Source organism: Pseudomonas sp. 21 (assembly GCF_000955805.1).
Classification (GTDB): domain Bacteria; phylum Pseudomonadota; class Gammaproteobacteria; order Pseudomonadales; family Pseudomonadaceae; genus Pseudomonas.
In genome coordinates this window covers 422827-476808 of record NZ_JYOA01000004.1, presented here as the reverse complement: position 1 = coordinate 476808, position 53982 = coordinate 422827, and the positions used below count along the sequence as shown (strand labels likewise).

Here is a 53982-nt window from a genome sequence, read left to right as displayed (position 1 = left end):
GCGAGGATCTCGATGCGGTCGGACAGCTCGCTCACCGTCTCGTTGTCCGGCGCGGAGACGAGGATCACCTCGGCATCCACGCTGCGCGCCAGGTGCGCGTTGATGCGCGCGGCGTAGCTGGCGTGCTTGGTCGGGACCATGCCCTCGACGATCATCACGTCCTTGTCCACGGCGGCGTTGTTGTACATGCCGACGATGTCCTCGAGCAGTTCGTCGAGCAGGCCGTCCCCCAGCATGCGCTCGACCTTGGACAGCGACAGCGGGGTGGGCGCGTTGAGGCCGTGGGTGCGCGCAACCAGTTCGCTGGAGCGCTCCGGGCCGTCGTCCCCGGCGTGGGGCTGGGCGATGGGTTTGAAGAAGCCGACTTTCAGGCCGGCGCGTTGCAGGGCGCGGATCAGGCCCAGGCTGGTAGACGTCAGGCCGACACCGAAACCGGTCGGCGCGAGGAAGAAGGTGTGCATCCGGGCTCCTTAAGCCGTGCGGGAGTGGTCTGTGCCCTTGTGGGGCGCAACCGATGAATCTTCAGTCGAGGACAGCCAGGGTGTCGAGTGCGATCTGCTTCTCCTCGTTGGTCGGGATCACCAGCACGCGCGGGTGCCCGGCGAGGTGGATCGGCCCGCCGACGCCCCGTGTGCAGCGGGCGTTGGCCTCGCCGTCAAGTTCGAGGTTGAGCACGTGCAGGTGCTTGACCGTGAGGTTGCGCACCAGCGCGGAGTTCTCGCCGATGCCGCCCGTGAAGATGATGCCGTCCAGCCGCGGCAGCGCACAGGTCAGCGAGGCCAGGGACTTGGCCAATCGGTAACAGAATACTTCGATGGCCAGCGCCGCATTGGCGTGGCCCTGCTCGCGGGCGTGCTCCAGGGTGCGCATGTCGTTGGACAGCCCCGACAGGCCGAGCAGGCCGCTGTCGTGGTTGAGCATGTGGTCGATCTTTTCCAGGCTCCAGCCCAGGGTGCGCGCCAGGTGGCTGTGCAGGTTCGGGTCGACGTCCCCGGAACGGGTGCCCATCATCAGGCCTTCCAGCGGAGTCAGGCCCATGCTGGTGTCGCGGCTCTGGCCATTGGCGATGGCGCAGGTGGAGCTGCCGTTGCCCAGGTGCGCGGACAGCCAGTAGCTGTCGCCCACCGCCAGGCCGCTCATTTCCGCCGCCTTGTGGCTGACGTAGCGGTGGCTGGTGCCGTGGAAACCGTAGCGGCGCACATGCTGCTCGCGGTACAGCGGCTCGGGGATGGCGTAGCGGTAGGCGCGCTCGGGCAGGCTCTGGTGGAACGCGGTGTCGAACACGGCAATGTGCGGCAGGTCCGGGTAGAGCGCCATGGCGGCGTCGATGCCGACCAGGTTCGCCGGGTTGTGCAGCGGCGCCAGCGGCGAGGTCTCGCGGATGGCGCTGAGCACTTCGTCGGTCAGCCGCGAGGCCTGGGTGAAACGCTCGCCGCCGTGCACCACGCGGTGGCCGATGGCGTGCAACTCGCCCTGCGCAGCCTGGGCCACCAGCGGCAACAGGCGGGCGAGGGCGGCCTTGTGATCGCCCCCGGGTAGCTCCAGGGTCTGCGGTTGCTCGTCGGTCTCGCCCTGCCAGCGCAGGCTGGCGCCGTTGGAGCCGAGGCGCTCGGCCAGGCCATGGAGGATGAACTCTTCGCGCCCTTCTCGAACCAGGGCGAACTTGATCGAAGAACTGCCGCAGTTGATCACCAGGATATTGCGAGCCGGCATGCCTACTCCTTGTTGCTGTCGATGTCCTTGGCGCACCAGCCGCAGGGGAACAACCGGCCGATCTGCGCCATGCGCTGCTGCGGGTCCAGCACCCAGGGCCGCGACTGCCAGGGCGGCTGGTGGCGCAGATGCTGGGTGTGGCCGCAGGACAAGACTGCCACCCAGTGGCCGTCTTCGTCCTGATGAAAGTCAAGCAGGCGCGGCGGGGCCGCGTTGTCCCGTCCGTCCGTCTTCGGGTCGCATTCGGGGGCGTCGCCGCGTAAACTTACGCGCTCAACTTCTATATCAGATAGGTTTCGAACCATGCAGATCGCGGCCAACAAGGCGGTTTCCATCGACTATACCCTGACCAACGACGCGGGTGAGGTCATCGACAGCTCCGCCGGCGGCGCTCCGCTGGTCTACCTGCACGGTGCCCACAACATCATCGGCGGCCTGGAAAAGGCCCTGGAAGGCAAGCAGGTCGGTGACGAGCTGGACGTGACCGTCGAGCCGGCCGAAGCCTACGGCGAATACAGCGCCGAGCTGGTCGCCACCCTGACCCGTGAAATGTTCGAAGGCGTGGACGAGCTGGAAGTCGGCATGCAGTTCCATGCCTCCGCTCCGGACGGCGGCATGCAGATCGTCACCATCCGCGACATCGAAGGCGATGACGTGATCGTCGACGGCAACCACCCGCTGGCCGGCCAGCGCCTGAACTTCAAGGTGAAAGTGGTCGACATCCGCGACGCTTCCGCCGAAGAAGTCGCCCATGGCCACGTCCATGGCGAAGGTGGTCACCACCACTGATTGCTGTCATCCGGTCGGTCATCGACCGGGTGAAGCCATCATTGAGCTGCTACGCTCAATCGTGAAAGGCGCCTTCGGGCGCCTTTCTCATGCAACCTGATCTACTGCAACAAGGCCAGGGCATTTTTCCCGCATCGACTGGGATTGCGCAGCACGACGGACAGATTGTCCGCTCCCTGCGCGGGCACTTCGTGCCTACTTCTTCAAGGAGCAAGCAATGAGCGCTTTTCACGATCTGACGCTGCACGGTCTGGACGGCCAGGATCTGCCGCTGGCGCCGCTCAAGGGCAAGGTCGTGCTGGTGGTCAACGTCGCCTCGAAATGCGGCCTGACCCCGCAGTACGCCGCTCTGGAAAATATCTACCAGCAATACAAGGACCAAGGGTTCGTGGTACTGGGCCTGCCGTGCAACCAGTTCGCCGGGCAGGAGCCGGGCAGCGAATCCGAGATCCAGTCGTTCTGCTCGCTGAACTACGGGGTGAGCTTCCCCATGTCGGGCAAGCTCGAGGTCAACGGCTCCGAGCGCCACCCGCTGTACCGCCTGCTGGCGGGCGAGGGCGCCGAGTTCCCCGGCGACATCACCTGGAACTTCGAGAAATTCCTCCTCGGCCCGGATGGCCGCGTGCTGGCCCGTTTCAGCCCGCGCACCACACCGGATGATCCGGCGCTGATCCAGGCCATCGAGAAGGCGCTGGGCGCCTGATCTTCCCCGGCGGGAGAGGGCGCATGCGCCAATCCCGCCGGCATTTCTTCCCTTCGTCTTGTTCCGCGTGGTGCGCGGTGCGCTTAATCGGGCGACCTGCTTCCGGAGCCCGCCATGAGCCGTTTCGCCGCCGAGTCCGCCTGCCTGCCCGCCACCCCCGATGCCTTGCGCGCGTTGATCGAGCAACGCCGTGCGGTGCGCCGTTTTCTTGATGAACCGGTGCCGGACGCGGTGCTGCGCGACTGCCTGGAGCAGGCGGTGCTGGCGCCCAACGCGTGCAATTTGCAGCCCTGGAGCTTCCAGGTGATTCGTGACGCCCAGCTGCGGCGCCAACTGGTGCCGGTATGCCTGGGGCAGAATGCGGCGCGCACCGCGCCGGTGCTGATCGCCGTGCTGGCGCGGCCGGATACCTGGCGCGAGTCCTGTGCGGCCGTCCTCGAGCAGTGGCCCGAGCCGCAAGTGCCGGATAAGGTCCGGCAGTTCTATGAGCACACCGCGCCGTTCCAGTACAACCAGGGAACCTTTGGCCTGCGCGGCCTGTTCAAGCGCGCCCTCTACGGCGTGGTCGGTCTGCGCCGCGCGTTGATGCGCCAGCCCAACAGCCACGCCGAGATGCGCCTGTGGGCAGTGAAGTCGACCGCGTTGGCGGCGCAGAACCTGATGCTCGCCCTGCAGAGCCACGGCTACGCCACCTGCCCGCTGGAGGGCTTCGACGAGGTGCGGCTGCGCAAGGTGCTGCTGATTCCCCGGCACGCGGTACCGATCATGCTGCTGGCCGCTGGGCGGGCGGCCGACAACGGCGTCTACAACCCGCGCCTGCGCTTCCCGCTGGAACAGCGCGTCAGCTGGCACTGACCGCGTCGGGCCGTGTCAGCACGCCCATGCGCCCGCCGCCGAAGGACCAGTCGTCCGCGTCGCTGTGGGTGATCTGCACCATCACGTCTTCGCTGGCCATTCCCAGCCGCTCGCCCAGCAGCGCGTTCAGCCGGCGGTAGAACGCCTGCTTGGTCTGCGAGTCGCGTGGGCGGCCGATGGTGATGGCGATCAGCACGAAGTCGTCGCTGCGCGGCCCGCCGAGGTAGTGGCGGTTGAAGACGAACTCTTCGGCCTCGTGCTGGTGGATCATCACGAACTGGTCGCCTTCCGGCACGTTGAAGGCCTCGTGCATGGCGTCGTACACGGTGTCGGCGAGTTCGCGCAGGTACTCGGGTTGCTGGCCCTTGCGCAGGGAGATGCGGACGGTAGGCATGGCGCCGTTCCTCGATGAGTGATTGACGAGTCCAGGCTAGCGCGGCAAGTTTATTCGGAAAATCGGGAAATATTTGATCGATAGTTCGATTAATCAGGATAGTTGCCATGGCCCGCATCAACTTCGACCTGGACGTGCTGCGCACCTTCGTCACCGGCATCGAACTGGGCAGCTTCGCCCGCGCCGCGGATCGCCTGGGGCGTTCCACCTCCGCCGTCAGCGCGCAGTTGAAGAAGCTCGAAGAACAGGCCGGCACACCGGTATTGCGCCGTGAGGGGCGTGGCATGGTGCCGACCGAGGCGGGCGAGACGCTGCTGGCCTACGCCCGCCGCCTGCTGGAATTGAACGACGAAGCCGCCGGCGCCTTGCGTGGTGGTTCGCTGGAAGGCCGGGTGCGTCTCGGCCTGCAGGAAGACTTCGGCGAAACCCTGCTGCCCGCCGTGCTGGCGCGCTTTGCCCGCGCCCATCCCAGGGTGCGCATCGAAGTTCGCACGGCGCGCAACCAGCAGCTCATCGAAGGCGTGCGCAGCGGCGAACTGGACCTGGCGCTGGCCTGGGAAACCGGCGAACGCACGCCGCACATGGAGCGCATCGGTGCAGTGGCGCAATGCTGGATCGGCGCGCCGGACGCGCTCCCGTCGTCCGGCGCGGAGCCCTTGCCACTGGTGATGCTGGAGGCGCCGTGCCTGCTGCGCAGCGCGGCTACGGCAGCGCTGGACCGGGCCGGCATCGCCTGGCGCGTGGCCTTCACCAGCGCCGGGTTGTCCGGCATCTGGGCGGCGGTCGGCGCAGGGCTGGGCGTCGGCCTGCGCACGCCGATCGGCCTGCCGGCCAAGGTTGAACGGTTGGACGCCAAGCGCGCCGGGCTGCCGGAGATGGTGCCGCTGGGGTTGTGCCTGCACCGTAGCGAAGCTGAGCCGGAAGCGGTGGTGGAGCGCCTGCGTGAACTGTTGCAGGAGGGCGTCGCGGAACTGCTGGAAAGCCCGACGATTCGCTGATCCGCTTCTGAGGGAAAATCACTGCGATCAATGGTGCTGGAAAAAGCGAGACGACCGGTCATATTCTTGCGTCCATGAACAGCATCCGACTCGACAAGCGCGACCTGATCCTCGCCAAGGGCTCCCTGGCGATGACCCGCAGCGGTTACCACGGCACCGGCGTGCAGGACATCGTCCAGGCCGCCGGCATCCCCAAGGGTTCCTTCTATCACTACTTCGAGAGCAAGGAAGACTTCGCCCTGCAGGCCCTGGAGCACCTGTACGCGCCGCGCCTGGCCCGCTACGCCGAGGCGCTGGGCAACCCGGCACTGGGCCCGCGTGCACGTATCCTCACCTATTACCGCGAACTGCTGGCGCACTTCGCCCGCCAGGAGAAGCTCGAGTACCACTGCTTCATCGGCAGCCTGAGCTTCGAGATGGCCGAGCTGTCGCCGGCCATCGCCGAACGGGTCGACGGTATCCTCCAGCAGTCCATCGATACCCTGCGCGACTGCCTGGCCGACGCCCAGCGCGCTGGTGAACTGCCGGCAGCGGAGGACGCCGAGTCCCTCGCCGAGTTCATCGGCAACGCCTGGCAGGGCGTGCTGGCGCGAATGAAAGTCAGCGCCTCGCTCAAACCCGTGGAACGCTTTATCGAACGCCTGGAGCACCTGCTTCAGGCCTGATCTGCCTGAGTCATCATTTCCCTTCTTAAAAAACGAGACGACCGGTCGCCTGGTCGTCATGGAGACCTCAATGACCGCATCCGTAGACACCCTGTTCTCGCCCTTCCGCCTGGGCGGCCTGGAACTGCCCACGCGCATCGTGATGGCGCCGATGACCCGCAACTTCACCCCGGGCGGCGTACCCCACGCCCAGGTCGTCGAGTACTACCGTCGCCGCGCCGCCGCCGGCGTCGGCCTGATCGTCACCGAAGGCACCACGGTCAACCACAAGGCCGCCAACGGTTACCCGAACGTTCCGCGCTTCCATGGTGAAGACGCCCTGGCCGGCTGGAAGCAGGTGGTCGACGCCGTGCACGCCGAAGGCGGCAAGATCGTCCCGCAGCTGTGGCACGTCGGCGCCGTGCGCCGCCTGGGCACCGAGCCGGACGCCAGCGTTCCGGGCTATGGCCCCAGCGGCAAGGAAAAGGACGGCACTGTGCTGGTCCATGAGATGACCAGGGAAGACATCCAGGAAGTCATCGCCGCCTTCGCCCAGGCCGCCGTCGACGCCAAGTCCATCGGCATGGACGGCGTGGAAATCCACGGCGCCCACGGCTACCTGATCGACCAGTTCTTCTGGGACGGCAGCAACAAGCGCACCGACGAGTACGGCGGCAGCCTGGCCAACCGTTCGCGCTTCGCCATCGAGCTGATCCAGGCCGTGCGCGCGGCCGTCGGCCCGGACTACCCGATCATTTTCCGCTTCTCCCAGTGGAAGCAGCAGGACTACAGCGCCCGCCTGGTGCAGACCGCCGAAGAGCTGGAGGCCTTCCTCAAGCCGCTGTCGGATGCCGGCGTGGACATCTTCCACTGCTCCACCCGCCGCTTCTGGATTCCGGAATTCGACGGCTCCGACCTCAACCTGGCCGGCTGGACCCGCCAGCTCACCGGCAAGCCGACCATCACCGTCGGTAACGTCGGCCTGGATGGCAGCGAGTTCCTGGCCTTCTTCGGCAACACCGAGGAAGTCGCCCAGCCGTCGGGTATCGACGGGCTGCTGGAGCGCCTGAACAAGGAAGAGTTCGACCTGGTTGCCGTCGGCCGCGCCCTGCTGGTCGACCCGGACTGGGCGGTGAAAGTGCGTGACGGTCGCCTGGAGGACATCAAGCCCTTCAGCCGTGATGCGCTGATGTCGCTGGCCTGATTCGCCCGCGGCTGATCCCCAAAAGCCCCTGGCACCCACGGTGCCAGGGGCTTTCGCATTTCTGTAGGAGCGAGCTTGCTCGCGAACTGGCTCTGCTGTGGACTCGGTTCGCGAGCAAGCTCGCTCCTACAAGTGGTGCCCTTCTTATGATCGGTTATTGATTGCCTGAATGGTCTGAAAGCACTGTCCTAGGCGTTTACAAATCTTTTCCGAGACCCACCTTTCCGCATGCTGACTTCCCAGTCCGAAACGGGCAGAGTATGAACGCGTTCACACAACAATAGGCCGGGAGACGGCCATAGGAGTAAGTCATGCGGATCGGCTTGGTAGTCGATGCAACCTGCGACCTTCCCCCCGAATTCCTTGCTGCCCACAACATTCGCGTCCTCCCCATCGGTATCCGTGTGGGCGAGCGTCGCATCGTCGATGATCGCGATCCCGACACCACCCTGAAGTTCTATTCCCAGGACCTGCCCAAGGTTGGCCCCGAGGACGGCAGCGAACCGCTGACGCCGGCGCAGACCCACGACTGGTTCCTGGAAAAGCTGGTCACCGATTTCGACTACGTGATCTGCCTGACTGTCAGCAGCCAGCGCAGCCCGATCTTCGACAATGCCACCCAGGCCTCCTTCAGCCTCCTGCAGAGCTACAAGGAACGCCGCGCCGCCGCCGGCATCGCCGGGCCCTTCGCGTTGCGGGTGATCGACAGCCAGACCGTGTTCGCCGGCCTGGCCGTGCTGGCCGCCGAAGGCGTGCGCCTGCTCGGCGAAGACCAGCATCCCAACGCCGTGCGCACCCGCCTGGAACAGCTCAGCCAGCAGATGAACACCTTCCTGGTCGCCAGCGACCTGGGGCACATCCGCCGCCGTGGATTCCAGAAGGGCGACCGCAGCAGCATCGGCGACCGCCTGCGTGGCGCCTTCCTCGGCCTGGGTTCGATGCTCGACATGAAGCCGGTGCTGAGCCTGGTGCAGGGCGAGGACAAGCCCGTCTCGGTTTCGCCCAACTACGAGAAATCCGCCGAGCGCTTGCTCAACTTCGCCCGCGCGCGGGTCGAGGCGGGCGAGTTGCTGGCGCCGCAGATGAGCCTGAGCTATGCCGGCGATCCTTCCGCGCTGCGTGACCTGCCGGGCTTTGCCGCGCTGGAAGCGGCCTGCCAGGCCAAGGGCGTGCAGGTGCACCTGGCGATGCTCAGCCCCACCGGCGGCATCAACCTCGGCGCGGGCGCCATGAGCCTGTCCTTTGCCGCCGAGCCCAAGCCTTTCGCCTGACGGCTATTTGTGCGTCTCAGGGTGGCCCAGGCCGCCGGGGTTCTTCCCCGGCAGGCCCGCTCGGCAGGCTTCCTGCAGATAGCCCTCGAAACGCTCGACCACCGTGTCCCACGCCTGATGGATGGCGTGGTGGCGAGCGTTGAGGCGCACCCGGCGCAGCCGCTCCGGGTCGCCCAGCAGCCAGCTCGCCGCTTCGAAAAAGCTCTGGTCTTCCCCCGGCACGCCGAGCACGCCGTTGTGCCCGTGGCGAATGTGCTGGCCGGCGGCTGCCTGGTCGAAAGCCACCACCCCCAGTCCTGAAGCCAAGGCCTCCAGGACCACGTTGCCGAAGGTCTCCGACAGGCTGGGGAAGAGGAACAGGTCGCCGCTGGCGTAGTGTCGGGCCAGTTCCTCGCCACGCTGCAGGCCACAGAACACCGCTTCGGGCAGTTCCTTCTGCAAATGCGCGCGTTGCGGGCCGTCGCCGACTATCACCAGCCGGAGCTTGAGTTGCGGGTGGGCCGCGCACAGCGCGCGGAAGCTGCTGCCCAGCAGCGACAGATTTTTCTCCGCCGCCAGCCGGCCGACGTGCAGCACGGCGATGTCGCGCTCGCCCAGACCCCACTCGCGGCGCAGCGCTTCGTCGCGTCGGGTGGGGTTGAACAGTTTGCTGTCGACGCCGCGCGAGAGCTGCGCCAGGCGCTCGAAGCCGCGCCGTTGCAACTCCACGGACTGGCTGGCGCTGGGCACCAGGGTCTGCTGGGTGCGGTTGTGGAACCAGCGCAGGTACAGCGTCACCAGGCGCATCAGCGGGCCGAAGCCATAGTGCGTGCTGTACTGCTGGAAATTGGTGTGGAAGCCGCTGATCACCGGAATCCGCAGGCGCCGTGCGGCACGAAGGGCGGCGAGGCCGAGCGGACCTTCGGTGGCGATGTAGAGCACATCCGGGCGGGTGCTGTTCCAGTGGCGCAGCAACTTGTGCAGGCACGACTGGCCCCATTGCAGGCCAGGGTAGCCCGGCAGCGGCCAGCCACGGGTGAGCACGAGTTCGCCGTCGCTGTGACGGCCTTCGTCGCCCTGCTGGCGCGGCCGCACGACCTGGATCTGGTGTCCGAGGCGCAACAGCCCCGAGGCCAGCCGGCCAAGGGTGTTGGCCACGCCGTTGATTTCCGGCGGAAAGGTTTCGCTGATCAGCGCGATGCGCAGGGGAGTCGTGGTCATGCTCGCAGTGTCCCGGCGCGCGGTGGCGCGCCGATGACAAAGCGATGATCGATAGGTGACAGCCGCTCAGGTGTGGCGGCGGGTTACTTCACCAGCGCCTTTTCACCACCCTCGCGCACCCAGAACAGCACGGCGCCGGCCACGGCGGCAGGCATGGCGACCAGGTTGACCACCGGGATCAGCAGCGCCAGGTAGGTGATGCCACCGAAGCCCATGCAGGCCCAGCGCTTGCTGCGCAGCCAGGCAAGCATCTCGTTCCAGCCCAGCTTGTGGTTGTCCGCCGGATAGTCGATGTACTGCACGGCCATCATCCACACGCCGAAAATCAGCCACAGCGGTGCGGCGATCAGGTTCAGGCCGGGGATCAGGCTGAGGATGAACAGGGCGATGGCGCGCGGCAGGAAGTAGCCGAGCTTGCGCAGCTCGCGGCCGATGGTGCGCGGCACCATGGCCATCAGCTCGGCCCAGCTGAATTCGGGGAAGTCGTCGGTGCCACGGACCACCACCTCGACCTTTTCCGCGAGGAAGCCGTTGAAGGGCGCGGCGATGATGTTGGCGATCATGGTGAAGGTGAAGAACACGATCAGCAGCACCAGCGCCACGAACAGCGGCCAGAGGATGAACTGCAGGAAGCTCAGCCAGTCCGGCAGGCTGGGCATCAGCCAATCGACCCAGTGGCTGAACTGGTTGATGGCGAAGCCGATCAGGCCGACGAACAGCAGGATGTTGATGCTCAGGGGCAGCAGGACGAACAGCCGCAGGCCGGGGCGCATCATCAGTTTCAGGCCTTCGCTGAGGTATTGCGGGCCGCTCAGGGTGGACATCGGACTCTCCAGGGTTGAACCGTAGGCGACCTTAGCAGACCCGGCGAACGGCCGGCGAGCCGTCTGTTTTGCCGGGTATGTGTTCGCAGGCCGTCGCTCAGGCGGCGGTGTAGCGATAGCAGCGGTTGCGTTCCTGCTTGGCCTGGTACATGGCGATGTCGGCGGCGCGGGTGAGGGCGTCGGCCTCGGCGGCGTCCTGCGGGTAGAAGGCGATGCCGATGCTGGGGGTGACGAAGTCGATGACCTGGCCGCCCAGGCGGTATTCGGCGCCGAGTACGCCCAGCAGGCGCATCCCCAGGGCTTCGGCCTGATCCGGCTGGGCATTTTCCAGCAGTACGGCGAATTCGTCGCCGCCCAGGCGGAAGGCCTGGTCCGGCTGGCGCAGGCTGCCGCGCATGCGCTCGCCGACCGTGCTGAGCAGCGCATCGCCGATGGCGTGGCCGAAGCGGTCATTGACCTGCTTGAAGCGGTCCAGGTCGATGTACAGCAGGGCCACCCGATTGCTGTGCACGATGGCGCGCTGCAACTGCTCGTTGAAGGCCTTGCGGTTGCCCAGTGCGGTCAGCGTGTCTCGATACGCGAGGTCGATCAGTTGTTTCTGGTAGGCCACCTGGTCGCTGATGTCGCGCAGGATGCCGCGGAAGCCCTGGAATTCACCCTGGCCGTCGCGGATCGCCGAGAGCCGCGTTTCGCAGCTCACCAGCCGCCCGTCGCGGCGCTTGAAGGGGGCGGAGAAGGTGGTTTCCTGCTCGTCGTCGCGGACCTTGTCGTACAGGCTCTGGGCGCGGTGATAGTCATCCTCCTGCAGGAGGATGCCGAAGTGCTGGCCGCTGAGCTGGTCGGCGGCATAGTCGAGCATCCGGCACAGTGCTGGGTTGACGGTGCGGATGATGCCCCGGGTGTCCATCTCGAAGTAGCCGTCGCGGATGGCATCGAGGATCGCCCGGTCGCGCGCCTCGCTCTGCTCCAGACGGTCGAGCGTACGGTTCATCTCGCTGGCCAGTTGGCCCAGTTCGTCCTTCCCCTGCGGGCTCAGGCGCGAGGGTGTGTCGTCCTGGCCGATGGCCGCGACCTCGCGGTTCATGCTGGTGACGCGGCGGATGATGCGGAATTCCAGAGCCACGTAGGCCAGCAGGGTGGCGCCGCCGAGCAGCGCCAGCGTCAGGTAGAGGAACAGGCGCACGGACTGTTGGCCCTGCTGGTAAAGCGGCCGCGGACTGGTGAGCTCCAGGCGCAGTTGCGGGTGACCGCGGGAGTCGAGATAGAGCAGCGACATCTGCTGGCTGTTCTCGTCCAGCAGGTGCCGCGGGCTGAGCAGGGTGGCGCCGCGCCCGGTGGGGATGTTCAGCGTGCGCCAGTCGTTGCCTTTCACCTCGTCCTGCACCAGGCGCAGACTCGCGCCCATCTGGGTCTGCAGGTTGTACATGCGGGCACTGTCGAGCAGCACGCCGGCGATGACCACACCGGCCGGCTCGGCGGTTCCGGCGGTGTTGCTGATGGGGTAGCTGAGGAGCAGCTGGGGTATGCCTTCGATCTGCAGCAACTGGTCGAGGCTGTGGCGCGGATTGCCGTCGATCTGCAGGGCCCCCAGGTCCAGCGCGGTACGCAGGATGCCGTCGCGCAGCCGGGCGGTGTCGGGCACTTTCTGGCCGGGGAAGCGCTCGGACAGTTCGTCGAGCTTCCATTGCTGGGCGAGGATATGTCCGTCACGGTCGACGAAAAGCACGTAGTCGAAGCCGAGGATGCCCAGCAGGTCCTGGTCGAGGTTGTCCTCGACGAAGCGCGCTTGCGGCACGCGCATGAACTGGTAGCTGGCGTCCCACCAGGCGTAGCTGTGGACGATGTCGAGGTTGCGCTGCTTCTCGTAGGCGATGCGGTTGTGGACGATGCGCACCTCGTCGGCCAGGCGCTGGCGGTCCCCGCGGTCGAAGCGGTCGAGCAGGATCATGTCCGACAGCAGCCAGACCCCTGCGAGGCTCGCGATGAACAGGGGCAGGCACAGCCATAGCAGGCGGGCGCGAAGGTTCATGGTGATACGGGTGACCTTTGGTTTCTTGAGTCTAGCCATCCAGGCAATGGGTGCCCGCTGCATAGGGTCAGCCTATGGAGGGCATTGAGATTGGGCATTTCAGCAGGACGCGGCGGCGGCGGTAAGCTGCGCGCCATCTGCTATCGAACGAGTTCGAGGGTCGATCCGCAGCTCCCTGACTTATCTCAAGGGGCGAAGGACGACTGCGGAAATCCCTGACTTATCTCAAGGGATTACCGGCGTTCTGCAGGACAATGCGAATTGTGACTTGGGTCACACCGCATTGCCCACGGTCTCCGGGCCATGCGGATCGCGCAAGAAACTTTTACGTGGAGCTGCCGCCCTCCCAACCTTCCCCCTGGTGCTTTGGCAGCTCCCTTTTCTTTGCCCGACTCACTTCACTGAGCACTGGAGGCTGTCATGTCCGATCGTCACGCGCGGGTCATCATTCTGGGTTCCGGCCCTGCCGGCTACAGCGCCGCGGTCTATGCCGCCCGCGCCAACCTCAAGCCGCTGCTGATCACCGGCATGCAGGCCGGCGGCCAGCTGACCACCACTACCGAGGTCGACAACTGGCCGGGCGACCCCCATGGCCTGACCGGCCCGGCGTTGATGCAGCGCATGCAGGAACACGCCGAGCGCTTCGAGACCGAGATCGTTTTCGACCATATCCACGGCGTGGACCTGGCTGGCAAGCCGTTCGTACTCAAGGGCGACAGCGGCACCTACACCGCCGATGCGCTGATCATCGCCACCGGCGCCAGCGCGCGTTACCTGGGCCTGCCCTCGGAAGAGAGCTTCATGGGCAAGGGTGTATCCGCCTGCGCCACCTGCGACGGTTTCTTCTACCGCAACCGCGAAGTGGCGGTGGTCGGTGGCGGCAACACCGCCGTGGAAGAGGCCCTGTACCTGGCCAATATCGCCAGCAAGGTCACCCTGGTGCACCGCCGCGAAAGCTTCCGTGCCGAGAAGATCCTGCAGGACAAGCTGCGTGCGCGAGTCGCCGAAGGCAAGATCGAACTGCGCCTGAATGCCCAGGTGGAGGAAGTGCTGGGCGACGACATGGGGGTCACCGGTGTGCGCCTGCGCCACAACGATGGCGAGGCTTCCGAACTGAAGGTGGATGGCCTGTTCGTCGCCATCGGCCACACGCCGAACACCTCGTTGTTCGAAGGTCAGCTTGAGCTGAAGGACGGCTATCTGGTGGTCAACGGCAGCCGCGACGGCAACGCCACCGCGACCAATATCCCTGGTGTCTTCGCCGCCGGCGACGTGGCCGACCACGTCTACCGCCAGGCGATCACCTCCGCCGGCGCCGGCTGCATGGCCGCACTGGATGTGGAGCGTTATCTGGATTCCCTGTAACGGCCCGAAGAGCCGGCGTGCAGGAAGGGGCCCCGCTTGGCGGGGCCTTTTTCTGTGCGGTGCTTTTCGTAGGAGCGAGCTTGCTCGCGAACCTGCAAGGCAGGGTGCCAAGCGGTTCGCGAGCANGCTCGCTCCTACAGGTCGGCATCACACAGCCGAGTGATGCGAGCGCCCAAGAAAAAGCCCCGCCGAAGCGGGGCTTTTTCATCGAGCCGGGTGGCTTCAGCCGCGGCGCGACAGCGGCTGGCGCTCGAAGTTGACGCCGGCCAGGCCGGTGGTCTGCAACGCACGGATGTTGGCGTGGTCAGTGCCTTCGGGGTGCTCGCGCACGGCGCGGTAGTGCTCGCCGAACGCCAGCAGCGACTCTTCCTGGCTCAGACCTTCGAGAATCGCGAAACCCAGTGTCTTGCAGGAGCCTTCGTTCTGCCCGGCGGGGTTTTCCACACTGCCGTTGGTGAAGGCGCTGGGGGTGTAGCTGTAGTGCTCGGCGATGTACGCCAGGGTGTCGGTGAACAGGTGCTGCTCGCTGCGCAGGCGCACGCGAAAATCGGTGAGGGTCATCAAGGCAAACTCTTAGTGTTTCTTCGCGTTATCGAAGGCCGTCTGCTGGGCAGGGGTCGCTTCCGTCTGGTACTTGGCCTTCCATTCGGCGTAAGGCATGCCGTAGATCTCTTCGCGGGCCTGGTCCGGGCTGACTTCCAGGCCCATGTCGTCGGCCGCTGCCTTGTACCACTTGGACAGGCAGTTGCGGCAGAACCCGGCAAGATTCATCAGATCGATGTTCTGCACGTCCTTGCGGGTACGCAGGTGCTGCACCAGGGTGCGGAACGCGGCGGCTTCAAGTTCCGTGCGCTGCTCGTCGGTCAGGTTCATCGGCTCGGTCATGGCAGGTCTCTCAACAAGGGCGCATCGGAGGCGCATGGCGGGGCTGGCGAGATTCTAAGAGGCGGGCGATCTGCCAGCAACGCCCATTGGCCGACTGGCACGGCCGTGCAGGGTGGCGGCAGGGCGATTTCGCGGCTCAGCGCTGGGCCGCCAGGGCGATCGATACCGACTCGGCGAAGCGCAGCGCGTGGGGCTTGTCCACCTCCACCTCGGCGTAGTGCACGGCCGGGTTGGCCATGACCAGGTCGAGCAGCTCCTGGGTCAGGCGTTCGAGGAGGGCGAAGCGGTTTTCCTCGACGTGGGCGATGATCGCCTTGGTGATGGTGCGGTAGTTCAGCGCATGCTCGATGTCGTTGACCTGCACCGCATCGCCGGCGGGGTAGAGGATGGTGAGGTTGATCAGCACATCCTGCTTGTTGAGGATCTCCTCCTCCTTGATGCCGATGTAGGTGCGCACGCGCAGATCCTTGACCCGGATTCGCGCCATGCCCGGCTCCAGTTGCGTCATTTCACTTGCTCCGTCCGATCAGTTGCAGGAATTCCTGGCGGGTATTGGTGGAGGCGCGGAAGGCGCCGAGCATCACCGAGGTGTTCATCACCGAGTTCTGCTTCTCCACTCCGCGCATCATCATGCACATGTGCTGCGCCTCGATCACCACCGCCACACCGGCGGCGTTGGTGACCTGCTGGACTGCCTCGGCGATCTGCCGGGTCAGGCTTTCCTGGATCTGCAGGCGGCGCGCGAACATGTCGACGATGCGCGCGACCTTCGACAGGCCCAGCACCTTGCCGGTGGGAATGTACGCCACATGGGCCTTGCCGATGAAGGGCAGCAGGTGATGTTCGCACAGCGAGTAGAGCTCGATGTCCTTGACGATGACCATTTCGTCATTGTCCGAGGCGAACAGCGCGCCGTTGACGATTTCGTCCAGCGTCTGCCCATAGCCGTGGCAGAGGTACTGCATGGCCTTGGCCGCGCGCTTGGGAGTGTCCAGCAGGCCTTCGCGGGTCGGGTCTTCGCCGAGCCCCTTGAGAATCTCACGGTAGTGGTGAGACATGTCTTCGATCATGGTGGGAGTTCCTCGCGTCCGCGCCGGGCGGGTCATTTGAGGTGCCGGCCGCCGTTGACGGTGAGGGTAGTGCCGGTCACATAAGGGCTGTCGAGCAGGTAGCGCACGCTCTGGTAGATCACGTCCGGGCCGGGCTCGATGCCCATGGCGGATTTGGCCAGGGTGCGGGCGCGGTAGGCGTCGTCGTCGCCTTCGTTGAACAGGATCAGTGCCGGCGCGATGCCGTTGACCTTGATGCGCGGCGCAAGGCTCGCGGCGAAGGACAGGGTGAGGTTGTCCAGGCCGGCCTTGCTGGCGCAATAGGCGATGCGGTTGGCGCTGCCCTTGCGGGCGACGTCGTCGGAGAGGTGGATGATGTCCGCCGGGGCGCCGCGCTCGGCGGCGTCACGTTCGAGCAGTGCTTCGCAGCGCAGGTTGATCAGGTAGGGCGCGAGCATGTGCACGCGGAACAGCGTTTCGAAGGCCTGGGCGTCGCCGCCAGGTGTTTCGGCGATCCACGCCGAGGCGTTGTGGATGATCGCGCGCAGCCGGTCGGTGCGGGATTTCAGCTCGTCGATGAAGGCGAGGATGCCGGCTTCGTCGCCCAGTTCGGCGTGCAGGCAGGTGGCGCCCAGCTCCCGCAGTTCGGCGATGCCGGGCTTTTCCTGGCGATAGGTCGCGATGACCGGCTGGCCGTCCTGCAGCAGGCGCTTGGCGCAGTGCAGGCCGATGCGCTGGCTGGCGCCGGTGATCAGGATGGGGGCTGGGGTCTGGCCCATGCGCGCCTCGCGAAAATCCACTTCAGGGAGCGCCGCGGCGGACAATGTCCGAGCGGCCGGGTAGGGCAAAACTATACCAGCCCCGGCGAGGTGCGGCACGGATGGGGCATAATGGGCGGCCTTGTCTTGCCTTGTGGGAGTGAACATGAAAGTCGCCATCGTGTCCGGTTCGGTCTACGGCACCGCCGAAGAAGTCGCGCGCCATGCCAAGCGTCTGCTCGAAGCTGCCGGCTTCGAGGCCTGGTACGACCCGCGTGCCACCCTGGACGCCATGCTCGAGTTCGCCCCGGAAGCCTTCCTGGTGGTGACCGCCACCACCGGCATGGGTGACCTGCCCGACAGCTTCCAGCCGCTGTTCCACGCCATCCGCGACCGCCTGCCCGCTGACTGGCGTGGCCGCCCGGGCGCCGTGCTGGCGCTGGGCGATTCCAGCTACGGCGATACCTACTGTGGTGGCGGTGAGCAGGTGCGCGAACTGTACGCCGAACTGGGCGTGCAGGAAGTGGTGCCGATGCTGCGCCTGGACGGTAGCGAGACGGTGGACCAGGAGACCGACTCCGAGCCGTGGCTGGCCGAATTCATCGCCGCGCTGAAGGCCTGATGCATCCGCGCGCCCGCTTCCTGATCGATACTTTGCAGCTCGCCCCGCACCCCGAGGGCGGCTTCTACCGGCGGGTGTTCGAATCGAGCCGGGTGGGTGCCGATGGTCGGCCGCAATCGTCGGCCATCCTCTTCCTCCTGCCTGCCGGCACCGTCAGCCGCTGGCACCGCGTGGACGCCGACGAGCTCTGGCATTTTCACGAAGGCAGCGCGTTGGAGTTGCTGATTGCCGAGCGGCCGGAGGCAGAAGTGCGCAGGGAGATGCTCGGCCCGGTGGGCGAGGGCTGTCTGCCGCAACGTGCCGTGCCTGCCCACGCCTGGCAGGCGGCGCGTTGCCGGGGGGATTACGTGCTGGTGGGCTGCACGGTTTCGCCGGCCTTCGAGTTCGCCGGTTTCCAGTTGCTGGCCGACGATATCCAGGCGCAGCAGGAGTGGCCGCGCCTCATGGAAGGGTTCACTGATCTGATCTGAGGGGACAAGGATGATCCCGGTACCGCTGTTTTCCACGACCTTGCTGGTCGTTCTCGGGGTTTCCTCGCTCGCGGTGCTGGCACTGCTGATCGGGTTGCTGGTGCTGGCGCTGTTCCGCTCCGCGCGGCAGTGGTGGGGGCGGCATCGTGTCCTCTCCTGGAGCCTGCTGGTGGTGTTGCTGATACTGTGTTTTCCACAGGCCTACATGGCTTACGTCTGGCATGTGGTTGGCGAGGAAATGCAGCAGGAAGCAGCAGTCCGTCACCCGACGCTCACCGAGCCTGCGCACATCCGTGGCCTCGAGGTGCCGGCCGGCACGCGCTTGTCGTTGCCCGGCTCCCACGACTGGCAGGCGGCCGAAGAGGTGGAGTTCCCGTCGCCGACGCTGATTCACGGGGTTCCCGCGCTTGCCGTGCGCTTCAGCTCCACCTGGGACGAGCAGGCGCCTGCCGGTAGCTCGGTGGAGTTGCCGGTCCACGAGTTGCGCATAGCCGCGCCGGCCACGGTCGATGGTTGGCACTGTAGCCCGCAGGCACCTCTGCGCCTGGCGGTGAGGGCGGAGTCGGAAGTCCTGCTGATGGGCTGCCAGGTCGCGGCGGGCAATCGCGTTGCCGACCTGGATATTCCGCCGGGTAGCGAACTGCTGCGTTACACCACGACTTACGGCGATGGTCTGCGTGACCCGAACGTCTGGCGCATCGACGTCCACGCGCCGCTGCAACTGGCGCAGCTACCGCTGTCGGGCGTCACGCTGCTGCTGGACCGCGAGCGCAAGCTGTTCGGCTTCGAGAGCGCCAACCTGGCGCGGGATTTCACCCTCGGCGAGATCAGCTATCCCGCCGGGACGCAGCTGCAGTCGGTCAACCGCACCCTGCGCGACCGCGCTCCGGGCGCCTGGCTGTTCACGCCCGTGGACGGCAAGGCGGCACTGCATGCGGACGGCAGGACGATTCCCGAAGGCATGACGGTCGTCCAGCAGCCTGACGGCCGCGTCGAAGGCGAGTTGCCCAACGAGCGGGCTGGTGTATTCGTCTTTGACACCTTCGATTTTTCGCCGGACGACTCGGGTTCGTAAGCCAGCCTACTCCTCGTTCGCGGGATGCAGCGGCATCTCGACCATCAGGGTCAGCCAGGCCTTCGCCGCATTCGACAGGTAGGCGTCGCGCCGCCAGATGAAGCTGATGTCCCAGCGCAGGTCCGGCTGGCTCAACAGCACGCGGACCAGGCCCGGTCGCTCCAGGTCCTTCGCCACTACGCGCGGCAGCAGCACCGCGCCCTGGCCGGCAGCGACCAGCGCGCCGAGGAAGTCCGCCTGGCCGCTGCGGCCGCCTTCCTTCGGCTCGAAGCCGGCTTCGCGGCAGGCGCGCAGCAGGCGGTCGTTGAGGGTGAAGCTCTGTTGGTAGAGCAGGAAGGGCGTGTCGGAAAGCTCTGCCAGCTCCAGGCTTTCGCGCCCGGCCAGCGGGTGCCCGGCGGGCAGCAGCACGTCCAGGGGCTCGTTGCAGAACGGTTGCCAGTCGAAGCCGGGCTCGTCCGGCGTGAGGCCGCCGCCCAATTCCAGTTCGCCGCTGCGGACCATTTCCTCCATGGTCTTGCTGCCGCCCTCGATCAGGTGCACGTCGATGTTCGGGTAGCGCCGCCGGTACTCGGCGAAGCGCCCGGCGAACAGAGCGTCGGCCCCCAGCAGCGGTAAGCCAAGGCGCAGCTCGCCGCGGTGCAGGTGCGTGAGGTCGTCCAGCTCGGTATGCAGTTCGCGGCGCAGGCGCAGCATGTCCTCGGCGCGGCGCAGCACCACTTCGCCGGCGGCGGTCAGGCGGATGTGCGGGCCGCTGCGTTCCAGCAGTTGTACGCGCAGGCTCTGCTCCAGCTGCGCGACCTGCTTGCTCACCGCGGATTGGCTGGCGTTCAGATACACCGCCGCCTGGGTGAAACTACCGTGGCGCACGACTTCGGCGAAGGTGCGCAGCTGCTTGAATTCCATTATGGAATGGCTCCGATTCGATCTATTCGCTTTGGGGATGATAGGCGTGGGCGTAGGCTTTGCGCCATTCCCAACCGCTTTCTTCACCCGCTCAACGCATCGAGATCGCCGCCATGTTCCGCCGCGCCGCCCGCCTCATTTTCGAACTCGCCGTCCTCGCTGCCTTCTGGTGGGTGGGCGGCTGGATCGCCACGCTCAGCGGCCTGCCGCTGCCAGGCGGGGTGATCGGTCTGGCGCTGCTGCTGGCGCTGTTCGCCTGCGGGATCATCCGCCCGACCCTGCTGCAGGGCGGCGCCGGCCTGCTGCTGGCGGAGATGCTGCTGTTCTTCATCCCCGCGCTGATGAGCTTGCTGGACTACGGCCCGCTGCTGCGCAGCGAGGGTTGGAAGATTCTGCTGGTGATCACCGCCAGCACCGTGATGGTGATGCTCTCCACCGCCCTGGCAGTGGAATGGATGTGCAACAGGAGTTCGCGCCATGAGCCTCGATAAGCAAGCACTGTTCTGGCTGGCCGTGACCCTGGGCGGTTACCTGCTCAGCCGTACCCTCTACCGCCGTTTCCAGCAGTACTGGCTGTCGCCCATCGTCTTCGTGCCGGTGCTGCTGTTCGCCCTGGCGATTCCACTGCAGGCCCGCTACGCCGACTACGCCCGTGACACCAGCTGGCTGGTGGCGCTGCTCGGCCCGGCCACCGTGGCGTTCGCCATTCCGATCTGGCAGCAGCGTGCCTTGCTCGCCCGCCACTGGCCGGCGCTGCTGACCGGCATGCTGGCCGGCTCGACCATGGCCATCGGCAGCTCCTGGGCGCTGGCCCACGCGCTGGCGCTGGACGGCCAGGTGACCCTGTCGCTGATCCCCCGCTCGATCACCACGCCGTTCGCCATGGAAATGTCCCACGATCTGGGCGGCGTGCCGGCGCTGACCGCGGCCTTCGTCATGATCACCGGGGTGTTCGGCGCGCTGATCGGCGGCGTGCTGATGAAAATGCTACACCTGCGCTCCGCCCTGGCCCGTGGCGCGCTGCTGGGCGTTGGCGCCCACGGCGCGGGCACCAGCCGTGCTTATGAGTTCGGCGGTGAAGAGGGTTCGGCGGCCGGCCTGCTGATGGTTCTGACCGGTTTGTTCAACCTGCTGCTGGCGCCTGTTCTGGTCTGGTGCCTGTAACGGCTATCAGCTCAGTTCATACGCATCGAGCATGCGCGACGTGTCGGCGGGGGAGTTGAACATCATCACGTCGATGATCGACAAGCCCGCCTCGAAGGTCGGGCGCTTCTGTTCGTAAGGCACCAGCCTGGGCTCATGGAAACGCAGGGTCAGCCCGGCGGCGTCGTACTTGCTGCGGTCGAAGAAGCTCTGCCCGCCCGGCGGGTTCCAGTACTCCTCCACGCCCCCCAGCGCCTTGCAGATGTTCAGCGCCCACTCGTCCGGCGCGGTCGGGCGCTCCATCGGTAGTTCCATGTGCGAAAGCACCGGCATCTTTCGTGGGAAACCCAGGTAGGCGCAGGTGGCCTCCAGGGTGGTCTTGTTCACCGAGACGATGTCCTCGAACGGATGGTCCAGGGACGCTGCGATCATTTCCCGCACATCGCGGTAGTAGGGCGCGACCTTGCGGTACACATCCAGCTGCGAGAACAGGCTGCGCCGCCAGTCCTGACTATTGTCCAGGCGTACGTCCTTGATCAGCGTCTCGCGGTGGTGCTTGATCCGCGGCACGCGGATGTAAGACCAGCCGGCCTGGTGATTGAGGATGCGGTTGCGCTCGATCCAGCCGTGGTGGATGTACTGCACGGTGTCGAACAGGACGAACAGGTCGGTGTGCTTGATCAGGCTGAAGTAGCCCAGGTAGGGAAAGAAGTAGGGCTGCATGATGGCGGTTCGTTTCACGTCGGCTGCCTCGTTGGCCGAACTGGAGTCTCCTCCCGACTCCCAGGTACTGCTCAGGAATATTGCGAAAGATATTGCGAAATGTTTCCAGATGGCTTGGGGACGCCGGAAAGGGCGCCGGGGCAGTGATGGAAATCGGGCACGCTTCCGCCAGCCCTGACGTGCGAGCTGGCTGCCGCACTGTCTGGATAGCGCCTTTGGAAGGAGTTGCCGGTGCGCCGGGTCCCGCTGGCGCCGCTCAATGCAACTTCGCCCACTATAGGTGGTGAGACTCGCCGCGCAAGGCGGCTCATCGGTCCGCGCTTATGGGGGAACATTCGCCAGACAGTGACAGAGGCAACTGTCAGTTCCGTGACAGTCGCTTCGCCGCGCGGCTGACTAGACTGCGCCATCGAACAACAACAACGAAGAGGCTACCGACCATGCACGCCGCTCATCCGCTGCCCACCGTGAACGTCAAGGACCAGGTCTCCGCCGCCGAATGGCAGACCCGCGTCGACCTCGCCGCCTGTTACCGGCTGATCGCCCTGCAGGGCTGGGACGACCTGATCTTCACCCACATCTCGGCCAAGGTCCCCGGCACCGAGGACTTCCTGATCAACCCCTACGGCATGATGTTCCATGAGATCACCGCGTCGAGCCTGGTGAAGGTGGACGCCTCGGGCAAGAAGCTGATGGACAGCCCGTACGACATCAACCCGGCCGGCTATACCATCCACAGCGCCATCCACGATGTCCGCCACGACGTCGCCTGCGTCCTGCACACCCACACCGCCGCCGGCATTGCCGTCTCCGCGCAGAAGCAGGGCCTGCTGCCGATTTCCCAGCAGTCGCTGTTCGTCCTCTCCAGCCTCGCCTACCACGGCTACGAGGGCGTGGCGCTGAACCATGACGAGAAGGCGCGCCTGCAGGCGGACCTGGGCGAAGCCAACTTCATGATCCTGCCCAACCACGGCCTGCTGACCTGCTCGGGCACCATCGCCGACACCTTCCTGATGATGTTCACCCTGCAGCGCGCCTGCGAGATCCAGGTGCTGGCCCAGGGCGGCGGCGCCGAGCTGATCATGATCCCGCAGCAGATCCTCGATGGCGCCCGCGCCATGGCTGCCGCCGTGACCAAGAGCAAGCAGGGCATGGGCGGCGCGCTGGCCTGGCCGGCACTGCTGCGCAAGCTGGACCTGCAGAACCCCGGCTACCGCGACTGATGGCGCTGGCCGGCATCGCCCTGCGCGACTGGCGCGCGCAGGGCAGTGACTTCACCTTCGAAGGGCACGCAGTACGCTACTGGAGCGCCGGCAGCGGCGCTCCGCTGCTGCTGGTCCACGGTTTTCCCACCGCTTCCTGGGATTGGCACTACCTCTGGCAGCCACTGGCCGAGCGCTACCGGGTGATCGCCTGCGACATGCTCGGCTTCGGCGATTCCGCCAAACCCAGCGGCCACGACTACCGCATCCTCGAACAGGCCGACCTGCAACAGGCGCTGCTGGAGCACCTGGGCGTGCGCGAGCCGGTGCACCTGCTGGTGCACGACTACGGCAACAGCGTCGGCCAGGAGCTGCTGGCGCGGCACGAAGAGGGCGCTTTCAAGCTGGCTTCGCTGGCCTTCCTCAATGGCGGGCTGTTCCCGGAGACCCATCGCGCGGTGCTCTCGCAGAAGCTGCTGCTCGGCCCGTTCGGTTCCCTGTTTGGCCGGTTGTTCGACCGCAAGCGCCTGGCGCAGAACTTCGCCAAGGTGTTCGGCCCGCAGACCCAGCCGTCCGAAGCGGAGCTCGACGCCTTCTGGGAGCTGATCCGCCACAACGACGGGCCGCGGGTCATGCACCGGCTGATCCACTACATCCTCGACCGTCGCCAGCAGCGCGAGCGCTGGGTCGGCGCGATGCAACGCACGTCGGTGCCGCTGCGCCTGATCGACGGGCCGGAAGATCCGATCTCCGGCGCGCACATGGTGGTTCGCTACCGGGAGTTGATCCCGCAGCCGGATACCGTCGAACTGCCCGGCATCGGCCACTACCCGCAGGTCGAGGCGCCGGAACAGGTGCTACAGCACTATCTGGCGTTCCGACAGGAAAGGGCGCCGTAGCTACGGACCGATCCACTCGTAGATTCGGAACTGACTGATAGATTGGCTCTGCGTGGCGGCGGTAGCTTCCCCGGCCTTGTCCAGCCGGAGGTCGTTGCCATGTCACTCAGATCCGTCATTCCCGTCCGCCAACCGCAGGGTTCGCTGTTGTACCGGGCGCTGTTGCACCTGCGTCGGGACTTCGTCTTCGTCGCCATTCCCGTGCTGCTGGTGCTGGTCGGAATCTGCGCGGCTGGCGGCTACTACGCCTGGCTCACGCAGGACTGGGTGCCCGCCGTCTTCGGTGCCTTGGCGCTGCTGCCGGCCTTCGGCCTGCTGCTGTTCTGGAGCGAGTACGACTGGTGGCTGTTCAAGCTCGGCCCACGCTCGGAGCTGAACCTGCCGATGCGCTGACCGATCATCCCCTGGCCTTATCGAGCACCATTCAGCCTGGGTCGTCTTGGTTGTGACCGGATCGTGACTACCGGACACTCGACGGAAAACCATCCTGCCTGGAGCCCCAATCATGAGTGATGCCCTGCGTTTCGACGGAAAAGTCGTGATCGTTACCGGAGCCGGTGGCGGTATCGGCCGCGCCCACGCCCTGCTGTTCGCCAAGCACGGCGCCAAGGTAGTGGTGAACGACCTGGGCGGCAGCACCCATGGCGAAGGCGCCAACGCCTCGGCTGCCGATCGTGTGGTTGCGGAAATCCGCGAAGCCGGCGGTACCGCGATTGCCAACCATGACTCGGTGACCGACGGCGAGAAGATCGTCCGCCAGGCCGTCGAGGAGTTCGGCCGCATCGATGTGGTGGTGAACAACGCCGGCATCCTGCGCGACAAGACCTTCCACAAGATGGAAGACGCCGACTGGGACCTGGTCTACAAGGTCCACGTCGAAGGCGCCTACAAGGTGACCCGCGCCGCTTGGCCATTCATGCGCGAGCAGGGCTATGGCCGGGTGATCTTCACCTCGTCCACCTCCGGCATCTACGGCAACTTCGGCCAGAGCAACTACGGCATGGCCAAGCTGGGCCTCTACGGCCTGACCCGCAACCTGGCCATCGAAGGCCGCAAGAACAACATCTTCGTCAACGCCATCGCCCCTACCGGCGGCACCCGCATGACCGAAGGGCTGATCCCGCCGCAGGTGTTCGAGGCGCTCAAGCCCGAACTCGTCAGCCCGCTGGTGGTGTACCTGGGCAGCGAAGCCTGCCAGGAAACCTCGGGCCTGTTCGAAGTGGGCGGTGGCTGGATCGGCAAGGTGCGCTGGGAGCGCAGCCTGGGCGTGGGCTTCGACCCGCGCGAGGGCTTCAGCGTCGAGGACGTGGCAGCCAACTTCGCGCAGATCTGCAACTTCGAGAACGCCGCGCATCCCAAGGACAACGTCGAAGCGCTGCGCGAGATGATGGCCAACCTGCAGAAATACGCCGGTTGATCCGGCCAGCCTGACCGGCGGAATGGCCAGCAGGGCTGTTCCACGGCGGCGAACGCAGTAAGGTGAAAGGGCCGGCTTCAAGCCGGCCCTTTGCTTGTCTGATTCCTGGCCCGAGGAGTTCGCCATGAGCGTGATAATCCAGAAGAACGGCCCGGTGACCACGCTGGTCATCGCCCGCCCTGCGGTGCGTAACGCCGTGGACCTGCCGACCGCCCAGGCGCTGGCCGATGCCCTGCGCGACTTCGAACAGGACGAGGAAGCCCGCGTCGCCGTACTGACCGGTGCTGGCGGAACCTTCTGCGCAGGCGCCGATCTGGCGGCAGTGGCCGAGGACGGCGAGCGGCGCAACCGCCTGGAAATGGAAGGCGACGGGCCCATGGGACCGAGCCGCATGCAGCTGTCCAAACCGCTGATTGCTGCCATCGAGGGCTACGCCGTGGCCGGCGGCCTGGAGCTGGCGCTGCTGGCGGATCTGCGGGTGATGGCCGAGGACGCGGTGTGCGGGGTGTTCTGCCGACGCTTCGGGGTGCCGCTGATCGATGGCGGCACCGTGCGCTTGCCGCGCATTGTCGGCCAGGGCAGGGCGCTGGACCTGATTCTCACCGGCCGTCCGGTGGGCGCACAGGAAGCCTTCGCCATGGGCCTGGCCAACCGTGTGGTGGCCAGCGGCACGGCGCTGGAGGTGGCGGAAGAGCTGGCGCGGGAGATCGCCGATTTTCCGCAGCGCTGCATGCTGGCCGATCGTGACAGTGTCTTCGCGCAGTGGAACCTGTCGTTCGACGTGGCGCTGGCCAACGAATTCCAGGGCGGGATGGCGGTGATCGAAAGCGGCGAGACGGTGAAAGGAGCGAAGCGCTTTGCCGGTGGGCAAGGGCGGCACGGGGAATTCTGATACGGATTCTGGCTGTAGGAGCGAGCTTGCTCGCGAACCCGGCCAGCGCGGGTGCTGCCGGTAACTCCGTTCGCGAGCAAGCTCGCTCCTGCAGGTGGGGTGCAGGGCGGGGCGATCGCTCTCCCTGCTTTCCGGTCAGTCGCGCTCGATGATCACGTAGGTCTTGCGCGTGGTTTCCTGGATGTCCCAGATGCCGAGGCTGTTCTGCGGCAGCAGGAAGGCGTCGCCAGCCTGGAAGGCGATCGGCTCGCCGCCGTCCGGGGTGAAGGTGCCGCGGCCGGAGATGAAGTGGCAGAACTCCTGCTCGACGATCTGGCGGCGCCAGCGGCCGGGGGTGCATTCCCAGATGCCGGTTTCCACGCCGTCCGGACGCTCGATGGACTCCACGCGGGTCTCGGAAATCGGCTCGCCCAGGGGCACGGCGACCGGGTTGGCTTCACCGAGTTGAGCGTGCAGGGTGTCTTTCAGGTGGGTCAGTTTCATACGGGGCTCCAGTGGGGGCTTTCTATCCAGGGGTGGGGCCGGCGAATCAGCCGACCTTCCAGGTCATCAGGTTTTCCATGCTGGCGGCGACTTTCTCCGCCAGCCGGCGGCGCCAGGGCGCGCTGTGGGGGTTGGCCAGTACATCGTCCTCGTGCACGAAGCTGCGGATGATGGCGTTGTAGCCCAGCCAGCGGCAGGGTTCGGGTTCCCAGCCGCGCAGGCCGTCCTGCACGCTGCGGTCGTTGATGACCCACGGCTGGCGGGTGAGGGCGCTGTCCTGGCCGAGGATCAGGTCGGCCAGGGTGCGGCCGCCCAGGTTGGTGGCGCCGACGCCTTCGCCACCGTAGCCGCCGGCGAGGGCGATACCGTTGCGGCGGTCGATCAGCATGTGCGGGTGGAAGCGCCGCGACATGCCCAGGTTGCCACCCCAGGTGTGGGTGATGCGCACGTCCTTGAGTTGCGGGAACAGCTCGCTGAACAGGTAGCGGCGCAGGCCGACTTCATCTTCGGTCAGGCTGAAGTCGTTGCGCAGCTTGCCGCCGAAGCGGTAGCCGCCGCGGGCGCCGAACGCCAGGCGGTTGTCCGGGGTGCGCTGGCCGTAGGTGACCTGGCGGCTGAATTCGCTGAAGGCCTGGCCCTTGTCGAGGCCGATCTCCGCCCACACCGATTCGGGCAGCGGCTCGGTGGCCACCAGCAGACTCTGCACCGGCAACTGGTAGTTGCCCAGCGGTGGCAGGTCGGCGGCGTAACCTTCGATGGCCGGCACCACCCAGTGTGCCTTCAGCTCGCCCTGGCTGGTGCGCAGCAGGCCAGGTGCCCAGTGGGTGACGCGGCTTTTCTCGAAAATCTGCGTGCCCTGGCGTTCCACGGCGCGAGCCAGGCCACGGACCAGCTTGGCCGGGTCGATGGTGGCGCAGTGCGGGGTGTGGATGGCGCCCAGTGCGCTGGGAATGCGCAGCTGCTCGGCCAGCTCGCTCTTGCTCAGCCAGCGGTAGTCGTCTTCGGTCAGACCCTCGGCGTGCAGGTGGGCGAGGTACTCGCGCAGGCGGGTTTCCTGTTCCGGATAACGCGCGGCGGTGTAGAGCACGCCTGCCTTGCGGTAGTCGCAGTCGATGCCTTCGCGCTCGAGCACGCGGGCCACTTCGTCGGGGATGTCGTGCAGCAGGTCGTAGGACGCGCGGCGCTGCTCGGGCGACAGGCCGGCGAGCAGGCGGTCTTCGCCGAGCATGTTGCCCATCAGCCAGCCGCCGTTGCGGCCCGAGGCGCCGAAGCCGGCGGTTTCGGCCTCGACGATGGCGATCTTCAGTTGCGGCGCGCGCAGCTTCAGGTAGTAGGCGGTCCACAAACCGGTGTAACCGGCGCCGGCGATGGCCACATCGACGTCCAGGGTGCCCTGCAGGGATGGCCGCGGGACGAGATCATCGTCCAGCTGGTTCATCCACAGACTGATATGACGCCATGCCGACATAGACGACTCCAAAAGGAAGAAGGGGGAATGTCGGCAAGCCTAGATTTGGCGCGGGGTTCTGTCGTGCGCGCGGGTACGCGAGGATTGCTCGCGTACCCGCCGGCAGGGGCGGATCAGGGCTCCTGCTGTTCCTCGCGCAGGCGCTTCAGGTACTCGCGGGGAGACTGGCCGGTCTGCTGGCGGAAGCAGCGATAGAAGGCCGAGAGCGAGTTGAAGCCGGCGGAGAAGGCCAGTTCGTCGATGCGCGACGGCAGCGGCGGACGCAACTGGCTGAGCAGGTGGGTCAGGCGTGTCTGGTTGACGTACTGGTAGAAGCTCAGCCCCATCACCTGGTTGAGCAGGTAGGAAATCTGGTTGCGCGTGTAGCCGGTGGCGGTGGCCACCTGGGTCAGGTCCAGGTCCGGCGCGAGGTACGGCTGGCTTTTGCTGAAATAGTCTTCCAGGTCACTGGCCAGTTGGCTGAGCTGGCGCGGCGAGAGGCCCAGGCGGCTGGTGGCCGGGCGCGGGTCGATGGTCTGCGGGCGGCTTTCGCCACCTTCGCGCACCACCGAGGCGTACTCGTTGATGCGCCAGATCAGGCCATCGCACACGGTGATCGCTTCGCTGGAATGGAAGGTCGCCAGGCGGCCGCTCAGCGTTACCGCGATGCGGTACTGGATGAAGGCGGTGTCGCCGTCCACGCGGATGCGGTCGATGTGGTCGAGGAACTCTTCCGGGCGGCTGGGCATGGTGCCCTGCACGTAGTCGCGCAGGTCGGTGTAGCCCAGCGTGCGGTTCTGGAAGAAGTCGTTGTACTGCACCTGCGGGTGATACAGCGCGAGCACCGCTTCGAGGTCGCGATGCTTCCAGCACTGGTGGTAGCGCAGCACCACCTCGCGGGTCTGCTCGGTCAGGTGACTGTCGGTCGGGCGTTGGTCGATGGCTTGCATAGGAAGCTAAGCATGCCCCAGACGGCGCTTCTCGGGTAGTGGCAAAGCACCTGTCAGGCGCCAGGCACTATCCATCGTCTCGATGATTCGTCATCGCCTGCGCCAATATCGCCCGCCAGAGCCCGTCCCAGAGGGGGGATTCACTCTTTCGGGCGACACGCCAAATACCACCTTGGAGCGCTTACTCCCTGTCAGGTCGCTCAGTAGGGTAAGGCCACCTAGACACCGTCAGGAGAGCCGCATGACAACAAAAACAAGGCGCGGATTCTTCCAACCGCAACTTCTCGCCACTGCTGTCGCCCTGGGATGCGCCACCCAGGCTCAGGCAATCAACTTCAACATCGGGGAAATCGAAGGACAGTTCGATTCCAGTCTGTCCGTGGGGGCCAGCTGGAGTACCCAGAGTCCGAAAGAGGATCTGATCGGCGCCGCCAACGGCGGCCACGGCATGACCCAGACCAACGACGACGGCCGGCTGAACTTCCGCAAGGGGCATACCTTCTCGAAGATCTTCAAGGGCATCCACGACCTGGAGCTGAAGTACGGGGACTTCGGCGTCTTCACCCGCGGCAAGTACTGGTATGACTTCCGCCTGAAGGACGAGAGCACCGAGTGGAAGCAGATTTCCGACGATGGCCGCAAGGAAGGCGCCAAGTCCTCCGGCGCCCAATTGCTGGATGCCTTCGGGTACTACAACTATTCCATCGCCGAACTGCCGGGCACCGTGCGCCTGGGCAAACAGGTGGTGAGCTGGGGTGAAAGCACCTTCATTGGCAACAGCATCAACACCATCAACCCCATCGACGTCTCTGCCTTCCGCCGTCCCGGTTCGGAAATCAAGGAAGGCCTGATCCCGGTGAACATGGTCTACCTGTCGCAGAGCGTCACCGATGCGCTGTCCGTGGAGGGCTTCTACCAGCTGGAGTGGGACCAGACGGTGCTCGACAACTGCGGCACCTTCTTCTCCACCACCGACGTCGCCGCCGACGGTTGCAACACCAACTACAACATCCTCGATCCGGCCACGATCAATACGCTGAACTCGCCGGGCATCCACTCGCTGCTCAACTCCATGGGCGTCACCGTTACCCAGGAAGGCCTGATGGTGCCGCGCGGCGCCGACCGCGACGCCCGTGACTCCGGTCAGTGGGGCCTGGCCCTGCGTTGGCTGGGCGACGATGTGGAATACGGCGCCTACGCCATGAACTACCACAGCCGTACGCCCATCGTGAGCATGAAGAATGCCGGCAGCGCCGACATCATCAACGCGCTGCGCGTCTCGGCGCTGGCCCAGCCGATCCTGCTGGGACGTGGCAACTACTTCCTCGAATACCCCGAGGACATCCGCCTGTACGGTCTGAGCTTCTCCACCACATTGCCCACCGGCACTGCCTGGAACGGCGAGATCAGCTACCGGCCGAACATGCCGCTGCAGCTCAACACCACCGACCTGACCCCGCTGCTCGCCACCACCGTGGCCGGTGGGTACGCCAGCGGTGGGGTAGCGGGCGCGCTGGCCCAGGCCAACCAGATCAACCATGGCTACATCCGCAAGGAAGTGACCCAGGCGCAGACGACCTTCACCCACTTCTTCGACCAGACCATGGGCGCGGACCGCGTCACCCTGGTGGGCGAAGTCGGCGTGACCTACATCGGCGGCATGACCAACGAGGTCGGCGAGCGCTATGGCCGTGACTCGGTGTACGGCGTGCCGGAAAACGCCACGGCCGACGCCGAGTACGGCGACGGCGGCTTCTACACCTCGTCCTCCTGGGGATACCGCGCCCGCGCCATCTGGGACTACAACAACGTCTTCGCCGGGGTGAACCTCAAGCCCAACGTTGCCTGGTCCCACGACGTGCACGGTTACGGCCCGGTCTTCAACGAAGGCAGCAAGGCCGCCAGCATTGGTCTGGATGCGGAGTACCAGAACACCTACACCGCGAGCCTGAACTACACGAACTTCTTCGGCGGCGACTACAACACCATCGTTGACCGTGACTTCGTTTCGCTCAGCTTCGGCGTGAACTTCTGACCTGCCTGCTCAAGGAATCGACATGAGAACGACAAGAATCCTCCAATGCGGCGCGCTGGCCCTGAGCCTGCTGTCCTGCAGCGTGATGGCGGCGGTGTCCGCCGACGAAGTGGCCAAGCTGGGCACCAGCCTGACGCCCATGGGCTCGCAGAAGGAAGGCAACGCCGACGGCAGCATCCCGGCCTGGACCGGCGGCATCTCCCGCACTGCCGGCAAGCTGGACGCCAAGGGCTTCCTCTCCAACCCGTTCGCCGACGAGAAGCCGCTGTTCACCATCACCGCGCAGAACGTCGACCAGTACAAGGACAAGCTTTCCGCCGGCCAACTGGCGATGTTCAAGCGCTACCCGGACACCTACAAGATTCCGGTGTACAAGACCCACCGCACTTTCGCGCTGCCTGACGACATCTACGCCGCCATCAAGCGCAGCGCCGAATTCGTCCAGCCGATCAACGACGGCAACGGCCTGGAGAACTTCGAGAAGAGCCGCTACTACGCCTTCCCGCTGCCGCAGAACGGTGTGCAGGCGCTGTGGAACCACCTGACCCGTTACCACGGCGGCAACATCTCCCGCTCGGTGGTGCAGGTGGTGCCGCAGACCAACGGCAGCTACACGCCGATCCGCTTCGAGGAATCGATCGCGGTGCCGCAGAACATGGGTGACCAGGATGTCAGCAAGACCGGCAACATCCTCACCTACTTCAAGCAGCAGGTAACGGCTCCGGCGCGCCTGGCCGGTAACGTCCTGCTGGTGCACGAGACCCTGGACCAGGTGAAGGAGCCCCGCCTGGCGTGGATCTACAACGCCGGCCAGCGCCGCGTGCGCCGTGCCCCGCAGGTTGCGTACGACGGCCCGGGCACCGCCTCGGACGGCCTGCGCACCTCGGACAACTACGACATGTTCTCCGGCGCCCCGGACCGTTACGACTGGAAACTGGTGGGCAAGCGCGAGATGTACATCCCGTACAACAGCTACCACCTGAACTCGCCGGAGCTCAAGTACGACGACATCGTCAAGCCGGGCCACATCAACCAGGACCTGACCCGTTACGAACTGCACCGCGTGTGGGAAGTGGTGGGCACCCTGAAGTCCGGCGAGCGCAACATCTACGGCCAGCGCCACTTCTACCTCGACGAGGACAGCTGGCAGATCGCGGTGTCCGAGCTGTATGACGGTCGCGGGCAACTCTGGCGTGTCGGCGAAGGCCACGAGATGACCTTCTACACCGAACTCGCCACCGGCTACGCCGCCGAATCGCTGTACGACATCCTCGCCGGCCGCTACGTGACCTTCGGCCTGAACAACGAAGAGAAGCGTGGCTACCAGTTCGGCCAGAAGGCCAGCATGGCCGACTTCACCCCGGCGGCACTGCGCAACACCGGCGTCCGCTGAAGTAACACTCCGCTCCTTGGCCCCGGCATCCCTCGTGGATGCCGGGTTTCTTTTTTTCCGCTGCCAGCCCGGCGCGCAGCCTCTGTTTCGGGCCTGGGCGCGGCCCGCGCTATACCGTCCCATGAATCTGGCTGATGGTCCTTTGCCCGCGTCGACCAGCGGCATAGTCTGGCCTGCAAATGGCCGGAAGAAGCCCATGTCGACAATCGCCCTGCACAGTCTTGCACAGCACGGTGCGGCGCTGCCTCGCCTGCCCCGCCAGCACCTGCCCCGCGAACGGCTGCATGCCAGCCTGAGCGCCACCGAGTGCCGCCTGCGTCTGCTGGTGGCGCCGCCCGGTTGTGGCAAGACGGTGCTGATGAGCGAATGCGCGCGCCTGGCGCCAGCTGGCACCCGCGTGGTCTGGTTGGGCCTGGGCGGTCGGGCGCTCGAGCCCGAACAGTTCTGCGAACGGCTGGGCGAGGCGCTCGGCGTACCCTGGTCGGGCGAAGCGGCCCTGGCAACCTGGCTGGAAAACGCCAGCGAGCCGGTCTGGCTGATGCTCGACGACTATCCCCGTGCGCCCGATCCCGCCCTCGACGACTGTTTCGACCGCCTGCTCGCCGTGGCCTCGCCGCAGATCGGCTGGTGGCTGGCCAGCCGCCGTCGCCCGGCCTGCAACCTCACCCGCCTGCTGCTCGAAGGCGAGTTGCTGGAGCTGGCCGCCAGCACCCTGGCGCTGACCCAGTGCGAACTCGATGCCTACCTGCAGACCGCCGGCCTGGAGTGGCCGCAGGCCCAGCGCCAGGCCCTGCAGGACGCCACCCATGGCTGGTTCGCTGGCGTGCGCCTGCGCCTGCTCAGCCTGGGAGCCGAACCCATTGCGCCCTGCGCCACCCAGGTGGCCGAGACGGGCAACGGCCTGCTGCAGGACTACCTGCAACGCGAGGTCCTGGCGAGCCTGCCGGCGGAGCTGGCGGAGACCCTCTGCGGCCTGGCGCAGATCGCCCGCTTCAACCGCGAACTCTGCGATTACCTGTTCGACGAACCCGGTCTCGGCCTGGACGGCCTGCAAGCCTGGGGCGTGCTGATCGAAGCGGTGGACAACACCCAGCACTGGTTCCAGGTGGCGCCCATGGTGGCGGCGGCGCTGGCGAGCCTCTCGCGCTGGCCAGCGGCGACTTTGCACCGGCGTGCCTGCCAGTGGTTCACCCAGTGCGGGGAAATTCACTCGGCGTTCGAGCACTCGCTGTACGCCGAGCAGCCGGATGTTTCCGCCAGCCTGCTGCAGCGCCTGACCGAGGAGCAACTGCTGCACGGCCGCAATGTCGAGCGTGTGCTGCAACTGCGCGAATCGCTTCCCGAGGAACTGCTTTGCAGCACGCCACGTCTGCTCATCCTCAATGCCTGGACGCTATTGTTCGTCGGCCGCCTGGATGACGTGGAAGCGCTGCTGACCGGCTTCGACCGCTTCCTGCCGATGCCGGGCGAGCACCGCCAGCGTGCGCTGGTCGCTCAATGGCAAGGCCTGAACGGCATGCTCACCCATGCGCGCGGCCTGCCCGGCTCCCGCGAGCAACTGCGCGAGGCGCTGGCGCACCTGCCCGAGGAGGCCTGGGCGCAGACCCTGATCTGCCTCTCTGCGTTGACCCAGCAGGCCCAGGCCGACGGGCGCCTGGCCGAGGCGCGGCTGATCAACCGCGAGGCGCTGCGGCGCGCGCGCCTGCAAGGCAGCACCACCTTTGAAGCGCTGCTGGAACTGGACCGCGCCCAGTGGCTGGAGCAGCGCGGTGAACTGCAGCGCGCCGATGCGCTACTGGCGCGGGTGCAGGAGTACCTCGACGAGATGCGCATCACCTGCAACGCCATGGCCGGCCGTGTCGCCCTTCGCCGTGGCTGGCTGTGCCTGCGCCAGGGCCGCGATGACGAGGCCCGCGAACTGTTCATCGCTGGGCTGAACGAAACCCGGCGCAGCCACGATCCGAGCTCGATCTACGGTTTCACCGGCATGGCCTGGCTGGACGCGCTGGACGGTGACACCGACGGCGCCTTCAGCCGTCTGCTGGAAGTCGAGCGGCTGATGCAACTGCAGCATGTGCCCGAGCCGATCTACCGCGGGCCGCTGCTGCTGGCCAGCGGCGCGCTGAACCTGCGCCAGCACCGAGCGGGGCCGGCTCGCGAAGTCCTCCAGCGCGTGGCCTCGCGTTATCGCACCGACCGGCTCAGCCCGCCGGCGGCGGCGCCGGACCAGATACTGCGGGTCGAACATCACCTGGCGCTGGCCGAGCTCTACGACGGCGACGTGGATGCCGCCCTGCAGCGTTTGCTGGCAATGCTTCCGGACCTGCTGCGCCAGGGCCGCAACACCCTGGCCTGCGACGTCTGGCTGGCGCTGGCCGAGGCGCACTTCATCGCCGGCAGCCTGGAGGAAGCGCGCAGCGCGCTGGACGAGGGCGTCGCCCTGGCCCAGCGTTTCGGGCTGCTCTCGACCCTGCGTGACACCCAGCGCCGCCAGCCCGGCCTGTTCGGCCTGCGCCCGCATGCCGGCGAGATGGCCCCGCACAACCTGCTGAGCCTGCGTGAGCTCTCGGTGCTGGAGCTGATCGCCCGCGGCTGTTCCAACCTGGAAATCGGCGAGCGGCTGTATATCTCCCTGCACACGGTGAAGACCCACGCACGCCGGATCAACGGCAAGCTGGGCGTGGAGCGTCGCACCCAGGCGGTCGCGCGGGCGAAGGAGCTGGGCCTGTTGAAAGTCTGAAGCGTGAGTCTCAGTGCAGCGCCTTGGGCGGCACGCTGATCTCGGCCAGGCGCTGGGCCAGGCGCATCTGCTCGGCGGCATCGTCGCTGAGCAGCATGGCGCGCTCCAGGTCATAGCGTTCCGCCTGCGGGCAATCCAGCACATGGTAGAGGTCCGCGCGGGCGAGGTGATCGCTGGCGCTGGGCGCCCCCAGTTCCAGCACGCGCTGGGCATCCTTCAGCGCCGCCAGCGGCTCCCCGGCGGCCAGGTGCAGTTGGCGCAGATTGCGCGACAGGCGCTGCAGCATGTCGGCGGCACTGGCGGTGCGCAGGTGCTCGGCGGACAGCTCGACGTTGGCGCCCATCTGGCGCGCCAGCAGGTCGCGGCAGTCGCGGGTGTAGAGACGGCGGCCGGTGGCGGGGTCGAGCAGGTGGTCGGCGCCTGGTACGCGCAGCAGGAAGCGTCCGGGGAAGTTCACCCCGGCCAGGGAGATGCCGTTGCGCCGTGCCATCTCCAGGGCGATCAGCGCCAGCGACAGCGGCTGGCCGTGGCGGCGTTGCAGTACCTGGGGGAGCAGGGCGGCGCGCGGGTGCAGCGGGTATTCATCGTCTTCGGCGAAGCCCAGCTCGCTCAGCCGGCGCAGCAGGAACTGCGCGCGCTCCGCATCGCCGGTGCCCTGCGGCAGGGCCACCGCAACCTGGTGCGCGAGCGAGTCGAACAGTCGCAGGGCCTGGTCCGGCGGCAGGTGCGGTTCGTGTTCGGCGGCGATCCACAGGGCCGCTTCGAACAGGGCGGGCGGGTCCTGGGCAAGACAGGCAAGGCAGGCTTGACGCTGGTCCATGGCGTTCTCCGGCTGACCCTGCGGTTGTAACCGGAGCGCCGGGCACTCGTCCAGTGGTGCAGTCGTCGCCCGTGAAGGTGTTGTGACAGGCGCTGCCTATACTGAAGAAGGTCCGCCTTCGGACCGCCGTCCACCCCCAGCAAGGGAGCGCCGCCATGTTCGACATGATGGAAGCCACCCGGCTCGAGTCGCTGCATCTCTTTCAGGACCCGGCCACGGGACTCAAGGCCGTCATCGCCATCCACAATTCCCGGCTCGGCCCCGCACTGGGCGGTTGCCGCTACCTGCCGTACCCCAGCGACGATGCCGCATTGCGCGATGTCTCGCGCCTGGCCCAGGGCATGAGTTACAAGGCGGCGCTGGCCGGCCTGCGCCAGGGGGGCGGCAAGGCTGTGATCCTGCGCGCCCCGCACATCAACAATCGCGGCGAACTCTTCGAAGCCTTCGGTCGTGCGATCGATTCCCTGGGCGGCGCCTACATCACGGCGGTAGACAGCGGCACCTCGAGCGCCGACATGGACTGCATCGCCCAGTTCACCCGCCATGTCACCAGCACCACCAGTGGCGGCGATCCTTCACCGCATACCGCGCTGGGTGTGTTCTCCGGTATCCGCGCCAGCGCCCAGGCACGCCTTGGCAGCGACGATCTCGATGGCCTGCGGGTGGCGGTCCAGGGACTGGGCAATGTGGGCTATGCGCTGGCCGAGCACCTGTCGGCCGCAGGGGCGGAATTGCTGGTCAGTGATATCGACGCCGGCAAGGTGCAACTCGCCGTCGAGCAACTGGGCGCCCGCCCGGTACCCAACGAAGCGCTGCTCACTACGCCGTGCGACATCCTTGCGCCCTGCGGGCTGGGCGGCGTGCTGACGTCGCACGTGGTCGGCCACCTGCGCTGTGCCGCCGTCGCCGGGGCGGCCAATAACCAGCTGGCTCATCCGGAAGTCGCCGATGAGCTGGAGGGGAGGGGCATTCTTTATGCGCCGGACTACGTGATCAACTCCGGCGGGCTGATCTACGTCGCCCTGCAGCACCAGGGCGAAGCGTTGCCGATCATCACGGCGCACCTGTCGCGCATCGCCGAGCGCCTGACCGAGGTCTACGCCCACGCCCAGGCGGATCACCTGTCGCCGGCGCGGGTCGCCGACAAGCTCGCCGAGCGGATTCTCTACGGCGAGTATTCGGGGCACTGAAGCTGTCGCACCTTGCAGGAGCGACCCATGGCGCGCTCCTGCAGGATTAGCTGGCCGCGGGTGTCATTCCTCGGCAGCTGGCTCGCTGAAGATCTCGCTCAGCGCATCGGGCTGGTTCTTGAAGGCGCGGGCGAAGGCGTCGCGGTTCCTGGCCATGAAGATACCGATCTCCTCGACCTGATCCTCCTTGAGCGAAGGCACCGCCTTCTGCAGCACGTCGGCCAGCGTTTCCGCCAGTTCCAGCATCTTGTCGTGCCGGTCGGCTTCTGCCTTATCCATGAACAGGCGCTCCGGATCGCGGCTGCTGCGGTACACCACTTCGACGGCCATTCATCACCTCTATGCCTTCTCTTTGATTGGGGAGTTCGAAATTACTGTTCATTTATACAGTAAAGTGGTCGCGCAATGCTACTGCCGCTGTGCGAATCGTTGTCAGCAGCGTAGACGCAGGAAGGGGATGTGCCTGTAGTTGGCCAGTATTGGCGGCGGCCCAAAGCAGTGCGCGCGCCCCGTAGGCGCGCGCAACGTGGCCAAGTGACTGGCGCAATGAATCGTCAGTCAGATGGCTCTGTAGGAAGGCGTTCTTGCAGAGGGTGGCATCAGGACGCGATCGGCAGGCCGTTCTCGCCGCGCGTCATGGCAGCCAGCAGCTGCGGTGCCGTGCCGCCTTGCTCGATGGCGATGCCGAAGCGGATGCTCTGGATGAAGCGCTGCAGTTGTTCCGGATCCTGCAGCTGGGTATTGCGGATGAGACGGCGCGCGGCGACTCCTGCCTCGGTGGAGAGGGTCAGGACAATGCTGCCGTCGGGCCGTTCGAGGCTGAAATTGACGCGGTATTGTTCCTGGAAGGCGTCGGTCAGCTTCTGAAAGGGACTTTCCATCACTCGTTCCTGCCTGTTTTGTGGCATGCCCCTGAATGGACCGGGGGCTGGCCGAAAAAGTTCGCAGTCATATTCGCGCAGCCCATCTGTGCCATGACTGCGCAAGATCAATGGCGTAGCACTTGCAGGCTTCACGCCAACAAAGCCTTGTATTGCGGAGAACCGACGAATGAAACAGAACTGGGCCGAGCGCCTGAGCGAGCGGATGCATGGCTGTGCCGAATCCCTGGGCAACCTGCTGGTGGAGGGCTTCCACTATCTGGCGCTGTTCGCCATTGGCGGCACGGTGTTCTGGTCGGCGGCGGTGGCCTTCGGCGAGATGGTCGGCAAGGGACACGCGAGCATCGACGACATCCTGCTGCTGTTCATCTACCTCGAACTGGGTGCCATGGTCGGTATCTACTTCAAGACCAACCACATGCCGGTGCGCTTCCTGATCTACGTGGCGATGACCGCGCTGACCCGCCTGATGATCGCCGACATCCAGCACAACCATGTGCCCGACGACGGCATCATCCTGGTCTCGGTGGCCCTGTTGCTGCTGGCGCTGGCGATCCTGGTGGTGCGCTACGCCTCCTCGCGCTTCCCCTCGCCGAGTTCGCCACAGCGCGGCAGTGAACGCGACCTGATCAGCGACGACGAGCGCTGATCGCCCGGCGGCATTGATCCAGAGCCTCCGCTGGAGCAGCGGATGCACTACCATCGGTGCATCCGCTGCCTGAGAAGACGACTCCATGAAGGGATGGAAGCTGTTCGCACCCCTGCTGATCCTGGTGATCATCGCCGTCACCCTTTACCTGCGCCTGCACACCCAGCCGCTGCTTCTGCAGGGTGAGGCGGACGCCACCAACGTCATCGTCGCCTCCAAGGCCAAGGGCCGGGTCGAAGTGCTGCATGTGCGGCGCGGCGACGACGTGAAGCAGGGCCAGGTGCTGATCTCCCTCAGCAGCCCGGAGCTGCAGGCCCAGCTGGACTCCCTGCGCGCCGCGCGCAACCAGGTGCAGGCGAACCTCGACGAATCCCTTCATGGCACCCGCGAGGAAACCCTGCGGGCCTTGCAGGCCAGCCTGTCCCAGGCACAGGCCGAGATGCGCAACGCCGATCTGGAGTACCAGCGCAACGAGGAGCTGGCCGGGCGCGGCTTCGTTTCCCAGGCGCAGCTGGACCTGTCCCGCCGTGGCCGCGACGTGGCGCGCAACCGCGTCGCCGAGGCCCAGGCCAATCTCGATGAAGGCACCCAGGGCGATCGCGAAGAACGCCGCCAGGCGCTGGAGGCTGCCGTCCGCCGGGCCGACGCGCAGATTCTCGAATTGCAGGCGCAGACCGACGACCTCAACGTGGTCGCGCCGGTGGACGGCGAGGTCGGACCGATCCCGGCGGAGCAGGGCGAGCTGGTCAATGCCTACAGTCCGTTGCTCACGCTGGTGCGCCTGTCCGACAGTTATTTCGTTTTCAACCTGCGGGAAGACATCCTCGCGGATGTGAAGAAAGGCGATGAAGTGGCCATCCAGGTTCCGGCATTGAAGGGCGCCGAGGTGAAGGCCAAGGTCAGCTATATCGCGCCTCTGGGCGATTTCGCGACCAAGCGCGCCACCCGCGCCACCGGTGACTTCGACCTGAAGACCTTCGAGGTGCGCCTCTATCCGGAGCAACCGGTGCCAGGCCTGAGACCCGGGATGAGCGCGCTGTGGCAGTGGAAGCAGTAAGGCGCAACCTGCTGCGTTTCGCCCAGGCCTTCGGTAGCGAGACGCGGGTCGCCCTGCGCAGCTGGACCATCCACTGGCTCGGCTGGCTCTGGCCGTTGCTGCTGTTCGTCGTCATCAGCGGCGTGTACCAGGCCGGTACGCTGCTGGACATGCCGGCGGCCGTGGTCGATGCGGACCACAGCAGCCTGTCGCGCCGCATAGTGCGCGAGCTGGATGCCGGCTCCCACGCCAAGGTCGAGGTGCTCGGCGGCGGCCTGCAGGAGGGACTGCGTCGCCTGCGCATGGCCGATGACTATGCGTTGCTCTACATCCCGCGCGACTTCGAGGCGGACGCACTGTCCGGCCGCCAGCCGGTCGCCGAGCTGTACTACAACTCGCTGTTCTATTCCGCCGGCTTCTACTCGACCCAGGACTTCAGCGGCCTGATGAGTTCGGTCAACGCCGAACTGCGCCCGCGCCTGGCCACCGGGATGGACCGCGCCATGCCCGCGCTGGCCAGCATCAGCGTGTCCTACGAAAGCCTGTTCAACGCCAGCGGCAACTACATCTACTTCCAGCAGTTCGCTGCCATCGTGCATCTGCTGCAGTTGTTCGTGATCGTCGCCACGGTGCACGTACTGGCGCGCGAAGCACCGGAGCTGCGTGCCTCGTCCCCGCACATCCTGCGCGCGAAGGCGCTGGGCGCGCGGCTGCTGGGCAAGATGGCGCCCTACACCCTGCTGTTCAGTACGCTGCTGATGGTGGAGCTGTTCCTGCTGGTGGAGCTCAACGGCGCGCGCATCAACGGCAATCCCTGGTGGATGCTGGCGATCACCGTCTGCTACGTGGCCGCCGCGCAGAGCGTCGGGCTGATGCTGTTCATCTTCACCGCCAACCGCTTCAGCGCCTACTCGCTGATCGGCCTGCTGATCGGCGTGGCGCAGACTTATTCCGGGGTGCTGCTACCGGAGCTGGCGATGCCACAGATCGCGCGGATCATCTCCGAGGCCGAGCCGCTGACCCATACCCTGCACGGGCTGTTCGACCAGTTCCTGCGCAAGGCGCCGGCCGAATCCGGCCTGTACACCTGCTGCAAGCTGCTGCTCTACCCGCTGATCGCCTACATGATCGCCAAGATGCGCCTGCGCCGGCGCCTCGACCTGAGTCCGGCGTAAGGAGTCGTCATGGAGAATTTCTGGAACGTCTTCCGCCAGTCGCTGAAGAATATGCTCGGCAAGCCGCTGTGGCTGCTGATGGTGCTGTCGGTGGCGCTGACCACCTTACCGTACGCCCACCGCACCATGGACGACCTGCCGGTGGCGGTGATCGACATGGACCACAGCGCTGTGTCCCGTGAACTGGTGCGCCAGCTGGATGCCGCGCCGAAGATCGCCACGCGCGCCTACGACCAGTTGCCCGAAGCCCAGCACGACCTCGCCTGGCGCGAGCTGTTCGGCATCGTGGTGATCCCCGTGGACTTCGAGAAGCGCGTGCTGCGTGGCGAGTCGGTGACCGTGCCGATCTTCGGCGACGCCACCAACCGCATGGCCAATGGGCAGATCCAGCAGGACATCAGCGCCACCTACACCGAGCTGTCGCTGCGCTACAACCGCGAGCGGCTGATGCGTGGCGGCTTCTCCGAGGAGCAGTCGAACGTGCTGCTGCAACCGGCGATCGGCCAACTGACCGACCTGTTCAACCCCGGTACCAGCTTCGCCGCCATCGTCCTGCCGGGGCTGGTGACGCTGATCCTGCAGCACAGCCTGTTGCTCTCCTGCACGCGGGTGAACCTCAACCTGCGCGGCGGCACTCCGCGCTCGCTGCGCCAGCCGACCTCCACGCGCTTCGGTCGCTATGCCGCGCAATTGCTGATCTGGACGGTGCTGGCGATGCTCTTCTACGTGATCTGGCCGTGGATCATGGGCTACCGGCAGACGGCCTCGTTCTTCATGCTGATGGGCCTGGTGCTGCCATTCCTGCTGGCGGTGATCGCCATGAGCGAGTTCATCGCCGAGGTGCTGCCCTCGGAAGAGGCGGTGTACCTGACTATGACCTTCATCACCCTGCCGCTGTTCTACATGGCCGGCTTCACCTGGCCGCCCCAGGCGATGCCACAGTGGGTGCAGTTGCTGGCCGACGCTATCCCGTCCACCTGGGCGATCCGCGCGGTGGTGGAAATGAACCAGATGAACCTGCCGCTTTCAGCCGTGGCCGACCGGATTCTTATCCTTTTCGCCATGGCGGCGGCCTATGGGTTGCTGGGTACACTGATCTACCAGTACCGCAACTGGCGCTGGGACCAGCTCAAGGGCTGGTGAGCTGTCGAGAAGGAGTTTCGATATGACGATGTTCCGTTCCAGCCTGCTGCTGGGCGCCGCGTTGCTCAGCGGTTGTGGCTCCTACCACACCCTGCGCAGCGACGATGTGGTGGACGCCAGCGACCTGGAGCTCAAGGGCACCTATTGCGGTGCCATTCCGCGCGTCTATGGCGGCGTGGTCTGGGATGCCTGCCAACTGTACGGCGAGCCGCCGGCCGACACTGGCTATACGCCGCCCCCCACACCGGCCAACGAGATCTTCGGCCCACCCATCCTGCCTGTGCTGGACATGGCTTTTTCCGCTGTGGTCGACACCCTGGCCTTGCCCTACACCCTGTATCGGCAGAGCCGCGACGGTAGCATCGAGCTGCGCCGCAACTGAGCGAAATTCGAACTTCAAGGGAGATGAACGATGCTGAGTCGCCTGTTCGCAGTGCTGGTAGTCACTGCCGGCGTCACCGGGTGCGGGTCGGTTCGGACGCTGGACAGTGAAGCGCACGAGAGCGTGAGCGATCTGAAACTGGGCAGGACCTACTGCACCGAGATCCCTCGCATCTACAGTGGTGTCGCTTACAACTTCTGCGCCTTGCATGGTGATCCGGGCGGTCGTTATCAGCGCAGCGCCGGCCTTTCGCCACCGCTTCCCGACTCGCCCCAGGGGCTCTACTGGCCACTGTTCGATGGTGTTCTCTCCGCTGCCACCGATACGCTGGTGCTGCCTTACACGATTTATCGGCAGCAACGCGATGGCAGCATCGAGCTGACCCACGACTGAGCCGTCTAGAGTGAGAGTTCCAACTTTCCCGGGAGCTCTCTGATGAACGCATTGAATGGCAAGGTCGCGGTGGTCACGGGCGCGGCCAGTGGCATCGGCAAACAGATCGCCCTGACCCTGGCGCAGGCCGGCGCGGCCGTGGCCATCGCCGACTTGCAGCAGGACGCCGCCCAGCGTGTGGTGGTTGAGATCGAAGCCGCCGGCGGCAGGGCCCTGGCGGTGGCCATGGACGTGACCGACGAGCAGGCCGTGGACAGCGGCATCGAGCGGGTGGTCGCTACCTTCGGCGGGCTCGACATCCTGGTCTCCAACGCCGGCATCCAGATCGTCAATCCACTGCAGGACTATGCCTTCGCCGACTGGAAGAAGATGCTCGCCATTCACCTCGACGGCGCCTTCCTCACCACCCGCGCGGCGCTGCGCCACATGTACCCGGCCGGGAGTGGCGGCGTGGTGATCTACATGGGCTCGGTGCATTCCCACGAAGCCTCGCCACTCAAGTCCGCCTACGTCACCGCCAAGCACGGCTTGCTCGGCTTGGCCCGCACCCTGGCGAAGGAGGGCGGGCCGCATGGCGTGCGCTCCCATGTGGTGTGCCCCGGCTTCGTGCGCACGCCACTGGTGGAGAAGCAGATTCCCGAACAGGCGAAGGAACTGGGCATCAGCGAGGAAGCGGTGGTGAAACAGGTGATGCTCGGCGGGACGGTGGATGGCGAGTTCACCACCGTGGAGGACGTGGCGCAGACCGTGCTGTTCCTGGCCAGTTTCCCCTCGGCCGCGCTCACCGGGCAGTCGGTGCTGGTCAGCCACGGTTGGGGAATGCGCTGAGCCGGAGGCGCAAGGACAATGACCCCGTCTCGCAAGGGGGCGAGCGGGGTCATTGGGTCGACTTGCTTGCGCCGGCAAGCGTTCCGGTTTGCCCCGGGGCGTCTGCCTCTGCGCTCGTTGGGTCGGCGCAGGTGTAGATTCCTACACGCCGCTGCTTGGCGATGTAGTGGATTTCCCCTTCCTGGTGTCAGGAGGTTCTTCACTGTAGGAGCGCCCCCAGGGCGCGATCGTGGATTTGGCCCGCTCCTGCAGGGGATGCCGGGGGTCAGACAGCCTTTGGCAGCGGCGCGAACAGCGCGTCGATATCCGCGTCGTCCAGCTGCCAGTCGCTTCCCGAACCGTCGAGGATGCCGGCGGCCAGCGCGGCCTTGTCGCGCTGCAGCAGCTGGATCTTCTCTTCCACCGTGCCACGGGCGATCAGCTTGTAGACGAATACCGGCTTGTCCTGGCCGATGCGGTAAGCGCGGTCACTGGCCTGGTTCTCGGCGGCCGGGTTCCACCAGGGATCGTAGTGGATCACGGTGTCGGCGGCGGTGAGGTTCAGGCCTACGCCACCGGCCTTCAGGCTGATCAGGAACAGCGGCACGCGGCCTTCCTGGAAATCCTTTACCGGCGCGCGGCGGTCGCGGGTGTCACCGGTGAGCAGGGCGTATTCCAGGTTGCGCTCGGTTAGCGCCTCGCCGATCAGCGCGAGCATCGAGGTGAACTGTGAGAACACCAGCACTCGACGGCCTTCGGAGAGCAGCTCTTCGAGCATGTCGAGCAGGTAGACCAGCTTGCCCGAGGTCACCGCGCGTGCGGATTTGCCGGTGGGCGGCGGGGCTTCCTTGTTCACCAGGCGGATGTCGCAGCAGACCTGGCGCAACTTGAGCAGCGCCTCGAGGATGATGATCCGGCTGCGCGCCAGGCCGCGGCGGGCGATCTCGTCGCGGACCTTGCGGTCCAGCGCCAGGCGCACGGTCTCGTAGAGGTCGCGCTGCGCCTCGCTCAGTTCGATGTGCTGGATGAACTCGCTCTTGGGTGGCAGTTCCGAGGCCACCTGTTCCTTGGTGCGACGCAGCAGGAACGGACGGATGCGCGCGGCCAGGTGCGCCAGGCGGCCCTGGTCGCCGTGGCGCTCGATGGGCGTGCGGTAGTCCACGGCGAACTGCCGCGCGTCGCCCAGCCAGCCCGGCAGCAGGAAATGGAACAGCGACCACAGCTCGCCCAGGTGATTCTCCAGCGGCGTGCCGGTGAGGCACAGCCGGTGACGCGCGCGCAGGTGGCGCGCGGCCTGGGCGGCCTTGGTGGTGGCGTTCTTGATGTTCTGCGCCTCGTCGAGGATCAGCAGGTGATACTCGTGCTGCCCGAGCTTCTCGGCATCGCGCGGCAGCAGGGCGTAGGTGGTGAGGATCAGGTCGTGCTCGGCGATCTTCGCGAACGCCTTGCGCCGCCCGGCACCGTGCAGCGCGAGCACGCGCAGCTCCGGAGTGAAGCGCTCGGCCTCGTCCAGCCAGTTGGGGATCAGGCTGGTGGGCATGATCACCAGCGCCGGGCTGGTCAGGCGCCCGGCCTGCTTTTCCAGCAGCACGTGGGCGAGGGACTGCAGCGTCTTGCCCAGGCCCATGTCGTCGGCGAGGATGCCGCTGGCATCGACTTCACGCAGGGTCTGCATCCAGCTCAGGCCTTCGTGCTGGTAACCGCGCAACTCGGCGTTGAGGCCGGTGGGAATCTGTGCCGGCTTGGCGCGGTAGTCGCGCAGGCGATGGGCGATCTCGCGCAGTTGCTCGCCGCCCTGCCAGGTCAGCGGCAGCTCTTCCAGCTCGGTCAGGCGCGCGGCGTCCGGCGCGCCCATGCGCAGGCGGCGTACCGGCGGCTGCTCGCCGATGTAGAACTCGGACAGCGTGCCGAGCATCGGCTTGAGCTTGCCGAACGGCAGCGAGACGCGCAGCGGCCGGTCGGAGGCCGTCTGCCAGGTATGGATCGGGTTGCGCCCGGCATCCAGGCGCAGCACCAGTTGTTCATCGTCGGCGTGGCGGGCCAGGGCCACCGGGTCGAGCAGCGCCGGCATGCGCCGGATCAGCTCGATCAGCGCCGGCAGCAGGCTGATGCGCCGGCCTTCCACCTCGATACCCAGCTCCAGGTCGAACCACTGGCGGTCGTCGGTTTCCTCGATCTCGGCGTACCAGTTATCCACCGGCGTGAGGTCGAAGACGAATTCGGGGCGGATGTCGATTTCCCAGCCCTGTTCGCGCAGTTGCGGCAGGCCTTCGCGCATGAACTCCTGCCAGGCACTGTCGTCGGGCAGTTCGAACATTTCCCCGGCGCTGTCTTCCAGCGCGTCGCTGCGGCGCATCGCCGGCTTGAAGCCCAGCTCGCGCAGGTCCAGGCGCCAGGCGTGCTCCAGTTCCAGCTCGCGGCTGACGCGGACGATCTGGTCATCGCGGAATACCCGGATCTCGCGGCCCGAGCGCGGCGTGACGCTGCCCGAGACCGGCATGTCGCCATACAGGAACGCCAGCGCGGCGCGGTGCCGGGAGATGTTCTGCATGCGCCCGCTGCGCAGGTCGAAGCCGCTGTGCACGTGGCTGCCCAGGGTCAGCCGTGGCCGGGGCGCGAGTTCGTCGCGCTCCACGACGGGCAGTGGAGAGTCGGCGGGTGGCTTCATCCGAGTTTCCTTCCGGCAGTCCAGCCGAGTACGCAAACGCCCGATGATACCGCGATTTTTCTCGGGCGGGACGCGGAAGGAAACCGGCGGTCAGCGGGCGAAGCGTTTCGCCCCCGCGACGCACAGCACGACAGCGACGGTGGCGCCGGCCATCAGCGGGCTGATCTGCTCGTGCAGCAGCAGGCCGGCCAGCGCCAGGCCGAAGAACGGTTGCAGCAGTTGCAACTGGCCGACCGCGGCGATGCCACCCGTGGCCAGGCCGTGGTACCAGAAGAAGAAACCGATGAGCATGCTGAACAGCGAGACGTAGCCCAGGCTGATCCAGGCCGGCCAACTGGCGCCGGTGAAGGTGGCCGGCTGGGTGTACCAGGCCAGCGGCAACATCAGCGGCAGGGACAGCACCAGCACCCAGCAGATCACCTGCCAACTGCCCAGGTGGCGGGCGATGCGTCCGCCTTCGGCATAGCCCAGGCCGCAGACCGCCACCGCAGCCAGCATCAGCAGGTCGCCGGTGAAATTGCCCGCACCGCTCTGTGACAGGGCGAAGCCGGCGACGACGGCGCTGCCCAGCAGCGAGCAGATCCAGAACGCAGGACGCGGCTGTTCACCGGCGCGCACCACGCCGAACAGCGCGGTGGCCAGTGGCAGCAGGCCGACGAAGACGATGGCGTGGGCCGAATTGACGTGCTTGAGCGCCAGTGCGGTGAGCAGCGGGAAGCCCACCACCACGCCGCCCGCGACCACCAGCAGGGGGATCAGGTCCTTGCGCGCCGGCAGCTTCTGCCGCAACAGCAGCAGGATTGCCGCCGCCAGCAGGCCGGCGATGCTGGCGCGGGCGAGGGTGAGGAACGTCGGGTCGAAGTCGGCCACCGCCACCCGCGTCGCCGGCAGTGAGCCGCTGAAGATGAGTACGCCGAGAAAGCCACTGAGCCAGCCGCCGAGGTGGCTGTTCGGGGCGAGAGTGTGGGTGTTGTTCATGGTGGGTGTTCCGGCAGGAGAGCGAGCCTGGAGGATGCGCGCGGAGCCGCCGGGCGGCCAGTGACAGAAAGGTACAATTTGCGCAAACTGTCTGCAAATTATCTCGGTACACCTTATCCGGAGGCAGGCGAGGGCAGCATGGGCAGACCAAAGAGCACGCGGGTCGATTCGGTGATGCACCACGTGCGCGAACGCCTGGCCGCGCGGGCGCTGGTGCCCGGTGAGCGGTTGCCGTCGATTCGCCAGTTGGCCGAGCAGCTGGAAGTGTCCAAGACCACCGTCGTGGAAGCCTATGACCGGCTGGCCGCGGACGGCGTGATCGCCGCACGCCGGGGTTCCGGCTTCTATGTCGCCGGCCATGCGCCGCCGCTGTCCCTGGCGGACGTCGGTCCGGCGCTGGACCGCAGCATCGATCCGCTGTGGATTTCGAGGCAGTCGCTGGAGGCTGCGGACACTTCGCTCAAGCCCGGTTGCGGCTGGCTGCCGCCGTCCTGGCTGCCGGAGGAAGAGCTGCGCCGCGCGCTGCGGCAGATCGCCCGCGCGCCGCAATCGAGCCTGCTGGAATACGGCCGCCCCTATGGGCATTCCGGCCTGCGCGAACAACTCGCGCGCCGGCTGGCGGACTATGGCGTGCCGGTCGGACCGCAACAGGTGGTGCTCACCGACAACGGCACCCAGGCCATCGACCTGGTCTGCCGCTTCCTGCTGGAGCCGGGCGACTGCGTGCTGGTGGACGACCCTGGCTACTTCAACTTCCAGGCCCTGCTACGCGCGCACCGCGTGCAGGTGGTAGGCGTGCCCTATACACCGACCGGGCCGGACGTCGTCGCCATGGCGAGCCTGCTGGAACAGCACCGCCCGCGCCTGTACATCACCAATTCGGCCTTCCATAACCCCACCGGCGCGGTGCTCTCGCCGCTGGTTGCCCATCGCCTGCTGAAGCTGGCCGAGGCCCATGACCTGCTGATCGTCGAGGATGACATCTTCGGCGACTTCGAGCATGAGAGCGCGCCGCGCCTGTCGGCATTCGACGGGTTGGAGCGGGTGATTCAGGTCGGCAGCTTCTCCAAGACGCTGTCGGCTTCGGTACGCTGCGGCTACATCGCCACCCAGCCGGAATGGTGCGAGCGCCTGGTGGACCTGAAGCTGGCGACCAGCTTCGGCAACAGCCCGTTCAGCGCGGAGATGCTCTACGAACTGCTGCGCAAGGGCAGCTACCGTCGCCACTTGGACAGCCTGCGCGGGCGCCTGGCCGACGCCATGGGCGAGACGCTGCTGCGCCTGCGCGCGCTGGATATCCGTCCCTGGCTGGAACCCCGCGGTGGGGTGTTCGTCTGGGCCTGCCTGCCGGGTGGGCTGGATGCCGCCGAAGTCTCGCGCGCGGCCCTGGCCGACAACCTGGTGCTGGCGCCGGGCAACGTCTTCAGCCTGAGCCAGAGCGCCACCGGTTACCTGCGCTTCAACGTCGCCCAGTGTCTGTCGCCCCGCGTCTTCGAGGGGCTGGAGCGGGCCATGGCGCAGGCGGGCGGGCGCTGACAGAAATCGGACTCGGAACCGGCCGGCTATTCCTTTTCTTCGCGTGAATCCAGAGCATTTCCCTCTCCAGGAGCCGGCAGGAATGGGAGGGGAACGGGACAATAAGCCCCGAGCCGGCGGAAAAGCCTGCGGAAAGTTGAACGGCTGTACAGCACGATCTGAAAAATACCACCTCACGGTCGAAAAGGTAGGGCGAACCGCGAACAGGCCAAACCTCTAGGATTATCGATTCAGCACCTCGGGCTCGCGACAAGCGATGCGAGGTGAATCGTTGGATCAGCAAAGAGGACACTCCATGGCCGAGCCGTGCCAGCTGTACCTGAAGGTCTCCATCAGTCGTTCCAGGCTCGAGGAGTTTCTCTCCCGGGAGGCGGGCTCCGCCGCCTGCTTCAGGGACCTCGAAGGGTGGCTGGACGGCGATCATCACCGACGAGGCGGCCTGACCTGGGGTGAACTCTGCGAACTGGGGCAGGGCACCACCGCGGCGGCCTGGGTGGCGGGCTGGAGCCAGCACCTGCGCTCGCCGGCCTGGAACCACTACGACGAGGCGAGCCAGACCTGGAGTCTCGGCGTGCTCGAGTTCACCGAAAGCCGCGACTGGATACTCGGCTCGATCAACGTGCTGCGGCGCATTGCCGACTTCAAGGACTTGCCCGGCACGGACTACCTGCTGATCTACGAATACCTGTTCGGCAAGGGCACCGTGGTGGCGGCCGTCGAACTGACCCCCGGCGCTTCCCGCCTCCTCGAGGAGCAGCCGCCTCCGCGGGTCACGGCCGAGGCTGACCTGATGATGAACGGCCTGTTGCGCGCCATGGATGTGAGCGCTACCTATGCCGTTCAGCGAATTTCCGACACAGATACTCACAAACGGCGTTGCTGAGTTCTTTTAATTGAGAATTAATATCATATAATTCCGCTTTTCAATCGCGCGCCTGGGCAGTGCCCGGGCCGCCTCGCAGGATTCACCCCGATGTGCGTTTCCCCGCGCCCGACCCAACCGAGAGCCGACGCATGAGCGCAACCCAAGCTGGCGCCGTCGCGGCCCGCATCCTCAGCGCCGTGGTCGGCGGCTATGCCCTGGCCTACACGGCTACCGCCTTCCTCAGCGTCTACCTGCCGATGTCGCGGCCGGACCGCGTCTCGCTGTCGAGCCTCGCCTGTTTCATCGTCTGGGTCGCCGCGATCCTCTACGCCTTCGGCGCCAGGAGCCCGTGGCGCGCTGTCTGGTTGCCGGTAGCACTGAGTGTCGTGCTGGGTGTGGCGGCCTTCGTGCCGGCCACTTACGGAGTGCGCCCATGAGCCTGCGTCAATCGATGTCCGGCCTGCACACCTGGGCCGGGCTGCTGGTCAGCTGGATTCTCTTCGTCGTGCTGTTCTCCGGCACCGTTGCGGTGTTCGACAAGGAACTCACCCGCTGGATGACCCCGCAGCTGCACAAGCTGGAACAGGTCAAGGTGGGCGCCGACCAGGTGCGCGAGCTGATCGTCGAGCGCGCGCCCAAGGCCCACGGCTACTGGATGCACCCGCCCACCGAGCGCATGCCCTACTGGACGGCTGGCTGGGAGCCGGCGGACTTCAGCGAGTTCCAGTCCTTCCTGGTGGACGCCCAGAGCGGCGAGGTGCTGCCCAGGACCGTTGGCGGCAACTTCTTCCTCGAACTGCACTACGAGCTGCACGGCGGCATGATCGGCCTCTACGTGGTCGGCGTGGCCGGTGTGTTCATGCTGGTGGCGCTGGTCAGCGGGGTGATCGTCCACCGGCGCATCTTCAAGGACTTCTTCACCCTGCGTCCGAAGGCGGCCAGGCAGCGCGCCTGGCTGGATGCGCACAACGTGCTGGGTGTGCTTGGCCTGCCGTTCCATCTGCTGATGGCGTACACGGGGCTGGCGATCTTCATCACCTTCTATATGACCGCCGGCATCAAGGTGGCCTACAAGAACGACATGGAGCACTTCTTCCATGATGTGCAGGGTGCCTTCGATCGCGAGGCGCTGGGCAAGCCGGCCAAGGCGACCAAGTCCATCGACAACATGATCCTCAAGGCTCGCGAGGCCTGGGGTGATGACAGCCAGGTCGGCTGGATCAACATCGAGAACCCGGGCGACGCCGCGGCGATGGTGCAGATCCGCAAGGCGGTGGACAAGGGCATGGTCAATGATCAGCGCACCGTGTCCTTCGACTCCGGCAGCGGCGCGCTGCTGCACGTGCAGAAGCCCTACAAGCCGGGCTACAAGACCTACGCCTGGCTGACCGGCCTGCACATGGCGCAGTTCGGCAACGAGCTGCTGCGGGTGATGTATTTCGTCCTCGGCCTGGTGGGCTGCGTGATGGTGTTCGGCGGCCTGCAGGTCTGGGTCAGCAAGCGCGAGGGGCGCGGCCACCGTGCTGTTGCGCTGGTGCGCACGCTCAACGGCGCGGTCTGCGGCGGCCTGCCGATCGCCTCCCTCGGCCTGCTGGCGGCGTCGCGCCTGCTGCCGGCCGACCTGCTCCAGCGCACCCGCTGGGAAGCCACCGCTTTCGTGGTGATCTGGCTGTTGGCGCTGGCCCACGCGCTGCTGCGCCGTGGCAGCCGCTCCATGGCCCGCGAGCAGTTCGCTGCCCTGGCGGCACTGGCGTTGCTGCTGCCGGTGCTGAGCCTGTTCGGCCCCGAGCCGGGACGGATCACGACCCACTTCGCCAATGGCGACTGGACGATGGTCGGCATCGATCTCGGCCTGCTGCTGATCGGCGGTCTCTGCGCCTTCCTCGGCTGGCGCCTGGGACAGGAGCGTGTTGAGCCGACGCGCGCACGTCGCGTCCGTAACGAGGAGTACGCCTGATGCTGCTGGTGTTCGGTCTCAACCTGCTGGCGTTGGCGGCGGCCTGCCTGTCGCTGTCCCGCCATCATCGTGATCTGTTCGGCAGCGCGCCGTCACAGTCCCGCGTGCGCCTGCTGCGGATCGTGGCCCTGGTGGATGGCGCGCTGGCGCTGGCTTATGCGATCCACGTCATCGGCATGGAACTGGGCATCGTCTACTGGGCGTGCCTGTTGATGATCGCGGGCGCCGTGCTGGTCCTGCTGCTGGCCTGGCGGCCGCGCTGGGCTTTGCCGACGGCGGCAGCGATGCCGGTGATCGGGGGCGTGCTGGCGGTGCTGGGTTGACGCCGGCCTTGCCGGCGGATCGCGGGCATGGCCCGCTCCTACACCAGACTGCGGGGCTCGATGGATCGCGGGTGTAATGCTGCCTCGGCGCATTGGCTGCCGGGCAGTTCAGGACTCAACCTGTAGGAGCGGGCCATGCCCGCGAACCCTGTACCGGCAGGTGCACGGGCAAATTCCTACTCCTCGAACGCCTGCCGATATTCCCCCGGCGTGCCGCCCACCACTGACCTGAAACGGTTGGCGAAGTGGCTGGCGCTGGAGAACCCGCAGGCCAGCGCCACCTGGCTCAGCGGCTGGCGCGTATCGCGCAGCAGGCGCTGCGCCAGGGCCACGCGGCGGGCCAGCACATACTGGTGCGGCGGCATGCCGAAGCTTTCGCGGAACATCCGCGCGAAGTGGTATTCCGACAGCGCCGTCTGCATCGCCAGCTCGCCCAGGGACAGTGGTTGGTCCAGTCGTTGCTCGATGTAATCCGCTACCCGCTTGCGCATGGTCGGCGCCAGTCCGCCCTTGAGCTTCAGTCCTTCGCGCAGGCCGACCTGGTTCAGCAGCAGGTGATCGATCAGGTCATGGGCCAGCGTGCTGGTGCGAATGCGTTCCCCCGGCTCGTGCCAGTCGAGCTTCACCAGTTGGCGGAAGCGCGCGGCCTGCTGCGGGTCGTCGAGGAAGGTGCGTTCGTGCAGTTGCAGTTCACGGGGTTCGCGGTCGAGCAGGCGGATGCAGCCCAGGGCGAATTGTTCCTGGCCGATGTAGAGGTGGGCCAGGCGGATGTCGCCGTTGACGATCCACGCCGACTCGGCGCCGGCCGGCATCACGCACAGCTTGTCCGGTGCGCCCTTGCTGCCCGGCGCACCGCGGCGGAAGGTGCCGGTACCGTCGTTGAGGTAGCACGACAGTGTGTGGTGGCTCGGCGCGTGGTAGTCGCGGGCGTCGTGGCTGTTGCTCCAGATCGCCGCGGACAGCCCGTCGCCCAGCTCCGCGCAACGCTCCAGGCGGGCGTTGGGCGAGGCGTTCATCGACTGGAAGACTTCGAGCTGCGAAATGGCTGACATGGGTGTTCCTCTGTTGCCTTCACTCTACCCGCGCGGGCTCGCCTTGCCAGCCCGGTTGTCGCAATAAGCGCAAGAATCTGCAAGCCGGTACCGGGGCAGGGCGGGAGACTGTTTCCACAGGATTTTCGGAGACCGCCATGAACCTCTCGCTCTACCTGCTCACCGTGCTCATCTGGGGCACCACCTGGATCGCCATCAAGCTGCAGGTCGGCGCGGTCGCCATTCCGCTGTCCATCGCCTACCGCTTCAGCCTCGCGGCGCTGGTGCTGTTCGCCCTGCTGCTGGTGTCGCGGCGGTTGCAGCCGCTGGGCCGGCGCGGGCAGGCGATCTGCTTCGCCCAGGGCCTGTGCCTGTTCTGCGTGAACTTCCTGTGCTTCTACACCGCCAGCCAGTGGATCCCCAGCGGGCTGGTCGCCGTGGTGTTCTCCACCGCCACCCTGTGGAATGCGCTGAATGCGCGGATCTTCTTCGGCCAGCGCATCGCGCCCAACGTACTGGGCGGCGGCGCCTTCGGCCTGGCGGGGCTGGCACTGCTGTTCTGGCCGGAGCTTTCGGGGCACCAGGCCACACCGGAAACCTTCTACGGACTGGGATTGGCTTTGCTTGGCACGCTGTGTTTCTCGGCGGGCAACCTGTTGTCGAGCCTGCAACAGAAGGCCGGGCTGCGGCCGCTGTCGACCAACGCCTGGGGCATGCTCTATGGCTCGTTGATCCTGCTGGCGATCTGTCTGGTGCAAGGGGTTCCGCTGACGTTCGACGCCAGCCCGCAGTACGTCGGGTCGCTGCTGTACCTGGCGATTCCCGGTTCGGTGATCGGCTTTACCGCCTACCTGACGCTGGTCGGGCGCATGGGGCCCGAGCGCGCGGCCTATTGCACCGTGCTGTTCCCGGTGGTGGCGCTGAACGTCTCGGCCTTCGCCGAAGGCTACCAGTGGAGCCTGCCGGCGTTGGCCGGGCTGGGGCTGGTAATGGCGGGCAACGTATTGGTGTTTCGCAAGCCAAGGCCGGTGTTGCAGCCGGCACGGGCGTGACCCTGTAGGAGCGGGCCATGC

58 protein-coding genes (1 of these 58 only partly in view) are annotated in these 53982 nt (G+C 66.4%); 35 read left to right on the top strand and 23 right to left on the bottom strand.

All coding sequences use genetic code 11. From position 1 onward, the window contains the following. The 3 genes from pta to UB43_RS11860 form a co-directional block, all read right to left on the bottom strand. A protein-coding gene (pta, locus tag UB43_RS11870; protein ID WP_045210907.1) for a phosphate acetyltransferase crosses the window boundary here: on the bottom strand, positions 1 to 461 show its 5' end (the start). It extends 1672 nt beyond the left edge of the window; 461 of the gene's 2133 nt are visible here — the first part of the coding sequence; it begins with the start codon at positions 459 to 461; the stop codon falls past the left edge of the window. Positions 462 to 522: 61 nt separating this feature from the next. After that, positions 523 to 1713, bottom strand: a complete 1191-nt coding sequence (locus UB43_RS11865; RefSeq protein WP_045210904.1) for an acetate kinase — start codon at positions 1711 to 1713, stop codon at positions 523 to 525. 2 nt (positions 1714 to 1715) lie between these two features. After that, positions 1716 to 2048 (bottom strand): DUF3565 domain-containing protein, encoded by a 333-nt coding sequence (locus UB43_RS11860; protein ID WP_082085830.1) that lies wholly within the window; start codon positions 2046 to 2048, stop codon positions 1716 to 1718. On the opposite strand from UB43_RS11860, the gene UB43_RS11855 reads away from it, so the two are divergent. From UB43_RS11855 to UB43_RS11845, 3 genes are all read left to right on the top strand, one after another. Then, positions 2017 to 2502 carry a peptidylprolyl isomerase gene (locus tag UB43_RS11855; RefSeq protein ID WP_045210898.1) on the top strand — a complete coding sequence of 162 codons (486 nt, stop codon included), beginning with the start codon at positions 2017 to 2019 and terminating at the stop codon, positions 2500 to 2502. The genes UB43_RS11860 and UB43_RS11855 overlap by 32 nt on opposite strands. 217 nt (positions 2503 to 2719) lie before the next feature. After that, positions 2720 to 3205: a glutathione peroxidase gene (locus UB43_RS11850; protein ID WP_045210896.1), complete on the top strand. Its 486-nt coding sequence runs from the start codon at positions 2720 to 2722 to the stop codon at positions 3203 to 3205. 114 nt (positions 3206 to 3319) lie between these two features. Continuing rightward, entirely contained in the window at positions 3320 to 4060 is a 741-nt protein-coding gene (locus tag UB43_RS11845) for a nitroreductase family protein (protein ID WP_045210894.1), read from the top strand. Here UB43_RS11845 and UB43_RS11840 read toward each other — a convergent pair. After that, the gene (locus UB43_RS11840) at positions 4047 to 4454 is read right to left on the bottom strand and encodes a tautomerase family protein (RefSeq protein ID WP_045210891.1); all 408 of its coding nucleotides are present in this window, start codon (positions 4452 to 4454) and stop codon (positions 4047 to 4049) included. The genes UB43_RS11845 and UB43_RS11840 overlap by 14 nt on opposite strands. Positions 4455 to 4561: 107 nt before the next feature. Here UB43_RS11840 and UB43_RS11835 point away from each other — a divergent pair, with 107 nt between their 5' ends. The 4 genes from UB43_RS11835 to UB43_RS11820 all read left to right on the top strand — a co-directional run bounded on the left by UB43_RS11835 (position 4562) and on the right by UB43_RS11820 (position 8571). Then, the gene (locus UB43_RS11835; RefSeq protein WP_045210889.1) at positions 4562 to 5452 is read left to right on the top strand and encodes a LysR substrate-binding domain-containing protein; all 891 of its coding nucleotides are present in this window, start codon (positions 4562 to 4564) and stop codon (positions 5450 to 5452) included. A 74-nt stretch (positions 5453 to 5526) separates the two neighbouring features. Beyond that, complete coding sequence (locus UB43_RS11830) at positions 5527 to 6117, top strand: TetR/AcrR family transcriptional regulator (protein ID WP_045210886.1); 591 nt, start codon at positions 5527 to 5529, stop codon at positions 6115 to 6117. Positions 6118 to 6187: 70 nt separating this feature from the next. Further along, complete coding sequence (locus UB43_RS11825; protein ID WP_045210884.1) at positions 6188 to 7300, top strand: NADH:flavin oxidoreductase; 1113 nt, start codon at positions 6188 to 6190, stop codon at positions 7298 to 7300. 311 nt (positions 7301 to 7611) lie between these two features. Further along, the gene (locus UB43_RS11820; RefSeq protein WP_045210882.1) at positions 7612 to 8571 is read left to right on the top strand and encodes a DegV family protein; all 960 of its coding nucleotides are present in this window, start codon (positions 7612 to 7614) and stop codon (positions 8569 to 8571) included. 3 nt (positions 8572 to 8574) lie between these two features. Here UB43_RS11820 and UB43_RS11815 read toward each other — a convergent pair whose 3' ends face one another. From UB43_RS11815 to UB43_RS11805, 3 genes are all read right to left on the bottom strand, one after another. Beyond that, positions 8575 to 9771 carry a glycosyltransferase family 1 protein gene (locus UB43_RS11815; protein ID WP_045210880.1) on the bottom strand — a complete coding sequence of 399 codons (1197 nt, stop codon included), beginning with the start codon at positions 9769 to 9771 and terminating at the stop codon, positions 8575 to 8577. Between the two features lie 83 nt (positions 9772 to 9854). Continuing rightward, positions 9855 to 10595: a sulfate transporter CysZ gene (cysZ, locus tag UB43_RS11810; RefSeq protein ID WP_045210877.1), complete on the bottom strand. Its 741-nt coding sequence runs from the start codon at positions 10593 to 10595 to the stop codon at positions 9855 to 9857. A gap of 97 nt (positions 10596 to 10692) precedes the next feature. After that, positions 10693 to 12624: a diguanylate cyclase domain-containing protein gene (locus UB43_RS11805; RefSeq protein WP_045210875.1), complete on the bottom strand. Its 1932-nt coding sequence runs from the start codon at positions 12622 to 12624 to the stop codon at positions 10693 to 10695. Between the two features lie 420 nt (positions 12625 to 13044). Between UB43_RS11805 and trxB the strand changes: the two genes are divergently transcribed. Further along, the gene (gene trxB, locus UB43_RS11800; protein WP_045210872.1) at positions 13045 to 13989 is read left to right on the top strand and encodes a thioredoxin-disulfide reductase; all 945 of its coding nucleotides are present in this window, start codon (positions 13045 to 13047) and stop codon (positions 13987 to 13989) included. A 222-nt stretch (positions 13990 to 14211) separates the two neighbouring features. On the opposite strand, the gene UB43_RS11795 is transcribed toward trxB, so the two are convergent. The 5 genes from UB43_RS11795 to folM all read right to left on the bottom strand — a co-directional run bounded on the left by UB43_RS11795 (position 14212) and on the right by folM (position 16702). Then, complete coding sequence (locus tag UB43_RS11795) at positions 14212 to 14550, bottom strand: HopJ type III effector protein (protein WP_045210870.1); 339 nt, start codon at positions 14548 to 14550, stop codon at positions 14212 to 14214. A 12-nt stretch (positions 14551 to 14562) separates the two neighbouring features. After that, positions 14563 to 14874 carry a DUF1244 domain-containing protein gene (locus UB43_RS11790; protein WP_045210867.1) on the bottom strand — a complete coding sequence of 104 codons (312 nt, stop codon included), beginning with the start codon at positions 14872 to 14874 and terminating at the stop codon, positions 14563 to 14565. A 136-nt stretch (positions 14875 to 15010) separates the two neighbouring features. Continuing rightward, on the bottom strand, positions 15011 to 15382 hold the full coding sequence (gene folX, locus UB43_RS11785; protein ID WP_045210865.1) for a dihydroneopterin triphosphate 2'-epimerase: 372 nt from the start codon (positions 15380 to 15382) through the stop codon (positions 15011 to 15013). 1 nt (position 15383) lies between these two features. After that, positions 15384 to 15944, bottom strand: a complete 561-nt coding sequence (gene folE / locus UB43_RS11780; protein ID WP_045210862.1) for a GTP cyclohydrolase I FolE — start codon at positions 15942 to 15944, stop codon at positions 15384 to 15386. A 32-nt stretch (positions 15945 to 15976) separates the two neighbouring features. Next, positions 15977 to 16702, bottom strand: a complete 726-nt coding sequence (folM, locus tag UB43_RS11775; RefSeq protein ID WP_045210860.1) for a dihydromonapterin reductase — start codon at positions 16700 to 16702, stop codon at positions 15977 to 15979. A gap of 145 nt (positions 16703 to 16847) precedes the next feature. Between folM and UB43_RS11770 the strand changes: the two genes are divergently transcribed. Genes UB43_RS11770 through UB43_RS11760 form a run of 3 tightly spaced genes read left to right on the top strand, consistent with a single transcriptional unit; the run spans position 16848 to position 18848 of the window. Then, on the top strand, positions 16848 to 17303 hold the full coding sequence (locus UB43_RS11770; protein WP_045210857.1) for a flavodoxin: 456 nt from the start codon (positions 16848 to 16850) through the stop codon (positions 17301 to 17303). Further along, entirely contained in the window at positions 17303 to 17773 is a 471-nt protein-coding gene (locus tag UB43_RS11765; protein WP_045210854.1) for a cupin domain-containing protein, read from the top strand. The genes UB43_RS11770 and UB43_RS11765 overlap by 1 nt, the downstream gene beginning before the upstream one ends. Before the next feature lie 10 nt (positions 17774 to 17783). Next, positions 17784 to 18848: a hypothetical protein gene (locus tag UB43_RS11760; protein ID WP_045210852.1), complete on the top strand. Its 1065-nt coding sequence runs from the start codon at positions 17784 to 17786 to the stop codon at positions 18846 to 18848. 6 nt (positions 18849 to 18854) lie between these two features. Here UB43_RS11760 and UB43_RS11755 read toward each other — a convergent pair whose 3' ends face one another. Further along, entirely contained in the window at positions 18855 to 19751 is an 897-nt protein-coding gene (locus UB43_RS11755; protein ID WP_045210850.1) for a LysR family transcriptional regulator, read from the bottom strand. 113 nt (positions 19752 to 19864) lie between these two features. On the opposite strand from UB43_RS11755, the gene UB43_RS11750 reads away from it, so the two are divergent. Both UB43_RS11750 and UB43_RS11745 read left to right on the top strand, forming a co-directional pair. Further along, complete coding sequence (locus tag UB43_RS11750; RefSeq protein ID WP_045210848.1) at positions 19865 to 20242, top strand: CidA/LrgA family protein; 378 nt, start codon at positions 19865 to 19867, stop codon at positions 20240 to 20242. Next, entirely contained in the window at positions 20229 to 20915 is a 687-nt protein-coding gene (locus tag UB43_RS11745) for an LrgB family protein (RefSeq protein WP_045210845.1), read from the top strand. The genes UB43_RS11750 and UB43_RS11745 overlap by 14 nt, the downstream gene beginning before the upstream one ends. 6 nt (positions 20916 to 20921) lie before the next feature. Here UB43_RS11745 and UB43_RS11740 read toward each other — a convergent pair whose 3' ends face one another. Then, positions 20922 to 21635, bottom strand: coding sequence for a WbqC family protein (locus UB43_RS11740; RefSeq protein ID WP_256205151.1), 714 nt, complete (start codon positions 21633 to 21635; stop codon positions 20922 to 20924). A 422-nt stretch (positions 21636 to 22057) separates the two neighbouring features. Between UB43_RS11740 and UB43_RS11735 the strand changes: the two genes are divergently transcribed. The 5 genes from UB43_RS11735 to UB43_RS11715 all read left to right on the top strand — a co-directional run bounded on the left by UB43_RS11735 (position 22058) and on the right by UB43_RS11715 (position 26027). Then, positions 22058 to 22840, top strand: coding sequence for a class II aldolase/adducin family protein (locus UB43_RS11735; protein ID WP_045210839.1), 783 nt, complete (start codon positions 22058 to 22060; stop codon positions 22838 to 22840). Beyond that, positions 22840 to 23718, top strand: a complete 879-nt coding sequence (locus UB43_RS11730; RefSeq protein WP_045210836.1) for an alpha/beta fold hydrolase — start codon at positions 22840 to 22842, stop codon at positions 23716 to 23718. The genes UB43_RS11735 and UB43_RS11730 overlap by 1 nt, the downstream gene beginning before the upstream one ends. A gap of 99 nt (positions 23719 to 23817) precedes the next feature. Further along, positions 23818 to 24111 (top strand): hypothetical protein, encoded by a 294-nt coding sequence (locus tag UB43_RS11725; protein WP_045210834.1) that lies wholly within the window; start codon positions 23818 to 23820, stop codon positions 24109 to 24111. Positions 24112 to 24223: 112 nt separating this feature from the next. Then, a complete protein-coding gene (locus UB43_RS11720) occupies positions 24224 to 25135 on the top strand; it encodes an SDR family oxidoreductase (protein WP_045210832.1) in 912 nt (303 codons plus the stop codon). 124 nt (positions 25136 to 25259) lie between these two features. Beyond that, a complete protein-coding gene (locus UB43_RS11715) occupies positions 25260 to 26027 on the top strand; it encodes a crotonase/enoyl-CoA hydratase family protein (RefSeq protein ID WP_045210829.1) in 768 nt (255 codons plus the stop codon). Between the two features lie 135 nt (positions 26028 to 26162). Here the strand turns inward: UB43_RS11715 and UB43_RS11710 are convergent, their stop codons facing one another. The 3 genes from UB43_RS11710 to UB43_RS11700 all read right to left on the bottom strand — a co-directional run bounded on the left by UB43_RS11710 (position 26163) and on the right by UB43_RS11700 (position 28907). Beyond that, complete coding sequence (locus tag UB43_RS11710) at positions 26163 to 26510, bottom strand: cupin domain-containing protein (protein ID WP_045210828.1); 348 nt, start codon at positions 26508 to 26510, stop codon at positions 26163 to 26165. Between the two features lie 46 nt (positions 26511 to 26556). Next, the gene (locus UB43_RS11705) at positions 26557 to 27978 is read right to left on the bottom strand and encodes an FAD-binding oxidoreductase (RefSeq protein WP_045210826.1); all 1422 of its coding nucleotides are present in this window, start codon (positions 27976 to 27978) and stop codon (positions 26557 to 26559) included. Positions 27979 to 28091: 113 nt separating this feature from the next. Beyond that, positions 28092 to 28907, bottom strand: coding sequence for a nuclear transport factor 2 family protein (locus tag UB43_RS11700; RefSeq protein ID WP_045210824.1), 816 nt, complete (start codon positions 28905 to 28907; stop codon positions 28092 to 28094). Positions 28908 to 29148: 241 nt separating this feature from the next. Here UB43_RS11700 and UB43_RS11695 point away from each other — a divergent pair, with 241 nt between their 5' ends. The 3 genes from UB43_RS11695 (at position 29149) to UB43_RS11685 (ending at position 35075) form a co-directional block, all read left to right on the top strand. Then, positions 29149 to 30942, top strand: a complete 1794-nt coding sequence (locus tag UB43_RS11695) for a DUF1302 domain-containing protein (RefSeq protein WP_045210821.1) — start codon at positions 29149 to 29151, stop codon at positions 30940 to 30942. 22 nt (positions 30943 to 30964) lie between these two features. Continuing rightward, positions 30965 to 32335, top strand: coding sequence for a DUF1329 domain-containing protein (locus UB43_RS11690; protein ID WP_045210819.1), 1371 nt, complete (start codon positions 30965 to 30967; stop codon positions 32333 to 32335). Positions 32336 to 32531: 196 nt separating this feature from the next. Next, the gene (locus UB43_RS11685) at positions 32532 to 35075 is read left to right on the top strand and encodes a LuxR C-terminal-related transcriptional regulator (RefSeq protein WP_045210817.1); all 2544 of its coding nucleotides are present in this window, start codon (positions 32532 to 32534) and stop codon (positions 35073 to 35075) included. Positions 35076 to 35085: 10 nt separating this feature from the next. Here UB43_RS11685 and UB43_RS11680 read toward each other — a convergent pair whose 3' ends face one another. Further along, positions 35086 to 35895, bottom strand: coding sequence for a SirB1 family protein (locus UB43_RS11680; protein ID WP_045210814.1), 810 nt, complete (start codon positions 35893 to 35895; stop codon positions 35086 to 35088). Between the two features lie 155 nt (positions 35896 to 36050). Between UB43_RS11680 and UB43_RS11675 the strand changes: the two genes are divergently transcribed. Next, complete coding sequence (locus UB43_RS11675; protein WP_045210813.1) at positions 36051 to 37085, top strand: Glu/Leu/Phe/Val dehydrogenase; 1035 nt, start codon at positions 36051 to 36053, stop codon at positions 37083 to 37085. A 63-nt stretch (positions 37086 to 37148) separates the two neighbouring features. Here UB43_RS11675 and UB43_RS11670 read toward each other — a convergent pair whose 3' ends face one another. Continuing rightward, on the bottom strand, positions 37149 to 37415 hold the full coding sequence (locus UB43_RS11670; RefSeq protein WP_017519065.1) for a YebG family protein: 267 nt from the start codon (positions 37413 to 37415) through the stop codon (positions 37149 to 37151). A gap of 269 nt (positions 37416 to 37684) precedes the next feature. Next, positions 37685 to 37966, bottom strand: coding sequence for a DUF3509 domain-containing protein (locus UB43_RS11665; protein ID WP_045210812.1), 282 nt, complete (start codon positions 37964 to 37966; stop codon positions 37685 to 37687). A gap of 169 nt (positions 37967 to 38135) precedes the next feature. On the opposite strand from UB43_RS11665, the gene UB43_RS11660 reads away from it, so the two are divergent. The 7 genes from UB43_RS11660 (at position 38136) to UB43_RS11630 (ending at position 43572) form a co-directional block, all read left to right on the top strand. Next, positions 38136 to 38615, top strand: a complete 480-nt coding sequence (locus tag UB43_RS11660; protein WP_045210811.1) for a phosphate-starvation-inducible protein PsiE — start codon at positions 38136 to 38138, stop codon at positions 38613 to 38615. 85 nt (positions 38616 to 38700) lie between these two features. Then, complete coding sequence (locus tag UB43_RS11655; RefSeq protein WP_045210810.1) at positions 38701 to 39672, top strand: HlyD family secretion protein; 972 nt, start codon at positions 38701 to 38703, stop codon at positions 39670 to 39672. Beyond that, positions 39654 to 40826 (top strand): ABC transporter permease, encoded by a 1173-nt coding sequence (locus UB43_RS11650; protein WP_045210807.1) that lies wholly within the window; start codon positions 39654 to 39656, stop codon positions 40824 to 40826. Before UB43_RS11655 ends, UB43_RS11650 begins: the two co-directional genes overlap by 19 nt. Before the next feature lie 9 nt (positions 40827 to 40835). After that, the gene (locus UB43_RS11645; RefSeq protein WP_045210804.1) at positions 40836 to 41969 is read left to right on the top strand and encodes an ABC transporter permease; all 1134 of its coding nucleotides are present in this window, start codon (positions 40836 to 40838) and stop codon (positions 41967 to 41969) included. Positions 41970 to 41991: 22 nt separating this feature from the next. Further along, on the top strand, positions 41992 to 42351 hold the full coding sequence (locus UB43_RS11640; protein WP_052969532.1) for a YceK/YidQ family lipoprotein: 360 nt from the start codon (positions 41992 to 41994) through the stop codon (positions 42349 to 42351). Between the two features lie 30 nt (positions 42352 to 42381). After that, on the top strand, positions 42382 to 42744 hold the full coding sequence (locus UB43_RS11635; protein WP_045210801.1) for a YceK/YidQ family lipoprotein: 363 nt from the start codon (positions 42382 to 42384) through the stop codon (positions 42742 to 42744). Between the two features lie 42 nt (positions 42745 to 42786). Beyond that, positions 42787 to 43572 carry a 3-hydroxybutyrate dehydrogenase gene (locus UB43_RS11630; protein ID WP_045210798.1) on the top strand — a complete coding sequence of 262 codons (786 nt, stop codon included), beginning with the start codon at positions 42787 to 42789 and terminating at the stop codon, positions 43570 to 43572. Positions 43573 to 43837: 265 nt separating this feature from the next. Here UB43_RS11630 and UB43_RS11625 read toward each other — a convergent pair whose 3' ends face one another. Beyond that, positions 43838 to 45868 carry a DEAD/DEAH box helicase gene (locus UB43_RS11625; protein ID WP_156160406.1) on the bottom strand — a complete coding sequence of 677 codons (2031 nt, stop codon included), beginning with the start codon at positions 45866 to 45868 and terminating at the stop codon, positions 43838 to 43840. A gap of 441 nt (positions 45869 to 46309) precedes the next feature. Further along, complete coding sequence (locus UB43_RS11620) at positions 46310 to 47197, bottom strand: DMT family transporter (protein ID WP_045210793.1); 888 nt, start codon at positions 47195 to 47197, stop codon at positions 46310 to 46312. A gap of 138 nt (positions 47198 to 47335) precedes the next feature. Between UB43_RS11620 and UB43_RS11615 the strand changes: the two genes are divergently transcribed. The 5 genes from UB43_RS11615 to UB43_RS11595 all read left to right on the top strand — a co-directional run bounded on the left by UB43_RS11615 (position 47336) and on the right by UB43_RS11595 (position 51878). After that, a complete protein-coding gene (locus tag UB43_RS11615; protein WP_045210791.1) occupies positions 47336 to 48733 on the top strand; it encodes a PLP-dependent aminotransferase family protein in 1398 nt (465 codons plus the stop codon). A gap of 295 nt (positions 48734 to 49028) precedes the next feature. Next, positions 49029 to 49616, top strand: coding sequence for a hypothetical protein (locus UB43_RS11610; RefSeq protein WP_045210789.1), 588 nt, complete (start codon positions 49029 to 49031; stop codon positions 49614 to 49616). Between the two features lie 131 nt (positions 49617 to 49747). Next, a complete protein-coding gene (locus UB43_RS11605; protein WP_045210787.1) occupies positions 49748 to 50035 on the top strand; it encodes a hypothetical protein in 288 nt (95 codons plus the stop codon). Next, positions 50032 to 51555, top strand: coding sequence for a PepSY domain-containing protein (locus UB43_RS11600; protein WP_045210785.1), 1524 nt, complete (start codon positions 50032 to 50034; stop codon positions 51553 to 51555). The genes UB43_RS11605 and UB43_RS11600 overlap by 4 nt, the downstream gene beginning before the upstream one ends. Then, entirely contained in the window at positions 51555 to 51878 is a 324-nt protein-coding gene (locus tag UB43_RS11595; RefSeq protein ID WP_045210782.1) for a DUF3325 domain-containing protein, read from the top strand. The genes UB43_RS11600 and UB43_RS11595 overlap by 1 nt, the downstream gene beginning before the upstream one ends. 176 nt (positions 51879 to 52054) lie before the next feature. Here UB43_RS11595 and UB43_RS11590 read toward each other — a convergent pair whose 3' ends face one another. After that, complete coding sequence (locus UB43_RS11590; RefSeq protein ID WP_017519051.1) at positions 52055 to 52930, bottom strand: AraC family transcriptional regulator; 876 nt, start codon at positions 52928 to 52930, stop codon at positions 52055 to 52057. A gap of 137 nt (positions 52931 to 53067) precedes the next feature. Here UB43_RS11590 and UB43_RS11585 point away from each other — a divergent pair, with 137 nt between their 5' ends. Further along, entirely contained in the window at positions 53068 to 53961 is an 894-nt protein-coding gene (locus UB43_RS11585) for a DMT family transporter (RefSeq protein WP_045210778.1), read from the top strand. Positions 53962 to 53982 lie beyond the last annotated feature (21 nt).

What these genes read in the sequence shown, in the direction of transcription:
- UB43_RS11820 (WP_045210882.1), top strand. Translation starts at nt 7,612, where the DNA reads ATGCGGATCGGCTTGGTAGTCGATGCAACCTGCGACCTTCCCCCCGAA.
- UB43_RS11590 (WP_017519051.1), bottom strand. Translation starts at nt 52,930, where the DNA reads ATGTCAGCCATTTCGCAGCTCGAAGTCTTCCAGTCGATGAACGCCTCG.
- UB43_RS11635 (WP_045210801.1), top strand. Translation starts at nt 42,382, where the DNA reads ATGCTGAGTCGCCTGTTCGCAGTGCTGGTAGTCACTGCCGGCGTCACC.
- UB43_RS11615 (WP_045210791.1), top strand. Translation starts at nt 47,336, where the DNA reads ATGGGCAGACCAAAGAGCACGCGGGTCGATTCGGTGATGCACCACGTG.
- UB43_RS11755 (WP_045210850.1), bottom strand. Translation starts at nt 19,751, where the DNA reads ATGGAATTCAAGCAGCTGCGCACCTTCGCCGAAGTCGTGCGCCACGGT.
- UB43_RS11630 (WP_045210798.1), top strand. Translation starts at nt 42,787, where the DNA reads ATGAACGCATTGAATGGCAAGGTCGCGGTGGTCACGGGCGCGGCCAGT.
- UB43_RS11695 (WP_045210821.1), top strand. Translation starts at nt 29,149, where the DNA reads ATGACAACAAAAACAAGGCGCGGATTCTTCCAACCGCAACTTCTCGCC.
- UB43_RS11670 (WP_017519065.1), bottom strand. Translation starts at nt 37,415, where the DNA reads ATGGCCGTCGAAGTGGTGTACCGCAGCAGCCGCGATCCGGAGCGCCTG.
- UB43_RS11860 (WP_082085830.1), bottom strand. Translation starts at nt 2,048, where the DNA reads ATGGAAACCGCCTTGTTGGCCGCGATCTGCATGGTTCGAAACCTATCT.
- UB43_RS11795 (WP_045210870.1), bottom strand. Translation starts at nt 14,550, where the DNA reads ATGACCCTCACCGATTTTCGCGTGCGCCTGCGCAGCGAGCAGCACCTG.
- UB43_RS11835 (WP_045210889.1), top strand. Translation starts at nt 4,562, where the DNA reads ATGGCCCGCATCAACTTCGACCTGGACGTGCTGCGCACCTTCGTCACC.
- UB43_RS11645 (WP_045210804.1), top strand. Translation starts at nt 40,836, where the DNA reads ATGGAGAATTTCTGGAACGTCTTCCGCCAGTCGCTGAAGAATATGCTC.
- UB43_RS11700 (WP_045210824.1), bottom strand. Translation starts at nt 28,907, where the DNA reads ATGCAAGCCATCGACCAACGCCCGACCGACAGTCACCTGACCGAGCAG.
- UB43_RS11830 (WP_045210886.1), top strand. Translation starts at nt 5,527, where the DNA reads ATGAACAGCATCCGACTCGACAAGCGCGACCTGATCCTCGCCAAGGGC.
- UB43_RS11825 (WP_045210884.1), top strand. Translation starts at nt 6,188, where the DNA reads ATGACCGCATCCGTAGACACCCTGTTCTCGCCCTTCCGCCTGGGCGGC.
- UB43_RS11805 (WP_045210875.1), bottom strand. Translation starts at nt 12,624, where the DNA reads ATGAACCTTCGCGCCCGCCTGCTATGGCTGTGCCTGCCCCTGTTCATC.
- UB43_RS11865 (WP_045210904.1), bottom strand. Translation starts at nt 1,713, where the DNA reads ATGCCGGCTCGCAATATCCTGGTGATCAACTGCGGCAGTTCTTCGATC.
- UB43_RS11690 (WP_045210819.1), top strand. Translation starts at nt 30,965, where the DNA reads ATGAGAACGACAAGAATCCTCCAATGCGGCGCGCTGGCCCTGAGCCTG.
- UB43_RS11675 (WP_045210813.1), top strand. Translation starts at nt 36,051, where the DNA reads ATGTTCGACATGATGGAAGCCACCCGGCTCGAGTCGCTGCATCTCTTT.
- UB43_RS11640 (WP_052969532.1), top strand. Translation starts at nt 41,992, where the DNA reads ATGACGATGTTCCGTTCCAGCCTGCTGCTGGGCGCCGCGTTGCTCAGC.
- UB43_RS11600 (WP_045210785.1), top strand. Translation starts at nt 50,032, where the DNA reads ATGAGCCTGCGTCAATCGATGTCCGGCCTGCACACCTGGGCCGGGCTG.
- UB43_RS11750 (WP_045210848.1), top strand. Translation starts at nt 19,865, where the DNA reads ATGTTCCGCCGCGCCGCCCGCCTCATTTTCGAACTCGCCGTCCTCGCT.
- UB43_RS11585 (WP_045210778.1), top strand. Translation starts at nt 53,068, where the DNA reads ATGAACCTCTCGCTCTACCTGCTCACCGTGCTCATCTGGGGCACCACC.
- UB43_RS11725 (WP_045210834.1), top strand. Translation starts at nt 23,818, where the DNA reads ATGTCACTCAGATCCGTCATTCCCGTCCGCCAACCGCAGGGTTCGCTG.
- UB43_RS11710 (WP_045210828.1), bottom strand. Translation starts at nt 26,510, where the DNA reads ATGAAACTGACCCACCTGAAAGACACCCTGCACGCTCAACTCGGTGAA.
- UB43_RS11845 (WP_045210894.1), top strand. Translation starts at nt 3,320, where the DNA reads ATGAGCCGTTTCGCCGCCGAGTCCGCCTGCCTGCCCGCCACCCCCGAT.
- trxB (WP_045210872.1), top strand. Translation starts at nt 13,045, where the DNA reads ATGTCCGATCGTCACGCGCGGGTCATCATTCTGGGTTCCGGCCCTGCC.
- UB43_RS11610 (WP_045210789.1), top strand. Translation starts at nt 49,029, where the DNA reads ATGGCCGAGCCGTGCCAGCTGTACCTGAAGGTCTCCATCAGTCGTTCC.
- folE (WP_045210862.1), bottom strand. Translation starts at nt 15,944, where the DNA reads ATGATCGAAGACATGTCTCACCACTACCGTGAGATTCTCAAGGGGCTC.
- folX (WP_045210865.1), bottom strand. Translation starts at nt 15,382, where the DNA reads ATGACGCAACTGGAGCCGGGCATGGCGCGAATCCGGGTCAAGGATCTG.
- UB43_RS11595 (WP_045210782.1), top strand. Translation starts at nt 51,555, where the DNA reads ATGCTGCTGGTGTTCGGTCTCAACCTGCTGGCGTTGGCGGCGGCCTGC.
- UB43_RS11745 (WP_045210845.1), top strand. Translation starts at nt 20,229, where the DNA reads ATGAGCCTCGATAAGCAAGCACTGTTCTGGCTGGCCGTGACCCTGGGC.
- UB43_RS11790 (WP_045210867.1), bottom strand. Translation starts at nt 14,874, where the DNA reads ATGACCGAGCCGATGAACCTGACCGACGAGCAGCGCACGGAACTTGAA.
- UB43_RS11685 (WP_045210817.1), top strand. Translation starts at nt 32,532, where the DNA reads ATGTCGACAATCGCCCTGCACAGTCTTGCACAGCACGGTGCGGCGCTG.
- UB43_RS11660 (WP_045210811.1), top strand. Translation starts at nt 38,136, where the DNA reads ATGAAACAGAACTGGGCCGAGCGCCTGAGCGAGCGGATGCATGGCTGT.
- UB43_RS11625 (WP_156160406.1), bottom strand. Translation starts at nt 45,868, where the DNA reads ATGTTCGAACTGCCCGACGACAGTGCCTGGCAGGAGTTCATGCGCGAA.
- UB43_RS11765 (WP_045210854.1), top strand. Translation starts at nt 17,303, where the DNA reads ATGCATCCGCGCGCCCGCTTCCTGATCGATACTTTGCAGCTCGCCCCG.
- UB43_RS11730 (WP_045210836.1), top strand. Translation starts at nt 22,840, where the DNA reads ATGGCGCTGGCCGGCATCGCCCTGCGCGACTGGCGCGCGCAGGGCAGT.
- UB43_RS11770 (WP_045210857.1), top strand. Translation starts at nt 16,848, where the DNA reads ATGAAAGTCGCCATCGTGTCCGGTTCGGTCTACGGCACCGCCGAAGAA.
- UB43_RS11665 (WP_045210812.1), bottom strand. Translation starts at nt 37,966, where the DNA reads ATGGAAAGTCCCTTTCAGAAGCTGACCGACGCCTTCCAGGAACAATAC.
- UB43_RS11735 (WP_045210839.1), top strand. Translation starts at nt 22,058, where the DNA reads ATGCACGCCGCTCATCCGCTGCCCACCGTGAACGTCAAGGACCAGGTC.
- UB43_RS11715 (WP_045210829.1), top strand. Translation starts at nt 25,260, where the DNA reads ATGAGCGTGATAATCCAGAAGAACGGCCCGGTGACCACGCTGGTCATC.
- folM (WP_045210860.1), bottom strand. Translation starts at nt 16,702, where the DNA reads ATGGGCCAGACCCCAGCCCCCATCCTGATCACCGGCGCCAGCCAGCGC.
- cysZ (WP_045210877.1), bottom strand. Translation starts at nt 10,595, where the DNA reads ATGTCCACCCTGAGCGGCCCGCAATACCTCAGCGAAGGCCTGAAACTG.
- UB43_RS11680 (WP_045210814.1), bottom strand. Translation starts at nt 35,895, where the DNA reads ATGGACCAGCGTCAAGCCTGCCTTGCCTGTCTTGCCCAGGACCCGCCC.
- UB43_RS11605 (WP_045210787.1), top strand. Translation starts at nt 49,748, where the DNA reads ATGAGCGCAACCCAAGCTGGCGCCGTCGCGGCCCGCATCCTCAGCGCC.
- UB43_RS11720 (WP_045210832.1), top strand. Translation starts at nt 24,224, where the DNA reads ATGAGTGATGCCCTGCGTTTCGACGGAAAAGTCGTGATCGTTACCGGA.
- UB43_RS11705 (WP_045210826.1), bottom strand. Translation starts at nt 27,978, where the DNA reads ATGTCGGCATGGCGTCATATCAGTCTGTGGATGAACCAGCTGGACGAT.
- UB43_RS11815 (WP_045210880.1), bottom strand. Translation starts at nt 9,771, where the DNA reads ATGACCACGACTCCCCTGCGCATCGCGCTGATCAGCGAAACCTTTCCG.
- UB43_RS11840 (WP_045210891.1), bottom strand. Translation starts at nt 4,454, where the DNA reads ATGCCTACCGTCCGCATCTCCCTGCGCAAGGGCCAGCAACCCGAGTAC.
- UB43_RS11760 (WP_045210852.1), top strand. Translation starts at nt 17,784, where the DNA reads ATGATCCCGGTACCGCTGTTTTCCACGACCTTGCTGGTCGTTCTCGGG.
- UB43_RS11620 (WP_045210793.1), bottom strand. Translation starts at nt 47,197, where the DNA reads ATGAACAACACCCACACTCTCGCCCCGAACAGCCACCTCGGCGGCTGG.
- UB43_RS11850 (WP_045210896.1), top strand. Translation starts at nt 2,720, where the DNA reads ATGAGCGCTTTTCACGATCTGACGCTGCACGGTCTGGACGGCCAGGAT.
- UB43_RS11655 (WP_045210810.1), top strand. Translation starts at nt 38,701, where the DNA reads ATGAAGGGATGGAAGCTGTTCGCACCCCTGCTGATCCTGGTGATCATC.
- UB43_RS11855 (WP_045210898.1), top strand. Translation starts at nt 2,017, where the DNA reads ATGCAGATCGCGGCCAACAAGGCGGTTTCCATCGACTATACCCTGACC.